This is a genomic window from Streptomyces sp. NPDC037301, assembly GCF_055602785.1.
This window is the reverse complement of record NZ_JBVJWD010000012.1, coordinates 1-55,338: the sequence shown is the minus strand read 5'-3', so window position 1 is coordinate 55,338 and position 55,338 is coordinate 1. Positions and strand designations below refer to the sequence as shown.

The window sequence follows — 55,338 nt, the reverse complement described above, 5'->3', positions numbered from 1 at the left end:
CCGGCAAGCACTTCGTCACGCAGCGCGTCCGCGATCTGCTGCCGCAGCGTACTGCGGGTTACAGCTCCGCCCACGCGCATGGCGCCCCTTCCCCTTTTTCGGCTTGGGTCACCTTAAGCCAGGGTCGCCGTGCCCGGATCCGGGCAGGGGAGGGGCGCCGTACTGCTGGGTAGCGCGGGCCCGCGCTACACGGTGTACTCGTCCGCGACCGACAGCGCCACGTCGAGAGCGGCGAGGCCCTCCTTGGCCTCGGCCTCGGTGACGTTGCAGGCCGGAACGGCGTGGGTGCGGTTCATGTTGATGAAGGGCCACAGGCCGTTCTTCTTCGCCGCCGCGCCGAAGGCCGCCATGGCCGCGTTGGCCTCGCCCGCAGCGTTGTACGGGACCAGCGGCTCGCGGGTCTCCTTGTTGCGGACCAGGTCCAGCGCCCAGAACGCGCCGAGGCCGCGGACCTCGCCGACCGACGGGTGGCGTTCGGCGAGCTCGCGCAGGCCGGGGCCGAGGACCGTCTCGCCGATGCGGGCGGCGTTCTCGATGACCTTCTCGTCCTCCATCACATGAATGGTGGCGACAGCGGCGGCACAGGCCAGCGGGTGACCGGAGTAGGTCAGTCCGCCCGGGTAGGGGCGGGTCTCGAAGGTGGCGGCGATCTCGGCGGAGATGGCGACACCGCCGAGCGGTACGTAACCGGAGTTGACGCCCTTGGCGAACGTCATCAGGTCCGGCACCACGTCGAAGTGGTCGGCGGCGAACCACTTGCCGGTGCGCCCGAAGCCGGCCATCACCTCGTCGAGGATGAAGACGATTCCGTGCCGGTCGCAGATCTCGCGCACGCCCGCGAGGTAGCCGGGCGGCGGCGTCATGATGCCCGCCGTGCCGGGGATCGTCTCCAGAATGATCGCGGCGATGGTGGCGGGGCCCTCGAAGGCGAGGGTGTCCTCCAGGTGCTGGAGCGCGCGGGCGCACTCCTCGGCCTCGGTCTCGGCGTAGAACGGCGAGCGGTAGAGGAACGGGGCCCAGAAGCGGACGACGCCCGCCGAGCCGTTGTCGGACGGCCAGCGGCGCGGGTCACCGGTCAGGTTGATCGCGGTGGAGGTGGCGCCGTGGTACGAGCGGTAGGCGGAGAGCACCTTCGTACGGCCGGTGTGCAGCCGGGCCATCCGGACGGCGTTCTCGACGGCCTCCGCGCCACCGTTGGTGAAGAAGATCTTGTCCAGGTCACCGGGGGTGCGCTCGGCGATGAGGCGTGCGGCCTCGGAACGCGCCTCGATCGCGAACGCGGGGGCGAAGGTGGCGAGCTTGCCCGCCTGTTCCTGGATCGCGGCGACGACGGTGGGGTGCTGGTAGCCGATGTTGGTGTAGACGAGGCCGCTGGTGAAGTCCAGGTAGCGGTTGCCGTCGTAGTCCCAGAAGTACGCCCCCTCGGCGCCGGCGACGGCGAGCGGGTCGATCAGGCCCTGGGCGGACCAGGAGTGGAACACGTGCGCGCGGTCGGCGGCCTTCACGGCCGCACCGGCAGCGGGGTCGACATGCGGGGCATGAGGGGCATGAGGGGTCATGCGGTGAGCGTAGGTCGCGCCGGGAGCGGCTCGACATGGCCACCTTGTATGGCGTGGGGCGCTTTGGTCGGCAGGGTGTCGGGTCGGCGCGGTGGGTGGGGGCGGGGGCGGGCAGCGGGAACCGGGGGCCGTCCGGCGACCGTCTCCGTGACGGGCGCCGAATCCAGCCCGTCCGGCGGTAGAACAGCCCGTCCGGCGCTTGAGGACAGAGCAGGGGGGGCAGGACCAGGGCACCCCACGGACGGGCCTGAGAACCACGCCCGCCGGGGCACACCGCGCGCCGCTATTCTCAACGCGTTCCGGCGTATCGCCGCATGGGGGAGGACGCACACCATGGAAAAGCTCGGGCCCACCGACCCACAACGTATCGGCGCCTACCGCCTGCTGGGCCGGCTCGGCGCAGGCGGCATGGGCCAGGTCTATCTGGCCCGCTCCGACCGCGGCCGCACCGTGGCGATCAAGCTGGTACGCGGCGAGCTCTCCGAACAGCAGGAGTTCCGCGACCGCTTCCGCCAGGAAGTGCACGCCGCCCGCCAGGTCGGCTCCGCCTGGACCGCCCCCGTGCTGGACGCCGACACCGAGGCCGCCGTTCCCTGGGTCGCGACCGGATACGTCGCCGGGCCCTCCCTCCAGGCCACCGTCTCCGGCCGCGCGGGCGGCCCCGTGGGATCGGCTTCCGGTGTGTACGGCCCCCTGCCCGAGCGTTCGGTTCACATCCTGGGTGCCGGTCTCACCCAGGCCCTCCAGGCCATCCACGCCGCCGGGCTCATCCATCGCGACCTCAAGCCCTCCAACATCCTGCTGACGATCGATGGACCGCGCGTCATCGACTTCGGTATAGCCCGGGCACTCGACACCGTCGCCGAAGGCGGCGGCCTGACCCGCACCGGGGCCCTGGTCGGTTCGCCCGGCTTCATGGCGCCCGAGCAGGTGCGGGGCGAGCGGGTGACCCCGGCGTGCGACGTGTTCTGTCTCGGCTCGGTACTGGCGTACGCGTCGACCGGCCGGCTTCCGTTCGGGGCGTCCGACAGCGGCGCGCACGCGCAGATGTTCCGGATCGCGCAGGACGACCCGGACCTGACCGGCGTCCCGGTGGACCTCGTCGAACTGGTCAGGGACTGCCTGCACAAGGACCCGGCCGCCCGCCCGACGACGGACGCGATCCTGGAGCGTCTGGTCGACGGCGACACGACGGAGCCCTGGCTCCCGGGCGCACTCATCGCCCAACTCGGCCGCCGCGCCGTGGAACTGCTGGACTCCGAGGACCCGGAAGAAGCTGCCGAGGCGGCGGCGGACGCGGCACCGGCAATACCCGCAGCGCCGCCGGCGCCCCCAGCGCCCGAAGCACCCACGGACCGCCCCGCGCCGCAGACGCCCGGCGCCGTCCACACGCTCCCCCCGATGGCCGGCCCCCCGACGACACCCGCCCCCGCGCCCGCCCCGCCCCACGGGCCGCCCTCCCCCGCGTACGGCCATCCACAGCTGCCCGCCCAGCCGCACCCCGGCCAGGCCTTCGGCACCCAGCAGAACTACGCCGGGTACGGATATCCGCAGCAACAACAACCCGGCTTCGGCGCCACACCCGCCTACGGCCCCGGCTACCCCGCCGTCCCGCAGCCCGGCCCCGAACCCGACCGCCGCGGAAGGGGTTCGACCATCGCCCTCGTCGCGATCGCCGTGCTCGTCGCCATCGGCGCGGGCGGCTCCGTCTACGCGTTCATGAACGACAAGGGGCCGACGCCCAACCCGTCCCCATCCCTCTCGGACTCCCCCGTCACCGACGATCCGTCGTCCCCGGACGCGGCCCCCTCCCCCTCCGACGGCAAGAAGAACAGCGACGGCCCCATACCCGCCGGCTACCTGGGCACCTGGTCGGGCTCCATCGACAACGCCGCGGGCCACTCCACCCGGAAACTCGCCATCCAGCAGGGCACGGTCGGCCGGACCGTCCTCACCCTCACCGCGGACGGCCCGCTCGACAGCGGCGGCTCCTACCACTGCGTCTTCCAGGCAAACCTGACCGCGGAACCGTCCCCGAACGGCCCCGTCGAGGTCGGCCCCTCCACGGTCGTCGTCGGCGAACCCATGACGTCCTGCACCGCGGGCAAACCCACCACGCTCACCCTGCTCCCGGACGGCTCCCTGCGCCGCGAGAACACGGACAGCGGCGAACAGCTCACGTACACCAAGGCCGACTGATCAGCCCAGCAACGCGGACGCCGCGTTCAGCAGCAACAGTGTGTGGACGAACCGGTCCGGCGCCGTCGGCGGGAAATGCCACGCCAGCGGCCATGTACGGCCGGCCAGGGCGGGGATCGGCACGTAACTGATCCGGCCCACCGCCGCGTTCAACGGAGTCGCCCCTGATCAGCGCCCCGGCAAAGGTGTGCACATACGCCCAGCGCTATGCGAAGATCCGATCACAGGCCATGGGCTCTCGTGAATCGCTGGGCCTCATCCAGCGGTTGGCAGAAGACGAGGAATGAGCAACACCCTGCAGTGGTTCAAGTCCAGCTACAGCGACAGTGGCGGCGGTATCTGCATCGAAGTCGCCTTCGACTGGCGCAAGTCCTCGTACAGCAACGCCAGCGGCGGTGACTGCATCGAGGTCGCCACCTGCCCCCACGCCGTCCACGTCCGGGACTCCAAGGTGCCCGAGGGGCCCACCTTCGCGGTCGCCCCCGACGCCTGGTCGACGTTCCTCACCTGGGCGAACTGACGGTTCACGGGGCCGGGCACACCCCGGCCCCGCACCCCTGTCAGGGACGGCGGTTGTGGGATCCGGGGGTGTAGCCGAAGGCACGGCGGAAGACGTCGATGAAGGCGCTGGTGGAGGACCAGCCGCAGCGATGGGCGACCGTGGTGACCGGCATGTCCTCGGCAAGCATGCGCAGGGCGTGGTAGAGGCGTAGCTGGGTGCGCCACTGAGGGAAGGTCATGCCCAGCTCGCGACGGAAGAGGCGGCTGAGGGTGCGTTCGCCGGCTCCCGCCGTGGTTGCCAGGGCGGCCAGGCTGCGGGGGTCTGCGGGGTTGTGCTGCAGGAGTTCGCAGACGGCTGCGAGACGGGGGTCGGTGGGGGCCGGCAGCTGGACGGGTTGCTGGGGTGAGGCGCGCAGTTGGTCGAGCAGGACCGCGCGCAGGCGGCGCCGTTCGGGGGTGTCGTCGTGTGGGCTGCGTGTGGAGGCGAGGATCAGTTCGCGCAGCAGGGGGCTGACTGCAAGGACGGTGGGGGCGTCGAGGCCCAGGGGGTTGGTGCCGGCGGGCAGGCCGAGCAGGTGCAGATCGAGGCGGCCGTGGGCGCGGTGGGCGTGGACACATCCGGCGGGCACCCAGATGGCGCGGGTCCCGGGGGCGAACCAGGTGCCGGCGGCGGTTGTCACGGCCAGGACGCCGGAGCCCGCGTAGATGATCTGGTGGTCGTCGTGGCGGTGCGCGCCGATGCTCTCTCCCGGAGCGAGCACCTGGCTGCGGGTGGGCGCCTCGGGAGTATGGCGGATATCCGGCATACTTTGGCATTTTATCGGAAGCGCGCCAGACCGCGCCGTGGCGACGATGGCCGGGTGCCGACAACCCGTACCTCTCGTCCCGGCCCGATCACGCTCCTGTCCCTGGGCCATGCCTGCGTGGACGTCTACCAGGGAACGGTGGCCGCGCTGGTGCCGTTCTTCGTTTCCGAGCGTGCCTATACGTACGCCGCCGCCTCCGGTGCCGTGCTGGCCGCGTCCCTGCTGTCCTCGGTCGTACAGCCGCTGTTCGGTGCGCTGACCGACAGGTGGGCGATGCCCTGGCTGCTGCCGGTGAGCACGCTGGTGTGCGGGGCCGGGGTCGCTTTCGCCGGTGTCGGTGATTCGTATGCGCTCACCCTGGCGGCCGTTGCGGTGTCGGGGACCGGTGTGGCCGCCTATCACCCGGAAGCGGCCCGCGTGGCCCGCATGGCCGCCCGCGGCAGCCATACCGCGATGGGCTGGTTCTCCCTCGGCGGCAACCTGGGTTTCGCCGCCGCACCGTTGATGGTCTCCGCCGTCGTCGCCACTGGGGGTCTGCGCGCCTCGCCGCTGCTGGTCGTCCCGGCCCTCGCCGGCGTGGTGCTGTGCGTGACCGCGCTGCGGGGCATCGACGTCCCCGCCACGGCTGCGGACTCCCCGGCGGGTCAGGCGCCCGGCAGAGACGACTGGGCATCGTTCCTGAAGCTGTCGGGGGCCATCGTGTGCCGCTCGGTCGTCTTCGTCGGCCTCAGCGCCTTCATCTCGCTGTACGTGCGCCAGCGCACCGGCGGAGGGGAGTTCGCCGGTACGGCCGCGCTGTTCGTCCTCTACCTCGGGGGCGCTGTGGGCACCGTGGCCGGTGGGAGGCTCGCCGCCCGCCACGGCCGCATCCCGGTCGTCCAGTGGTCGTACGCCTCGACCGTCCTCGCGGTGGCGGGTGTGGTCTTCGTGCCCGGTCCGCTGTTCTACGGGTTCGTCGCGCTCACCTCGGCCGCTCTGTATGTGCCGTTCTCCTTGCACGTCACCCTCGGCCAGGACTACCTGCCCCGGCGTGTGGGCACCGCCGGCGGCATCACGCTGGGCCTGGCCGTCAGCGTCGGCGGTATCGCCGGGCCGCTCATCGGCGCCGTCGCCGACGCCACCTCCTTGCAGACCGCCCTCGCACCGCTGATCGCACTGCCCGCGCTCGGCTGGATTCTCCTGCGTAGCCTGAACGAGCCCGAGTTGCTCGATGCGGTCATCGACCGCCCGCGGGCCACGACACAGCGAAAGGCCCCGAACCCGTGACCGAACCCGTGACCAACGCCCTGAGCGTCCCGCCCCATGACCGGCAGTTGCCGGAAACCGCACGCACCCGCCACCGCCGTCTCCGCGAACAGGGGAGCCTCGACCGCGACGTACTCGACGCGATCCTCGGGGCCGGCTTCGTCTGCCATCTCGGTGTCACCGTCGACAAAAACCTCCTGGTGGTCCCCACCGTCTACGGCGCCGACGGCACCACCCTCTACTTCCACGGCTCCGTCGCCAGCCGCAGCCTGGTCGCCTCCCCCGAAGCGACGGTCTGCGTCACCGTCACTCACGTCGACGGCCTCGTCCTGGCCCGGTCGGTCTTCGAGCACAGCGTCAACTACCGCAGTGCCATGGTCTTCGGCACTCCCCGCCTGATCACCGACCCGGACGAGAAGCTCGCAGGCCTGCGCTGCCTGACCGAGCAGGCGACACCCGGCCAGTGGGACTACGCCCGCCGCCCCAGCCGCAAGGAACTCGCCGCGACGTCCCTGCTCGCTCTGCCGCTGGACGAGGCATCGGTGAAGATACGTACCGGGGCACCGGACGACGGCGACAGCGAGGACGCGCAACTCGGCCTGTGGGCGGGCGTGCTGCCCCTGCACACGACCTGGGGCGAGCTGCGACCGGACCCCCTGCTGCCCCCGGGCATCGAGGCCCCGGCCCATCTGAGCCAACGCGCCCGCACAGCGATGAACTGAACCGAGCCGGACGCTCACGGGGGCATCCGGGAGGTATCCGGGAGGTATCCGGGTCGCGTTAGACCAACGGCCTGGCCGACATCAACAGATGCCGGTGGACCGGGCGCGCCGCCTCGTCCGCCGCGTCCGCCCGGGACGCCCATCCGGTGACCATCGCACGCTGACCGGGGCCCAGCAGCTCGAACCGGACCACGGGCGCGTCGAACGAGGCCAGGGCGTCCATCAGATACGAGGGGTTGAAGGCGACCGTCAGCTCATCGGTGCCGTCGAGGACGGCAGGCAGACGCTGGGAGGCGACATCGTCCTCGTAACCCGCCTGCAGCAGCACCGAGTCACCGCAGAAATTCAGTTGGAGCGGGCTGCCGCCCTCCGCGACCACGGCTACACGCTTGACGGCCTCGACCAGGGGCGCCCGGTCCGTCACCGCGGAGACGGGATCCACCATGGCGAACAGCTTTTCGTGGCGCGGCAGTCGGCCCTCGAGCAGACGCACCGTGGTGCGCATCCCGGCCAGTTCGAAACCGGCCGAACCGCCATCCAGAGCGAGTTGGACCATTCCGGCCCGGCCGAAGGAGCGGGCGATCTCGGTCAACCTGCGGGCGGAGACCACGACATCGGCCGAGACGCCGTCCTTGCCGGGCTTCCAGAGGAGCGTGCGTACCGCGAACCGGTAGCGGTCCGTGGCGGCGAGCGTCATCGTGTCGCCGTCGAGCGCCAGCCGGATACCGGTCAGAATCGGCAGCGTGTCGTCCCGGCCCGCCGCCACCGTCACATGGGCGACGGCCGCGGCGAACTCCTCCGCGTCCACCGCACCGAGCACCTCCGGCAGCGACGGCAGCGCCGGATAGTCGTCGAACGGCAGCACCGACAGTCCGAACCGGGCGCTGTCACTCGTCAGCGAGAACCGTGAGCCCTCGACCGCGCACTGCACCGCCCCCTCGGGCAGCACCCGGCAGACATCGAGCAGCCGGCGGCCCATGACCAGCACCTTCCCGGCCCGTACGGTCTCCGCCTCCACCTCGATGCACGCGGACGCCTCGTAGTCGAGGCCCGAGATGCGCAGCCGGCCGTCGAAAGCCTCCAACAGCAGCCCGCCCAGCACAGGAACGGGCGAGCGCGTGGGCAGCACCCGGGCCGCCCAGGCCACGGCGTCGGTCAGTGCGCTGCGCTCAATGCGGAACTCCATGGCGGCGGCCTCTCCCGGTCGTCTCTGATCGTGGTCCTGATCGTGAGCCGACACTAGGGGCCACCACTGACAACGGGAGCAAAGGAAGACGGTCGCGGCCGACGACAGCGGCCACCCCCGTGAGCCGCGGCCGTCGTCCCCGTGCCCCTCCCCCGGAGGACCCCGCAACCGTGCATCGGACTCTAGGACTTCGGGTACGCGACAGAAAGATTCAGTTCGCACTGTGTGAGCCGCCAGGGGTAACAATCCGCACAGCCGGACCGATACACTGCACTCCGGATTTTTGACAGGTACGCAGCAACTCAGGGACACGGAAGCGGAGGACGCGTGCACGCGCGGGAACGGGCCGACGACGTACTGCGGATGTACCGGCTGGCCCGATCCGGCGGATCGCAGGAGCTCCTGCGCTGGGTGTCCGGCCGGGCGGAGGGCTGGGCCGGACTGCTCGACGGTGACGGCACCGTTCTGCATGGCGTGACCCGGACCCCGGACCGTACGGGCGTCGAGGCTGCCGCGCTGGCCACCGAGGGCGTGCGGGAACTGGCGTCACTCGGCGCACACTCCTTCTCGTTCGACAGGGGGCCGCACACCGCGTTGCTGTTCCCGCTGGACGGCCCGCCGAACGTCTCCCCCCCGGTGCTGGCCGTCGTCGCCCCGCGCCCGCTGCCGGACGGACTCGTCACGCTTCTCTCCGACGTGGCGTTGCCTCTCGCCATGTGCTGGGCCGCGGAGACCGTGGAACGCAAGCGCCGCCGCGTGGACCTCGCGGAGTCCCGCAGCCGGGAAGCGGTGCTGCATCTGCTCATGACCGGCCAGCTGTCCATCGCGCATCAGGTGGCGGGGGCTCTGAAGCCCACGCTGCCCGACCCCGTCCGGGTGTGCGTCGTGGAGTGCCCGGGCGGGCGCCGGGACGAGGTGGCACGGATCTGCGCGAAACTCTCCGGCGGCCGGTCCTGGATCGTGCGGTGTCCGGTGTACGCACGTCATCTGATCCTCGTCGTGCCGACGGGCCCGGACGCGGCCGAACAGCAGCTCGGTCTCCGGGTCGCCGACGTGGTGGACGAGTGTGTCGTGGGGGCGAGCGAGGACGTACCGCTGTCCGACACGGCGACCGGATACCGCCAGGCGTTCCATGCGCTGGCCGTGGCCCGCGGGCTGCCCGCCCGGCATGCCCGCTTCGGCTCGGCGCCGGAGGCCGCCCTGGTCGTCGGTGCGGCCGGCGCGCAGTGGGCGGATGCGCTGCTGAACCCGCTGCTCACGCATCTGCCGCGGCGCAGCCATGACCCGGGCAGCCAGGAGCTCGTGGCGACCCTCTCCTCCTGGCTCGCGTTCTCCTCACACGCGACCCAGCATCTGAAGATCCACCGGAACACGCTGGCCGCACGGCTCCGGCTGATCGGCGAGCTGCTCGACCTCGCCCTGAACCGGGTCGCCGACCAGGCCGCCCTCGACCTGGCCCTGCGCATACGCGCCACGCCCACCGTGCCCCGGGCGGTCGGCCCGGCCGGGGCAACGCCTGCGCCGCCCCACCGGCTGGACTACATCCTGCGCGGCCCGGCCGTCCAGGAATGGGCGGCCCAGCAGCTGCGCCCGCTCACCGCGTCCCGCTCTTCCCGGACCGCCGCCGACCTGCGGGCGACTCTCCGCACCTGGCTGGAGTGCGAGGCCCAACTCGCCCCGACGGCCGCCGCGTTGGGTATTTCGGTGCCGGGGGCCCGTAAACGCCTCGCGCGGCTCGAGTCGATTCTTCAGCGCTCGCTGCTGCAGACGCCGAGTGCTCGTTACGACCTGTGGCTGGCCTTCCGGGCCCTGGACGTCGCGGGAGCGGACGCCGCCCGATGAACCGGAACGGGGGCGTGTCCGGCCGGGGCCGGGCACGCCCCCGTCGGGCGGGGGCATCAACAGCCGCGGATCCGCACACCGCGGATCTACGGACTGTGTGTCTATGGACTGCGGGTCAGCAGCTCAGGTTGGAGCCGGGGGTGGTGCCGAGGATCGATACGAATGCCTGGTAGCGGTCGATACGGCTCTGGACCTGGGCGGGGTTGCCGCCGTTGCACTCCAGGGAACCGTTGATGGAGCGGATGGTCTCGCCGAATCCGGCACCGTTCACCATGGCGTTGTGAGCGGTCATGGTGCCGGGGCCGTTCTGGGTGTTCCAGTACCAGAGGCCGGTCTTCCAGGCGACCGAGGCGTTCTGCTCGACCAGGTACGGGTTGCCCAGCAGATCGATGCCGAGAGCGTCACCGGCGGCCTTGTAGTTGAAGTTCCAGCTGAGCTGGATCGGGCCGCGGCCGTAGTACGCGGACTGGCCGGCCGGGCAGCCATAGGGCTGGCCGCTGTCGCAGTAGTGCGGGTAGTTGGCCGTGTTCTGCTCGACCACGTACACCAGACCGCCCGTCTCATGGCTGACGTTGGCGAGGAACGCCGCCGCCTCCTGGCGCTTGACGGTGTCGGTGCCGGTGTTCGCGAAGCCCGGGTAGGCGCTCAGGGCCGCGGTCAGTCCGCTGTACGTGTAGAACGGATTCCGGTTCGGGAACATCTGGTTGAACTGCGCCTCGCTGACGACGAAGCCGGACGGGGTGCCCGGGTCCGTTCCGCCGCCACCGCCGCAACTGCCCTGATCCGCCCAGACGTCGGAGCTGCCGGGGGTCTCGTTCTGGGTCCACCACTTGGCGGTCCAGTTGTGCCCGTTGTAGGAGGCCGATCCACCGCCGGTGTAGACGGACGAGGAATTCCAGGGTGCCGCGCAGTCGGCTGCCGCGGCGGTGGTGGCAGGGAGAACGACGACCATCGCGACGACCGCGCCCAGCGCGGCCAGCAGGCCCATGATGCGTCTGATCATGTGATCACTCCTTCGGTGCGGCGCACCGAGCTGGACGGCGCGCCGCCATGGGGGGTTGACGGCCACTCAAGCGCTGTTGGTCTGAACCTGTCAAGGTCTAGACCATCATTGGGCAACCTTCCCGAAGGAGCGTTCACGGGCGGGCCCGCAGCACTTTCGCGCCGCCTGACCGCTTCCAACAGGAGGAATTCCGGGAGGAGTTCATCCGGATCATGTGCCGCAACACGGACGGGCCCGAAGGTAAAACCTTCGGGCCCGTCCAGCGCGCGGAACGTCGGACCGGTCGGCCGGTCAGCGGCCGGCGGCACTTGAGCCCGGGCATCCGCGTCAGGTCAGCGTGTCGAGCCAGCGGACGAGGCGGGCACCCTCGCGGGTCATGATCTCCGGATCGCGCAGAGCACTGGAGAGCAGCGACATGCCCTGGTAGGCGCCGACGAACGTCAGCGAGAGACCTCCGGGGTCGGCCACCCCCATCTCACGGAACTGCTGCTCCACCCAGTCCAGCAGACGGCGGATGACCTGGCCCACCGACAGGTCGAGACCGCCCTCGGCACGCTTGTCGAGTTCGACGGCGAGGGTGCCGGTGGGGCAGCCGTAGCGGGCCGCGGTGTCGCGCTGCCCGACCCACGCATCCACGAGGCCCTTCAGGCGTTCACGCGGATCGGCGAGCCGATCGAGGCTGCCGGTGAGGGCTTCCAGGTGCCTGGTGTGTTCGGAGAGGGCCGCCTCGACCAGCTCCCCCTTGGTCTTGAAGTAGTAGTACACGTTGCCCGCCGGGACGTCGGCGGCCTGGGCGATGTCCGCGATGGTCGTGCGCTCCACGCCCTGCTCGTGCAGGACCCGGGCGGCGGCCGCCGTCAGCCGGTGCCGCTTGTCGGCGGCCTTCGCCCGAGGACGCCGGGAATCCATTGAGTCAGTCACCCGACTGACTATAGACAGCGACCGGTCCGCCTGTGCTAGCGTCCCGTCAACGAAGTAAGTGAGTCGACTGACTAACTCGGCTCACCGACTCATTCTCAACGAGGGAGACCGGCATGATCGTGGTGACAGGTGCGACCGGGAACGTCGGGCGGGCGCTGGTGCAGATGCTGAGCGATGCCCGGGTGCCGGTGACGGCAGTGGCCCGGCACATCACCGACGCCGATGTACCGCCGGGGGTCCGGGCGACGGCCGCCGACCTGGCCGAGCCGGCCGGTCTGCGGGTCGCGTTCGACGGGGCAAAGGCGCTGTTCCTGCTGGTGGCGGGCGACGACCCGCACGGCATTCTGGAGGTGGCGAAAACCGCCGGGGTGCGCAAGGTGGTGCTGCTGTCCTCGCAGGGCGCGGGAACCCGCCCGGAGGCGTACCGGCATCCCCTTCTGTTCGAGACGGCCGTACGGGAGTCCGGGCTCGACTGGACGGTCCTGCGGTCGGGCGGGATGGACACCAATGCCCTCGCCTGGGCCGATTCGATCCGTACCGGGCGGGAGGCCGCAGCACCGTTCGGCGACGTCGGCCTGCCCTTCATCGACCCGGCCGACGTGGCCGCGGTCGCCGCCGCCGTCCTGCGCGAGGACGCTCACGCGGGTGCCACGTACACCCTGACCGGTCCCGCGCCGACCACCCCGCGCGAGCGGGCGGCGGCGATCGCGGCCGCGCTGGGCGAACCGGTGCGGTTCACCGAGCAGACCCGCGAGGAGGCCCACACGCTGATGGCGCGGTTCATGCCGCTTCCCGTGGTTGAGGGCACGCTGGCCATCCTGGGCGAACCCACCGAGGAGGAGCAGGGGGTGAGCCCCGATGCCGAGCGCGTCCTGGGCCGGCCGGCGGGCACCTTCGCCGCGTGGGCCGAACGCAATGCCGCGGCCTTCCGCTGAGCACTCCGGTCGGCGTCCGCGCCACCGGGCCGGGCAGGCCCAAGTCGTCCACGGCGCCGCGGCATTCGGCCGTCAGCAGTACAGCCGGGAGCCCGGCGCCGTGCCGAGGACGCCGGTGATCCGCTCGTAGGTGGCGACCCGGGCCGCGACCGAGGCGGGGTTGCCGCCGTCGCACTCCAGGGCGCCGTCGAGCGAGCGGATCGTCGCGCCGAAGCCCGCGCCGCCGACGGGACCAGTGGGCGAACGGCGGGCGAACGTCGGCCGACAGGACGCGACTTGCGCCCCCAACTCCCCTACGTCGCACATACGGTGACCCGAACCGGACACCGGACCCGCACCAGCGCACGTACACGCGTTCAACGAGGGGAGTGCGAGGAAGCCGTGGAATGGTTCAGCGCCGAGAACATCGTGGCCGTGGCGACCGCCGTACTGGGTGTCCTGGCCTCCGTCGGAGTGCTCTGGTACGAGCGCCGCGTGCCCCGCCGCAAGCGCATCGGCTACCGGGTCCAGATGGACACCCCGATCGGCAGCGACGTCAGTCAGGGCCGGGCCAACGTGCGGCTCGGCCTCTTCAGCGAGACGCCGGACATGGCCGATGCCACGCTCGTCCTGCTGCGGATCGAGAACGACGGCTCGCAGTCCATCGCCGACAACGACTACACAGGCCGTGAACTGCACGGGCTGACCGTCGAGTTCACCGGTCGCACGGTCCGCGGCATCGCGGTCACCCAGTCGCCCGGCGCCGACCATCTGATGGAGCATTTCACCCCGGCCGGCGGGATGCGCCACAGCGGTCCGCTCATCCGGCTGCCACGCGTACCGCTCAACAGGGGCGAGCACTTCAAGCTGCTGGTGCTGCTCACCGGGGCGACCGTGGACAGCCCGATCAGGATCACGGGCGGCATCCGGGACGGCGAGGTGACACCGAACCGCGCTGCCCGCCCCGACGACAAGCCGCCGCTCTTCGGCCGGGCCGCCCGGCTGATCACCGTGGCACTGACCGTCTGCGTCATCACGCTGGCCTCGATCATCCTGATACGGGACGACACCCCGCCCCCGATCGGCTGCGCCCGGGGCAGCCTGACGGTGACCGGTTCCACCGCCTTCGGGCCGGTCGTACGGGAACTGGCGAAGAAGTACGAGAAGGAGTGCGAGGGCTCCACCGTCACCGTCGACGCGCACGGCAGCAACGCCGGGATACGGGAGCTCGCCGACCGGGGGGCCAAGGCCGGGAAGTCCGGCTCACCCGCACTGATCGCCCTCTCCGACGGCCCCAAGCCGGACGGCTTCCCGCAGCTGCGCGAGACCCGGGTCGCCGTCTCGCTCTTCCACCTCGTCGTCAACGACCGGGTACCGCTGAAGAACCTGGCCCTCGCCGACATCCGGAAGATCTACCGGGGCGACATCCGCAACTGGAAGGCGCTCGGCGGGCCCGACCTGCCCGTCCTCCTGGTCAGCCGGGACGCCAACTCCGGCACCCGCGAGGTCTTCCAGCGCCGCGTACTCGGCCGCAACGAACCCGCCCAGTCCTCCCGCGACTGCGCCACCAAGGACGACACGCAGGCCCGGGTCCTGCGCTGCGAACTCGACTCCACCGAACAGGTCCTGGCCGCCGTCGGCCGGCTCGACGGCGCGATCGGCTACAGCGAACTGCGCGCCGGAACCGAGCTGTCGGGAGCGCACCAGCTCGCCATCGACTCCACCGTCCCGTCCGTCGACACGATCGGCTCCAGCACGTACCCGTACCGGGAGATCGAGTACGCCTACACCTACGGCCGGCCGCCCGCCGACTCCCTGGCCTCCAGCTTCCTGGGCTATCTGAGCCGGGGGAACGGCCAGGACGTGATCCGCACGCACGGGCATCTGCCGTGCGCGACACCGAAGGGGCTGCGGATCTGCGGCGAGGACTGACGTACGGATCCGGCGGGAGGGAAGCCGGAGCGATCAGGCGAGGTCCCCCATCCACGCCCGGCGGCCCAGTTCGTCCAATTCGGTCTTCAGCCGACGGCATTCCGGCAACGCCCTGCCCAGCAGGCGCCAGTACTCGGGACCGTGCCCGGTCACCCGGACGTGGGCCAGTTCGTGTGCGACCACGTAGTCCACGAGGTGGATCGGCAATTGGAAGACCGCCCAGTGCAGGGAGATCACCCCGTTGTCGGCCGCGCCGGCCCGGTAGCTTCCCCACCGGTGCCCCAGGTCCCGCACCCGTACCGTCGGCTCAGGAACGTCCATCCGGGCAGCCCAGGGCTGCAGACGCCCCCGCGTCCAACGCTGCCCCGCCCGGCTGTACCAGTCCGCGATCGCCTTGCGTGCGAGCACCGGATCGGCCGCGACCGTACTGTCCGGACGCAGCCTCCCGGCGACGAGACGAACAGCGGGGACCGGGGCTTCGTCCGGCGTGTTGTCGACGACGAGAAGCCGGTGGTCCCGCCCCAGGTACCGGTGGATCTCGCCGTCCCTGAGGGACCGCGTGGGATGAAGCTGGCGTCGCTCCTCGCTGAGCCGCGCCTTGGCCTCGATCCAGCCGGCGCTGGAGCGTACGAAGATCGAGCGTGAGCTTGGCCACGGACGGGCTCCCTGGTGGTGTGGTGCTTGTCCGTTGCCAATGAATCCAGCCCGTTTGTCATCAAACCCAGTCGGCCGACACGGGGGCAAGGTTCTTAAACAGGGCGCTGTTTCAAGACGCTGTGCCCCGGCTGCGCGGGGAGCGGTGACGGCGGTAGTAGGAGACGGTGACGGCGGCGAGCAGGGGGCCCCACAGGACCAGCGGCTGGTAGAGGATGCCGACCACGAGGCCGCCGGTGTCCGTCATGTCATCGTGCGGGTATGTCCACCACCAGGGAACATTGGCCCACATCACGGTCAGTGCCACTGCGCCGAGGGCGGCTGGGACGACGGCGGCCATCGGGCGCACGGCGCGTCCTGCGATCAGCGGTATCCAGCGCGGCACGACTTCGCCCCAGGGGCGCACCAGACCGATCGTCAGGAAGGCGAGAAGCTCGCAGACCACGCTCAGCGTCAGCATCCAGACCTTCGCGCCGAGCGTCTCGAAGTCCGCGAAGCTCTCGTCCAGGTAGCCGGCCGGATAGCCGAGCACCAGGACGATCCGCCATAGCCCGCTCGGCAGTACGGCCAAGGTGGTCAGATGCGCGGCCCAGACCGCCCAACGGGGCGGCGGCGCAACGGAGTTTGCGGCCGTGGCGGCGTCCAGAGTGCTCATGCGACTCATCCTGCCGCCCCGCCCATCGCATTCCATCAGCCTCTGCGCCTGCTCCAGTTGGTCCGCTGGGCTGACGCCTGGCCTGCGTGACCGCGCCGCAAGGCGGACCGACCGTCAGACTTCGAGACGATGGGCGCAGCAAAGTCCGTCCGTGCTGGCTGAGATCCGCCGACGACTGGGTTCAGTGACAAGCGGGCTGGATTCATTGGCAACGGACAGTGCTGGTGATTACGAAGAGACGGCGGCAGGTGACAGGTGACGTGACGGGCCACCCAGCCGATCGCGGACGTACGCCGACGCAGCCTGATAGCCGCTGAGGAGAAGTCTCTCCTCGACGAAGTTCTCTTCACTCCGCAGCAGCTTCATGGCCGTGTAGTCCTCGCGCTGGGTGCGCTCGGTCTCGGGCGTGACATCCCAGAGGTTGTTCTTGAACCAGTCGAAGATCGGGGTGAGCTGCTCGTGACCGTCGTTCGCGGCGCGCGTGAGGAGGAGGGCGTCCTGCCTGGTCGTACGGGTCAGGCGCGTGCGGTCGTGGAGCCGGTCGCCCGGAAATTCGAAGGCCTTGTCGCGACCGGCGTCCCGCTCGAACCACACCTGGCGGCGGCCCTTGGGGTACGCGTAGAGCCATTCCGCCTCGACCCGTCGCGCACCCAGCTCGAACCCGTATGTCCAGCGGACGCCGTCACCGAGGACGAAGTCCGCCTCGTACAGGGATGTCTCCGACGCGGCCTCGGGGTCCAGGGCGAACTCGTCACGGGGGATGCCGTCGCAGGACGTCCAGTCGGCGTAGGAACGCAGGACCGCGTGCTTCATGTTCTTCAGCGCGGCAATCACATTGGACTTGCCTGAGGCGTTGGCTCCGAAGACACCGACGACGGTGTGGACGGGCAGCCGGCTGCCGTCCGAGAGGACAAGGTCACGCGCTGCGGCCCGTTCCCTCTCGCTCCCCTCGGGCGCGACGAACGACAGCTCCTGCTCGTCGCGCAGGGACCGGACGTTCGCCACCCGGAATCTCAGCAGCATCCTGGCTCCTACATGGCGGACAGACCAGTCACACCATCCGGCCCGCGTATGCGGGTGTGCGGCGGCGGTCGACACGTAGTGTCCGGTCGGCCGCCACCGCGATGCTCCCGTCAGGATTCCCTACAGGAAGGAGTTGATCTCGATGGTCTCGGTGCGGCCGGGGCCGACACCGATCGCGGAGATCGGGGCGCCGGACATGTCCTCCAGCGCCTTCACGTACGCCTGCGCGTTCTTCGGCAGATCAGCGAAGGTCTTGGCCTTCGTGATGTCCTCGGACCAGCCCGGCAGCATCTCGTAGACCGGCTTCGCGTGGTGGAAGTCGGTCTGGCTGTACGGGAGCTCCTCGACGCGCTTGCCGTCGATCTCGTACGCGACGCACACCGGGATCTGCTCCCAGCCGGTCAGCACGTCCAGCTTGGTGAGGAAGAAGTCGGTGAGACCGTTGACCCGGGTCGCGTACCGCGCGATCACCGCGTCGAACCAGCCGCAGCGACGGTCGCGGCCGGTGGTGACACCGCGCTCGCCACCGATCCGGCGCAGCGCCTCGCCGTCCTCGTCGAGCAGCTCCGTCGGGAACGGGCCGGCGCCGACGCGGGTGGTGTACGCCTTGAGGATGCCGATGACCCGGCTGATCTTCGTCGGGCCCACGCCGGAACCGGTGCAGGCGCCGCCCGCGGTCGGGTTCGACGAGGTGACGAAGGGGTACGTGCCGTGGTCGACGTCGAGCAGCGTGCCCTGACCGCCCTCGAAGAGGACGACCTTGCCCGCGTCGATGGCGTTGTTCAGGACCAGCGTCGTGTCGGCGACGTACGGCTTGATCTGCTCCGCGTACTGGAGCATCTCCTCGACGATCTTGCCCGACTCGATGGCGCGGCGGTTGAAGACCTTGGCGAGGAGCTGGTTCTTCTGCTCCAGGGCCGCCTCGACCTTCTGCTCCAGGATCGACTCGTCGTAGAGGTCCTGGACGCGGATGCCCACACGGTTGATCTTGTCGGCGTACGTCGGGCCGATACCCCGGCCGGTCGTACCGATCTTGCGCTTACCGAGGAACCGTTCCGTCACCTTGTCGACCGTGACGTTGTACGGGGTGATCAAATGGGCATTACCGCTGATCAGCAGCTTGGACGTGTCCACGCCGCGATCGTTCAGCCCACTCAGCTCGGAGAGCAGGACGGCCGGGTCGACGACGACACCGTTTCCGATGACCGGGGTACACCCCGGCGAAAGGATTCCGGAGGGGAGGAGATGAAGTGCGTACTTCTGGTCACCGACGACCACCGTGTGGCCGGCATTGTTGCCGCCTTGGTAGCGCACCACATAGTCCACGGATCCACCGAGGAGGTCGGTGGCCTTTCCCTTGCCCTCGTCACCCCACTGAGCACCGAGCAGCACAAGTGCGGGCACAGGCGTACACCCCTTCCGGGCGGGGCATGTCCAAGGTCAGGGGGCGTACGTAAACGTCGTACATGCCGTACGACGATGTACGACAAGGCCTGAACCGTCGAACCGGGTGCCCCGGAATAGACGAAGCCCCTGGCGCAATAGCGCAAGGGGCTCTTGCACCAAGATGCTACCCGAGGAAGGACCGAGGTGTCGGCTGCCCAGCCCCCCGGCGACGGTGCGCACCAGCTGCTGGTGGTCATCGACCCGGTAGCCCGCCGGACCGACGGCGAGTCCGTCCGTATCGCGAAGGATGTGCTCAGCGCCGGTTCGCACGCCAAGATCTGTCTGCCCGACGGGCCCGAGGAGTTCGCGCGGGCCTTGTCCCGCCGGGGCAGTCGGCGGCCTGTGGTGGTCGGCGACGACCGGGCGCTGCGGCGGGCGGTGTCCCTGCTGCACCGGGAGCGGGAGCCGGCCCAGGCCGCGCTCTCGCTGATCCCGGTCGGCGCCGCGGCCGCGCTGGAACTCGCCCATTCGCTCGGCGTGCCCCTGGGCGCGGTGGCGGCGGCGCGCACCGCGCTGGACGGTGCCGTGCGCAGGCTCGACCTGCTGGTCGACGACAGCGACGGCGTCGTCCTGGGCGCGCTGCACATCCCGGCCCTGAGCGCCCTGCCGGGCGCGGTGGCCGCCCATACGGGGGTCACGGCGGTCTGGGACACCTGCCGCACCCTGGTCCGCACCCTGGTGCACCCCACCCCGTCGACGCCCCCCGCCCCGCCGCGCACGCACCGGCTGCGGGTCGAGGCGGACGGCGTCCTGCTGAACGATCTGGACCGCCCGGTCGAGTCGGTGACGGTGTCCTCGCAGGGCGGCGACGGGGGCCTCGCGGACGTGGTGATCCGCACCCCGGCGTCCGAACCGGTCACGGCGGAGGCGAAGGCCGTCACGGTCTCGGGCGCGGACTTCCGCTACCGCGCGGACATACAGGTCGGCGGCCCGGTCCGGACGAGGACCTGGACGGTACGGGCGGGGGCCTGGGGGCTGATGCTGCCGGTGGGCGAGGGGTAGCCTCCGGGCGGGCCGGGCGGAAGGGTGGGGCTGGAGATGTCGGACGGTCCGGGTGATGCGCACAGGCCTGCTGTACGACGGGGCCGGCTCGGCTGCCGGGCCCCTGCTCGTGCGCTTCCCTGCCGAGGGGACGGCCGGAGGGACGGGCGATGGGGCCGACGACGGCCCTCCGCCGGAGGGCCTGCTGCGGCTCCTGCCGCCGGGGCCGGACAAATGCCCCTGGGCAGGCCTGCCCGCACCTACCGGCACCGTCGAACTGCGGGGGTGGATCGACGGGAAGCCGGTGGTCGTCGCGTGGATCGAAGGCCGCCCGTACTGGCCGGCGGACCTGTACCGGAACGTCGATCCGTCCGACCCCGGCGCCCTCGAATCCCTGGCGGACATGGTCCCCGGGCCGGTGTGACGGACGCCGTGCGGGGCCGTCAGGCGTGGCTGCGGCCGTCGGCCATCGGCAGGTCGAGCGTCTTGCGGTGCTCGCGCCAGCGGTCCATCATGCCGCTCAGCTCCGACTGCACGAACTCGAAGAACGCCGCGGTCTCGGCGAGCCGGGCGCCGGCCGGGGTGTGCTCGCCCAGGGTGCGGGCGCCGTCCTTGAGGGTGTTCTCCCAGCGGGTGATCACCCGGTCGCGCTGGGTGAAGGTGGTGTACCAGACCTCGTCGTGCAGGCGGTAGCGGTCCCGGCGCGAGCCGGGGTCGCGCTCGCGGCCGATCATGCTGACCTGCGTGAGGTAATTGACCGCACCGGACACGGCCGCCGGGCTGATCTGCAGCGCCACGGCGAGCTCGGCGGAGGTCATCGACCCGTCGTCGTCCACGAGAAGCGCGGCGAAGACACGGGACGCCATCCGCTGCATCCCCGCCTCGGTCATGTCGGACGCGAACCGCTCCACGAACCGCGACACTGCCTCCGCATCCCGCTCGTCGCGCATGCTCTGTTCGGTTTCGCTGGTCATGACCCGATCGTCTCCCCTGATTCCCCGGCCCCCGCCGTGTCCCCAACTTTATACGCTTCCTTAACTTCACAAGTTTGTGAAAGTAGCGTACCTTCAAAAACATGACGAAGGCAATCACGGTGGCCGGGCTGCACAAGTCGTTCGGCCGGACGCACGCACTGGACGGCCTCGACCTCACGGTCGAGACCGGTGAGGTCCACGGCTTCCTGGGGCCCAACGGGTCCGGGAAGTCCACCACCATCCGGGTGCTGCTGGGGCTGCTGCGGGCCGACTCCGGCGCCGCACGGCTGCTCGGCCGCGACCCGTGGAACGACGCGGTCGAGCTCCACCGACGGGTGGCGTACGTCCCGGGTGACGTCACGCTGTGGCGCAACCTCTCCGGCGGCGAGGTGATCGATCTGTACGGGCGGCTGCGCGGCGGCCTCGACCGGACCAGGCGCGCCGACCTCGTCGAACGGTTCGAGCTCGACCCGACGAAGAAGGGCCGTACGTACTCCAAGGGAAACCGGCAGAAGGTCGCCCTCGTCGCCGCGTTCGCCTCCGATGTGGATCTGCTGATCCTGGACGAGCCGACGAGCGGTCTCGATCCGCTGATGGAGGAGGTCTTCCAGGACTGTGTCGCCGAGGAGCGTGCGCGCGGGCGGACGATCCTGCTGTCCAGCCACATCCTCAGCGAGGTCGAATCGCTCTGCGACCGGGTCAGCATCATCCGCCAGGGGCAGACGGTGGAGAACGGTTCGCTGGCGGACATGCGCCATCTGACCCGCACGAACATCAGCGCCGAGCTGGCCGGTGCTCCCAACGGGCTCGCGCATCTGCCCGGCGTCCATGACCTCGACGTCCAGGGCCTGCGGGTCACGCTCCAGGTCGACACGGACAAGCTGGACGCGGTCCTCAAATCGCTCTCCGCATCGGGAGTACGGACGCTGACCAGCACCCCGCCCACGCTGGAGGAGCTCTTCCTGCGTCACTACGCGACCGACGCGACGGGCACGGCCGGCACGACGGACAACGGCGAGGGTGTGGGGGTGGCGGCGCGATGACTGCCGTGACCACGACCGCACCGGTCGGCGCGGGACGCCGGACCGGGTCCGGTACCGGGCAGCTCGCCGGCACCCGGCCCCTGCTGAGGCTCGCGCTGCGGCGCGACCGGATCATGATGCCGATCTGGGTGATCGTGCTCGGCGCTTCCTTCTCCTCGGTCGGGAAGTCCTTCGCCTCGCTGTACGACACGGCCGCCCAGCGTGCCGAGCTCGCCGCGTCGATGAACGCCAACAGCTCGCTCCGGGCGCTGTACGGACCGGTCTTCAACGACTCCGTCGGCGGGCTCGTCAGCTGGCGGATGGTCGGCTTCGGCGGAGCGCTGGCGGCCGTGATGAGCCTGATCGTCGTCATCCGGCACACCCGGGAGGAAGAGGAGACCGGCCGTCAGGAGATGCTCTCCTCCGCCATGGTGGGCCGCCGTGCCCCGCTGACCGCCGCGCTCCTCGCCGCGCTGATCGCCAACGCCGCGCTGGCGCTGATGATCACGGCCGGTATGGCCGGGTCCGGCGGGGGCGGCGCCGGAGCGGTGGCGCTCGCGCTGGCGATCGCCGGGATCGGCATGCTGTTCGCCTGCACCGCCGCGATCGCCGCACAGTTCACCGAGAGCGCACGGCTCGCGAAGGGACTCACGGCGGCGGTGATCGGTGCCGCGTTCGTACTGAAGGCGGCGGGCGACTCGGCGACGGACGACGGCTCGTCCGTACTGACCTGGCTCTCCCCCATCGGCTGGGCGGAGAACGTGCGCGCGTACGCGGACGAGCGCTGGTGGGTGCTGCTCGTCATCGCGGCGGCCGTCGCGGTCCAGGCCGCCCTCGCGTACACCCTGGCGGGGCGGCGCGATGTCGGCATGAGCTTCCTGGCGACCCGGCCCGGGCCCGCGCAGGGGCGGATCTCCACGGCGTTCGGTCTTGCCCTGCGGCTCCAGCGCGGTTCGCTGATCGGGTGGACGCTGTCCTTCGCCGTGGTCGGTGTCGTCTTCGGCGGGCTGACCGGCGGGGCGGCGGATCTCGTCGGCGACAACGCGAAGACGCAGGAGATCTTCGAGCGGATGGGCGGACAGTCCGGGCTGACCGACGCGTTCCTCGCGGCGATGGTCTCGATGCTCGGGATGGTCGCGGCGCTGTACATCGTCGCGACGGTGCTGCGGCTGCACGGCGAGGAGACCGCCGGGCGCGCCGAACCGGTGCTGGCGGGCGGGGTGAGCCGGATCGGGTGGGCGGCCGGTCATCTGGCCATCGCCTTCGGCGGCGCCGCCCTGATCATGGCGGTCGGCGGCCTCGGCCTGGCCGTCGGCTACGGCCACGAACTCCCTGCCGTGCTGGGTGCGTCGCTGGTGCAGCTTCCGGCGATCTGGCTGCTGGGCGCGGTGGCGGTCCTGCTGTACGGGGCGCTCCCGAAGGCGGCGGTGGCGTCCTGGGGTGTGGCCGGGATCTGCCTGGCGCTGGGGTGGATCGGACCCGCCATCGACCTGCCGCAGCCGGTGATGGACGTATCACCGTTCACGCATCTGCCGAAGCTGCCGGGGGGTACGGGGATGGAATGGGGCCCGGTGCTGGCACTCACCGCGACCGCGGTGGTGCTGGTGGGGGCCGGGCTGGCGGCGTTGCGGCGACGCGATGTCCTGACGTGACGCGAGGGCGGGGGCGCCCCGGGTGCAACCTCCCCGCGGCGCAGCCGCGTCACCCTGACCATGGAGAACCGACGCGAAGCCATCCGCGGGGTCGCCGGATGCATGGTCGCGGCCGCCGGCGGGGCCGCCGGGATGCTCGCCTGGGCTCCCTACGGCCGGCGCGGGATCTTCGGCGGCTTCGAGGGCGAGTCGGAGTGGAACGTGCTCCTGCTCGGGCTGCCGGTCATGACTCTCGGTGGCATCGCGGCCGGGATCGCGCTCTTCGCCCTCGTACAGGGGAAGTGGCGGCGGGCACTCGGGGCGGCGGCACTCCTGACGGCCCTTGCCGGCTTCGGGGTGGCGTTCGAGGTACTGGAAGGACCGCCACTGAACTGCGGGCCGGGGTGCTGACTCCCGGCCCGCACCGTGCCCGGCCCGCCGGACCGCACCGTGCCCGGCGCGCCCGCCTTACTCACCCCGTCACAGCTCGACGCGCAGTTCCTTCAGGCCCCTGATCACATAGCCCGGGTTCCACTCCGGCTCGGCCGCCAGTCGCAGGTTCGGGGCGCGGCGCAGCAACTCACCGAAGGACGCAGCCAGTTCGACCCGGGCCAGCGGGGCGCCCAGGCAGAAGTGGATGCCGGCGCCGAAGGTGATGTGGGGGTTCTCCCGGCGGGCCAGGTCCAGGGTGTCCGGGGCCGGGAAGCGGGCCGGGTCGCGGTTGGCGGAGCCGAAGAGCAGGGCCACCTCGGAGCCGCGCGGAATGACTGTGCCGTCGATCTCGATGTCGTCGAGGACCCAGCGCTCGAACATCTGCAGCGGAGTGTCGTACCGCATCAGTTCCTCGATCGCCGTCGGCAACAGCCCGTGGTCGGTGCGCAGGGCGGCCAGTTGCTCGGGGTGGCGCAGCAGCGTCCACCAGCCGTTCACCGTGGTGTTGACGGTCGCCTCGTGGCCCGCGTTGAGCAGCAGCACACAGGTGGAGATCATCTCCTGCTCGCTCAGCCGCTCCCCCTCGTCGTGGGCGGCGATGAGCGCGGAGATCAGATCCGTCCCGGGGTTCTTGCGCCGCTCCTTGATCAGCTCGCGCAGATACGCGGAGAAGTCGAGCGAGGCGCGGACGGCGGCACGGGCGGTGTCGTCGGACGGGTTCAGTTCAAACATTCCGCAGATCGCCGCCGACCAGGGGCGCAGCGGGGCACGGTCGGACTCCGGGATGCCGAGCATCTCGGCGATGACGGCCACGGGCAGCGGTTCGGCGACGGCCGTCAGCAGATCGCCGCCGCCCGCCTCGACGAACGAGTCGGCCAGCCCGGCGGCCAGCCGCCGCACAGTCGGGACGAGCTGCTCGACCGTACGCGGAGTGAACGCCTTGGAGACCAGGCGCCGGATCCGGGTGTGGTCGGAGGCCTCCAGGTCGAGGAGCCCCTGGCCGTTGAGGGTGTGGAAGGGCTCGTGCTCCGCGGGCGGCGGCGTACGGCCGAACTCCTCGTGGGTGAAGCGGTGCAGATATGTACGGCCCAGGCGGCGGTCGCGCAGCAGCGCGGACACATCGGAGTGGTGCGGGACGAGCCACTGGTCGGTCGGCTCGAAGTAGTGCACCCGGCCGGCTGCTCGCAGCGCGGCGTAGGCCGGGTACGGGTCGGCGACGAACGCCGGGGACCAGGGGTCGAAGAGGACGAAGGGGGCGTCGGCCGCGGAACGTGAGGACGGGTGCATATACGGACGCTAACCGGACCCGACGGCCGCCGACCACCCACCCCTGGGTCACGTCTGCCGCCCACCCCCGGGTCCCGTCGGCCGCCCACCCCGGGCCCCGTCGCCGACCAGCGACCCCGAACTCCCCGGACTCCTCAGGACGGCGTGACCAGCCGGGCCTCGTACGCGAAGACCGCCGCCTGCGTGCGGTCGCGCAGCCCCAGCTTCACCAGGATGCGGCTCACATGCGTCTTGATGGTGGATTCGGCAACCACCAGATGCGAGGCGATCTCGGCGTTGGACCGGCCCTGCGCGATGAGGACGAGCACCTCCGTCTCGCGCTCGGTGAGGTCGCCGATCCGGGCGAAGGCGGGCAGGCGCGGGGTCTCGGAGAGCTTCGAGAACTCATTGATCAGCCGCTTGGTGACGGTCGGGGCGAGCAGCGCCTCACCGGCGGCCACCACCCGTACCCCGTCGGCGAGTTGGCGAGCGGAGGCGTCCTTGAGGAGGAAGCCGGACGCCCCGGCGCGCAGCGCCTGGTACACGTACTCGTCGAGGTCGAAGGTGGTCAGTACCAGCACCTTGGCGTCCGCGTCGGCGGCGACGATCTCGCGGGTGGCCTCGATGCCGTTGAGTTCCGGCATCCGGATGTCCATCAGCACCACATCGGGGCGCAGTGCCGCGACCTGCGCGATGGCCTGCCGGCCGTCGACGGCCTCGCCGACGACCTCGATCCCCGGCATGGCGTTGAGCAGCACCGAGAAGCCCTCGCGGACCATCATCTGGTCGTCGACGATCAGCACCCGGATGGCCGGGGCGGTGGGGATGGTCATGCCTTCGCCCCCTGTTCCGCCTGCGACTCGTGCGACTTGTGCGTCCCGTTCGGCTCGTCCGTGTCGCAGATGGGTTGGACGGGGATGAACGCGGCGATCTCGTAACCGCCCTCCTCCGTCGCCGCGGCCGTCATGTCGCCGTTCAGCATCGTGACCCGCTCCCGCATTCCCGTGATCCCGTGACCGGCCCCCGGCGAGGGCTTCACCGGACCGATCGGCGGCCCGTTGACGACGCGCAGACCGAGTCCGCCCAGCACATAGCCGATCTCCACCTTGGCAGTAGCGCCCGGTGCGTGCCGCAGTGTGTTGCTGAGGGCCTCCTGAATGATCCGGTACGCCGACAGCTCGACGCCCTGCGGCAGTTCACGTACCGCGCCGGTGACCGTCTTCTCCGTCTCCAGACCGGCCTCGCGCACATTGGCGAGGAGCCCGTCGAGCTGGGCGAGGGTGGGCTGCGGGGCGTCCGGCGCCTGGTAGTCCTCGGCCCGCACGACGCCGAGGACCCGGCGCAGTTCGGTGAGGGCGGCGACCGCGTTCTCCCGGATCGTGACGAAGGCCTGCTCCAGCTCGGGCGGCGGATTCTCCACCCGGTACGGGGCGGCCTCGGCCTGGATCGCGACGACCGACATGTGGTGGGCGACCACGTCGTGCAGCTCCCGGGCGATGGTGGTGCGCTCCTCGAGCAGTGTGCGCCGGTCGCGTTCGACAGCGGTCACGGTGCGCTGCACGGTGACCTCGCGCTCCGCGTCGCGACGGATCTGCACTACGGCCACCACCAGCAGCGCGAACGCGGAGGCCATGACAAAGGTGGAGGTGGTCGAGGAGCGGTACCAGCCGCCGAAGTTCTCCAGCACGGCGCCGAACACCAAGGTGAAGCCCCACATCCAGGCGGCGGTACGGGGCCGGGTCCGGGCCGCGACCACGACCAGCACCGTCAGATGCGAGAGGAAGGTGCTCGGCGCCCAGGGCCAGGAACCACCGCTGGCGACCGCCGCGAACGGGGTGAGCGCCATCGAAATCCAGAACGCGCCGACCGGCCTGACCAGCGTCATCAGCACGGAGGCCACAGGGAGCAGCACGATCAGGACGAGATCGACCACGGAAAGCAGACCGAAGGAGTCCGACGAGACGAGGCCTATGAAGGCCGTGAGCAGTGCGGCGGCCCCGACCAGCGCGTGGGGTGTCCAGGCGGCACGCTCACGCATCCGCTCCGGCAACTGTCGCAGCAGCGGCCCGTCGGTCCGCATCCGCTCCAGCGGACGGTACTCGAAGGCGTTGCGGAAAAGGTCCTGCCGCAGGCCGCCCAACGCCCCTGCGGCCAGTTTGATCTCGGGGCTTCTGCTCTTGGTCTCGGTCACGTTTCCAAGGTAGGGGCCGGATCGGCCCGGGTCGTCACCAGCGATACGGATCCTGCGCCGTCCGTCGCAAGTACTACGGGGCCGCACCGGCGCCGGGCCCCCCGCTCACCAGGCGAGCTGGGCGAGCTCCTCCGCCACCACCGCGCACGCGTCGCTGGCCGGGTCGATCAGCGGGTAGTGACCGACGTCGGGCAGCAGGGTCAGGCCCACCGTCTCCCCCGCCTTCGCCGCCGCGTCGACGAACGCCTCCGAGACGGCCTGCGGCACATCGACGTCGGTGGTGCCCTGCACCACCGACGTCGCGATCCCGGTGGGCAGCAGCACGGCCGGGTCGGCGTGCGGGGCCCGCGCCTCGAAGTCCTCCTCGCGGCCGAGGAATTGACCGACGGCCCCCGAGCACACGTTCAGCTCGACGGCCGTGGTGAAGTCGGCGATCGGCGCGAGGGCGACGACACCCCGCAGCGGCGGCGGCGCGGGCAGCCGCCACGGCGAGCCCTCGGGCAGTACGTGCCGGGCGGCGGCCCACAGGGCGAGCTGCCCGCCGGCGGAGTGCCCGGTGACGACGATCCGCCGGGCGTCGGCCTGCGGAAGTTCCCGGGCCAGCAGGGCCGGCAGCGCGTCCATCGCCGCGGCGACGTCGTCGAAGGTCTCCGGCCAACGACCCGCGACCGGACCGGAACCCCGCTGCTGCGGGATCTCACTGCCGCGCCGGTACTCGACGCTGGCGACGGCGAAACCGCGCCGGGCCAGGAAGTCCGCGAACGGCGACACATGCTGCCGGTCGTACGGCGCCCGCCACGCCCCGCCGTGCAGGACGACCACGACGGGCGCACCGGTCCGGCCGTCGCGCGGAGCGTAGAAGTCGATCACCTGGTCGGGGTGGTTGCCGTAGGCGGCCGATGCATCGGGGGCGACCGGTGGATGCGAGAGTGCCGACTCGGTCTCGGCTGCGTCACGATCACGCGCGGCAGAATCCGACATGCTGCTCCAACCGTCCTGTATCTGAGCCCAACAGCTCAACAACCCAACAACCCAACAACCCAACTGGCCTGACGTGCGGGGACGGTACCAGTACGGAAGGTTCCCGTCCCCGCCGACGGATCATGCAGGGGCCCCTGGGTGCCAGCTGCTAGGGCTTCAGCACCTCACCCAGTACGCGCGCCGCCCGTTCCACGTCCGCGAACCCCACGTACAGCGGCGTGAACCCGAACCGCAGCACGTCCGGCCGCCGCAGATCCCCGACGACACCCCGCGCGATGAGCGCGCTCATCACCGGTTCCGCGTCCTCGCACCGCAGCGCGACCTGGCTGCCGCGCTCCGCGTGCGCGGCCGGGGTGACGGAGGTGACCCGGCCCTCGGGCACATGCTCGGCGACGCACTCCAGGAAGAAGTCCGTCAGCGCCAGGGACTTGGCCCGTACCTCGTCGATGGACACCCCGTTCCACACGTCCAGCGACGCTTCGAGCGCCAGCATGGAAAGGATGTCGGGGGTGCCGACCCGGCCCCGTACGGCACCGTCCGCCGGGGCGTACCCGGGTGTCATGCCGAACGGGTCGGCGTGCGACGTCCACCCCGGCAGGGGCGAGTCGAAGGCCGCCTGGTGGCGCTCGGCGACGTAGATGTAGGCGGGCGAACCGGGGCCGCCGTTCAGGTACTTGTACGTGCAGCCGACCGCCAGGTCCACGCCGTGCTCGTCGAGGCCGACGGGCAGGGCGCCCGCACTGTGGCACAGGTCCCAGACGGCGAGGCCGCCCGCCGCGTGCACGGCGGCGGTGAGTCCGGGCAGGTCGTGGAGCCTGCCGGTGCGGTAGTCGACATGGTTGAGCAGGACGGCCGCGGTACGGGGGCCCAGCGCACCGGGGACCTCGGCGGGGGTGACCGGGACGAGCCGGTGGCCGGTCATCCGCGCCGCGGACGCGGCGATGTACCCGTCCGTGGGGAAGGTCGTCGCGTCGACGAGGATCTCGTCGCGCCCCCCCGTCGCCAGCCGGGTCGCCGCGACGACGGCCTTGAAGACGTTCACACTGGTCGAGTCCCCGACGACGATCTGCCCGGCGGCGGCCCCGACGAGCGGGGCGATCCGGTCACCGATCCGTTCCGGCGCGGTCCACCAGCCGCTCTCGTCCCAGGACCGGATGCGCAGCTCGCCCCACTCGCGGGTGAGGACCTCCTGCACCCGGGCGGGTACGTGGGCGGGCAGCGCACCGAGCGAGTTGCCGTCGAGGTAGACGGTGTCGTCGAGGGTGAACAGCTTGCGCAGATCGGCGAGCCGGTCGGCGGCGTCGAGTGCCGCGGCCCGCGCGGCGAAGGTCTCAGACATGACTGCGCGCCGTCCACAGCTCGGGGAAGACGTTCTTCGTGGCCCGTTTCTCCAGCCACGCGACCCCGGCGGAACCGCCGGTCCCGGTCTTCGAGCCCATCGCGCGCCGGGTGGCGACGAGGTGGTCGTTGCGCCAGCGCCACACCAGTTCACCGACGTCGGTGAGCGCCTCGCCGAGCCGGACCAGCTCGTCGTGCTGGTCTGGGTTGGCGTAGATCTCCGCCCAGATGGCCTCGACCTCGGGGGACGGCTCGTACTTCTGCGTCAGGTCCCGGCCGAGCACGGCCTGCGGTACGGCGTGGCCGCGCCGGGCGAGCAGGGCGAGCGTCTCGTCGTACAGACTCGGTTCGGCGAGCGCCTTCTCCAGCTCGCCGTGGACGCGGGGCGCGCCCCGGTGCGGCACGAGCATGGACGCAGACTTGTCGCCGAGCAGGAACTCCATCCGCCGGTACATCGCCGACTGGAAGCCGGACCCCTCACCGAGGGCGGCGCGGTAGGAGTTGAACTGGGCGGGGGTGAGCTGGGCGAGCGGCGTCCAGGAGGCGTTGAGCGCCTCCAGTTCCCGCACCGACCGCTTGAGCGCGTCGCGCGCGACGGGCAGCCGGTCCTCGCGCAGGGCGTGCGCGGCGGTCTCCCACTCGTGGACGATGACGGTGAACCACAGCTCCATGACCTGGGTGGTGACCAGGAAGACCATTTCGCCCGGATCGTCGGAGCGAAGGTGCTGGAGATGGGTCAGGACATCCGCCTGGACATAGTCCTCGTACGGAGTCGTTCCCGCGAAGTCGAGGTGCGGGGTCTGCGCACCGGTGGCTTCGGGGTCGGGGTGGATCGTCGACATTGCTGTCTCCTCGACACGAGCTTCCGGGTAGCGGTCCGCCCCTTCCGTGAGGTGGTGGAGCTCCGGTCCCCTGCCCGCATCCTAAACGGAGCCCGCAGGAGCGCGCAGACCCCGCAGATACCGGTGCAGCTGCGGGGTCCGGAACGTCACAAGGTGTACGTGTACGTCTGGCCGAGGGCCTCGGTCGGCCTCTAGCCGAGGGTCTCGGCGGCGGTCGGCGAGGAGTCGCGCAGGAACGTCGAGCAGCGCTCGTACTCCTCCTGCTCGCCGATCGCCTGGGCGGCCCGCGCCAGGGCGTGCAGGGCGCGCAGGAAGCCGCGGTTCGGCTCGTGCTCGAACGGTACGGGGCCGTGCCCCTTCCAGCCGGCCCTGCGCAGCGCGTCGAGGCCGCGGTGGTAGCCGGTGCGGGCGTAGGCGTACGACTCGATGACGCGGCCGCCCTCGAACGCCTCGTCGGCGAGCTGTGCCCAGGCCAGCGAGGAGGTCGGGTACTTCGCGGCGACGTCGGCGGGGGCCGTGCCGTTCGCGAGCAGCTCGCGCGGCTCCGGGTCGTCGGGCAGGTGGGTCGGGGGAGGCCCCCCGAGCAGGTTCTCGTGGATCGACATGGGTTCAAGTGTGCCTGGCAGATGCGCGCCGGGGTACTCGGGCGCCGTGCGGTGGGTCAGTTCGCGCCGGGAGTACCCGGGCGCCCCGGGGAGGGCCGGTCCGCGCCCGGCTTCCCCGCCTCCTCGTGCGTGGGTTCCAGGGGCGGGGCGACGACACCGCAGTGCACCGTGCACTCGGGGCGCGCCTTCCCCTTCTCGTCCGCCGTGACGGGGGGCTTGCGCACGGTCGCCCAGGCGATCAGCGAGCCCAGCACGAGCAGCCCGGCACACATCGGCATGGCCCGCCGGAACGTCGCGGCGAACTCGTCGGCGTTCCGGTAGGCCTCCGGGCCCATCCCGGCGAGCAGCGGCAGCGCGGCCACCGCGATCAGCCCGGCGGCGCGGGCGGCCGCGTTGTTGATCCCGCTGGCGAGGCCGGCCCGCGCGGTGTCCACGGACGCCAGGACGGTCGCGGTGAGCGGTGCCACCAGGGTGACGAGTCCGACGCCGAGCACACCGACCGCGGGGAGCACATCGGCGAAATAGGCGGAGACGGAGTTCGACCCCGGCCCGACCCGCAGCATCAGGAGCATTCCGGTGGCGGCGACCAGTGGGCCGACGGTGAGCGGGATGCGGGGCCCGATGCGCTGCCCCAGTTCGCCCGAGGAGGCCGAGAAGAGCAGCATCAGCACGGTCGTGGGCAGCAGGGCCGTGCCGGCTCCGAGGGCCGAGTACCCGGCCACGACCTGGAGCTGGATCGCGGAGAGGAAGAAGTAGCCGCCGAGCGCCGCGTACACACAGAGGGTGATGATGTTGACGACGGTGAACTGCCGGGACGCGAACACCGACGGCGGCAGCATCGGGTCCGCCCGCCGCCGCTCCACCTGCACGAACACCGCCCCGAGGACGATCCCGCCGACGGCCGCCCCGATCACCACCGCGGACGCCCCCTGTCCCGGCGCCTCGATCAGCGCGTAGGTCACCAGGGCTAGGGCGAGGGCGCCGAGCACGGCGCCCAGCACGTCGAAGCGCCCGTGTGCGTCGGGGGCACGCGATTCCGGTACGTGGCGCAGCGCCACCGGCAGACAGACCGCGGCGACCGGCACGTTGAGCAGGAACACCCATCGCCAGCCGGGCCCGTCGACGAGCCAGCCGCCGACGAACGGCCCGATGGCGGCGCCGACCCCGCCGAACCCCGACCACAGTCCGACCGCGCGGGCCCGGTCGTCCGGATGGAAGCTCGCCTGGATCAGTGCCAGCGAACCGGGTGTGAGGAGAGCTCCGCCGATGCCCTGGAGGGCGCGGGCGGCGATCAGGACGGCGGCGTTCGGCGCGATGCCGCAGATCACGGACGCGGCGGCGAACCAGACGACTCCGACGACGAAGACCCGCCGCCGGCCGTACCGGTCGCCGAGGGCGCCACCGAGGAGGATCAGCCCGGCGAGGGTCAGCATGTAGGCGTTGACGGTCCACTGGAGGGCGGCCAGATCGGTGCCGAGGTCCTTGCCGATGCGGGGCAGGGCGACGTTGATGACGGTGGAGTCGAGCAGGGCCATGCTGGAGCCGAGGACGGTGGTGAGGATGACCCAGCGTCCGATGGGGGAAGCGACGCGGATGGCTCCCGTCTCTGCGTCAGGCATACGAGCAGCATCGCCGCTCCCCGCCGGGAAAGCCATAGGGCGGAGATGGCTCGGCAAGGTTCTGTCAGCCGGTCAGAGCGACGGAGGGGCGACTGTTTCCTGTGCCGTTCCAGTCCACGTGGAATCCGGCCGCGCAGAACGCCCGGACGACGATCCCGCCGGCGTGTTCCATCGTCCGGGTGCTGCCGTCCGGGGCACCCCAGAACGCCAGGGTGAGATGGCCCGTGTCCCGCGCACGTTCGGCGTCCTGCCGCGTGTAGTAGCAGAACCCGACGAGGCCGGCGAGGCTGCCGCCGCGCGCGTGGGCGGCTTCGGTGCAGTCGTCGAAGCCGTCGGACTGGGTGGTGCCCGCGCCGGCGAGCGCGACGAACCCCGCTGTGTTCAGCCCGTCCAGAACCTCGCCGACCCGCTTCTCGGCATCGCGCCATTGTGCCCGCGACAGCTTCCGCTCCGGCGCCGGCGGCGCCCCGGCCGGTGCCGGGGGCTCGATTCCGGCGGCGGCGACCAGCAGCGAGGCAACCTCCGGAGCCCAGGCATTGACGGTGACATGGCTGCCGTGGTCGTCGGTGATGTCGGGATTCGCGCCGCGGGCGATCAGCAGCTCGACCGGTTCGGGGGTCGGCGAGAACTCGGCGGCGAGGTAGAGAGCCGTGCGTCCGTCACCGCCCGGCTGCTCCACGGGCGCTCCGGCGTCGAGCAGCGCGGCGAGTGCAGCCGCCGCCCGGGCCGGGTCCGCCTCCGCCCCCGTCGCGGCCAGGTGCAGGGCGGTCCAGCCGTACTCGTCGGTCGCGGTGACATCGGCCCCGGCGTCCAGCGCGTCCCGCAGGGCGGCGACATCGCCGCTGCGGGCGGCTTCGAACACATCCATCGGCTGCTCCAGGCCCTGCCTACGAAAAGGCCCACGTCCCGGGCGGGGTGCCCGGGGTGGCCACGGTCGGCCCCGACCCTACGACGCTCCTTGCGCCACGGCTCGTACGCCCCGGATCAGCGCCTCCACGCCCGCCTGCGCTTTGGACCGCGGACACCCGACGTTCAGCCGCACGAAGCCCTCCGCCCCGTACACCGCCCCCGGCATCACCGCGACCCTCTCGCGCTCGATCAGCACCCGCTGCAACGCCTCGTCGTCGCCGACGCCCGCCGGGCGCAGATCGATCCACGCCAGATAGCCGGCCTGTGGCGACTGCCATCCCAGTTCCGGGAACGCCTCGTTCAGCCGTTCCGCGACCAGCGCCAGATTCCCGGCGACATACGCGCGGAGCTCGTCCAGCCACGCCCCGGCCTCCCGGTACGCGGCGATGTGCGCGGTCAGTGACAGCACCGCCGGGGAGGCGAGCCCCTCTGCCGTCTCCATCCGGCGCAGGAACTCCGCCCGGTCGGCCGGATCGCCGATCAGCCCGTACGAGCCGGTCAGCGCCGGGAAGTTGAACGCCTTCGACGCGGAGGAGATCAACGCCCAGCGCCCGTCGCCCCCGACCCGCGTCCACGGCACATGCACACGCCCCTCGTGCACGAAGTCCGCATGGATCTCGTCGCTGATCACCGCGACCCCGTACCGCGCGGCGAGCGCCGACATCTCGCCCAGTTCGGACTCCGTCCATACCCGGCCCGTCGGGTTGTGCGGAGAGCACACGAGAAGGACCTTGCTGTCGGGGCGGGCGAGCTCGCGTTCCAGCGCGGCCGTGTCCCCCACCGGCACGCCCCGCAGCTCGCGCCCGAGCCCGGTGATCGTCTTGCGGAAACCGTCGTACGTCGGGGCATGGACGACCACGCCCTCGCCCTCGGCCGTCCACATCTGCAGCAGCTGCGAGAGCTGGCTGAGCACGGACGGCCCGTACACCAGCTGCCCGGTGTCGATCCGTGTCCCGTACCGGGTCGCGTACCAGTGGGCTATCGCCGACCGGAAGTCGTCCTGCTGCCAGGTCGTGTAGCCGAACACCCCATGGTCGAGACGGGCCCGCAGCGCGCTCAGCACCTCCGGTGCGGTCTCGAAGTCCATGTCGGAGATGGTGAACGGCAGCAGTCCATCCACCCCGAACCGGTCCGCGACCCCGTCCCACTGGACGCACCAGGTGCCCCGGCGGTCAACAACGGTGTCGAAGTCATAGCGGGCGCTGGAACTCACAGGGATCCCTCACTTCTTCTCACGGACATGCCATGGGCCCGGCACCCAAGGGGTAACCGGGCCCAGGGCCACACTTCATACCGGCTGCTACTTCAGCTTGGTACCGGTGGAACGCAGGTTGGCGCAGGCCTCCGTGACGCGCTTGGCCATGCCCGCCTCGGCGGACTTGCCCCAGCTGCGCGGGTCGTAGACCTTCTTGTTGCCGACCTCGCCGTCGACCTTCAGCACACCGTCGTAGTTACGGAACACGTGGTCCACGATCGGGCGGGTGAAGGCGTACTGGGTGTCGGTGTCGAGGTTCATCTTCACGACGCCGTTCTCCAGCGCGGTGGCGATCTCCTGCTCGGTGGAGCCGGAGCCGCCGTGGAAGACGAAGTCGAAGGGGTGGCTACCAGCGGCCTTGCCGTACTTGGCGGCCACGCCCTCCTGGAGGTCCTTCAGCAGCTCGGGACGGAGCACGACGTTGCCCGGCTTGTAGACGCCGTGGACGTTTCCGAAGGAGGCGGCCAGCAGGTAGCGGCCCTTCTCGCCCAGGCCGAGCGCCTCGGCGGTACGCAGCGCATCGTCGACGGTCGTGTACAGCTCGTCGTTGATCTCGTGCGTGACGCCGTCCTCCTCGCCACCGGTCGGGGTGATCTCGACCTCAAGAATGATCTTGGCGGCTGCGGCCTTGGCGAGCAGCTCCTGACCGATGGCCAGGTTGTCGGCGAGGGTCTCGGCCGAGCCGTCCCACATGTGGGACTGGAACAGCGGGTTCTGGCCCTTGGCGACGCGCTCGGCGGAGATGTCGAGCAGCGGACGTACATAACCGTCCAGCTTGTCCTTGGGGCAGTGGTCGGTGTGCAGCGCGACCGTGACGTCGTACTTGGCGGCGACGATGTGCGCGAACTCGGCGAGGGCGACGGCGCCCGTGACCATGTCCTTGTTGTGCTGGCCGCCCAGGAACTCCGCCCCACCGGTGGAGATCTGGACGATGCCGTCGCTCTCCGCCTCCGCGAAGCCGCGCAGTGCAGCGTGCAGGGTCTGGGTCGACGTCACATTGATGGCCGGGTAGGCGAACTTGCCTGCCTTCGCCCGGTCGAGCATCTCGGCGTAGACCTCGGGGGTTGCGATGGGCATCTGTCCGCTCCTTGGGATGTGCGGGTGTGCGTTGCTGGTTCCCTGACCTGGGGGCGACGTCATCGTCGCCCCCATCTTCCCAGACTCCCGCTCCGGCTCCACCCGGCCTGGTCCCGCAACGTTCGGACCGGGCGGCGGAAGGCATACGACAAGGGCGGACGGTTTCACGTGAAACCGTCCGCCCTCGAAGAAAATCGCAGGTCAGACCAGGCAATCAGGCCAGGTCGAGGTCCGCCACCGTATAGGCGTGGACGTACGGGAGACCGGCCTCGGCAATGGCCCCAGCCGCACCCCGCTCCACGATCGTGGCGACGGCGACGACCTCGCCACCGGCCTCGCGCACCGCCTCGACGGCCGTCAGCGGCGAACCGCCGGTCGTCGAGGTGTCCTCGACGACCAGGCAGCGGCGGCCCTTCACGTCCGTGCCCTCGATGCGGCGCTGCATCCCGTGCGCCTTCTGCGCCTTGCGGACGACGAACGCGTCCAGCTCCTGCCCGCGCGCGGCGGAGGCGTGCAGCATCGAGGTGGCGACCGGGTCGGCGCCCAGCGTCAGCCCGCCCACACAGTCGTAGTCCAGCTCGGCGGTGGCATCGAGCATGACCTGACCGACCATCGGAGCGGCCTTGCCGTCCAGCGTGATGCGGCGCAGGTCGATGTACCAGTCGGCTTCAAGACCCGAGGAGAGGGTCACCTTGCCGTGTACCACGGCCTTGTCCTTGATCTGCTGGAGCAGCTCAGCACGTACGTCAGTCATGGCTACGAGCTTAAGGCGCCTGTGTCGGGGCTCGTGCCGCTGCCGTGTCGGGGCCCGCGCCGGCAACGGGTCGCGGCCTGCATGGGTACCGGGTCGAAGCCCGCACCGCTGTCGGGTCAGAGCCTGCGCCAGTTCCAGGTCGTCGCGATCTCCAGCGGCTCGATCGGGGTGACATACCGGGGCGCGGTGTTCAGCCCGTTCGGCGGGCCGGACTGCGGCTCCACACAGACCGCCTCGGCCTGCTCGTCGTAGATCACGACCCACTCGGCCCGGCTCTTCACGGTCAGTTGCAGCTGCTCCGGCCAGGTGAGCGTCACGTCGACGCCGTCCGGCATCCCGAAGCAGTCGTCCCACGGGCCGGGCAGGGGTGGGATGCGGCGGCCGGTCGGCAGATGGTTCTCGCCACGCTCCTCCTGCCAGGCCGCGTCGAAGGCGATCTCCACGTTCTTGCCGCCGCCGAGATCCCGCAGGAACCAGGGGTGCCAGCCGGCCTGCGCCGGGAACGAATCCCCGTACGTCTCGATGCCGAACGCAAGCGTGAGCGAGTCCTCGGACAACTCGAAGGTCTGGGTCACCCGGCCCGGATACGGCCAGGGGTCGGCAAGGTCGTAGTAGAACGCGGCCTCCCGCTCGCCCACTCGGGCGGTGCGCCAGGCGGTGTCCCTGCCGGTGCCGTGGATGGCGTGTGGCGGGGAGTTCAGCGGCAACCGGTGCGGGACGTCGCCGCTGTGGAAGAGGCCGTTCTCGGTGCGCCCGCACCACGGCACCATCGGGAAGCAGCCGTAGCGCTCCCCCTGCCGCAGCACCTCGGTGCCACCGATCCGCAGACTGCTGATGCGACAGCCGTTGGCGGGGTTCACGGTCAGCTCTGCATCGCCGACGGACAGCCGGACGTCCTTCTCGCTGCTACTCACCCGACCGACATTACTGGCGCTGCTACCTCCGCCGCCTCAGCGCCCTGCTCACCACGACGGCAGAGGCGATCGCGAGTGCGGCGGCGGGAGCGACCCAGCGGAGTGTGGCGCCCGCGGTGGTCGAATCGGGTGACGGCACGGGGGCGTACCTGCCGCGCGGCGGCGCGTGGTCGACCTCCTCGGCGCTGCGGCCGATCATGGTGCGCCTGGCATGCGCGGCCTCGGCCGGGGGGCCGTCGGGGACGGTGAACTCCACCTCCGCCACGGGGTCGGGCGACGGCGGCACGGGGGCGTCGAAGACAGAGTCCGTGCCCGGGGGGTTCTCGGTGGAGGGTTCCTGGTCCGCGGTGGCGCCGTCATCGGTGTCGTCGGTGTCGTCGGTGTCGTCGGCGGCTTCCGGAGCAGTACTCCGGGTGGTGTCCGCGCCGGTCGCGTCGGCCTCCTCGGCCGCCTCCTCGATGGCCTGTTCCACAGCTTCCTCGACGGACCGCTCGGCCTCGCCGAGGTCCTTGCCCGCCTCGTCCTCGCCCGCCAGCGTCTCCGTCACCAGTTGCTGCACAAAGCGGTCCAGCAGTCGGTGGGCCGTCGCGAGCGCCGCCGCCGGGTCCAGCTCCAGAAGGCGGCCGTCGCCGCTCGCCGTACCCGCGAACCCGATCGCCGTACCACCGTCCTTCTGCGTCAGGCTGATCGTCAGAGCCAGCTTCGCCGAGCCGGTCCCCCTGGCCTCGACGCCCTCACCCGCCACCAGGATCCCGTCGTCCCCGTCCGGGCCGTCCTGCGGGGAAACGGTGAGCCGCAGCGCACCGCGGTACGTGATCGTGTGGCCGTCGACCCGGACCTTGAGCCGGCCGGACAGCGGGCCCGCGGACGCGTCGGCGTCCTGCTGGAGCCCCGGTACGCAGCGCGCGACGCGGGCGGGATCGCCCAGCGTCCGCCGAAGGGACAGGACCGGAACCGGAACGAACACCTCATGCTCCATGGAAACCGAGCCTACTCAGCCCCGGCCATCACGTCAGCGGTTCCGCGTCGCAAAGCCGACGGGCGTACGGCGTCCGGCGTCCGGCTCACCGGTCCTCCCAGTACCTCGGATGCACCAGCGTCGACGGCAGCAGCCCGCGCAGCCGTCCGCTCTCCGCGTCCCGCCCCGCGCCCATCAGCGAGGCCTGCGTCAGCGACCGCAGCTTCGGCGCCCCCGGGGCGAGGCGGAGTACCGGCGCCCTGACCGGCCCGGCGAGGACGAAGCCCCAGCCGTGCTCGGCCCGCGCCCGGTGCGTGGCCCTGTCGGGGCCCGCCGCGAAATCGGCGGGCCTGCCGCTGATCCGGTACGGGCGGGTGTGCAGGCCCGCCGTCCTCATCGACGCCTCCACCGTCCAGTACGTACGCGGCCGGGTCACCGGCGAGCCCCCGTGCACCACCAGCCGGCCGCCCGGCGCGAGGGCCTCGCAGACCAGGCCGTAGAACTCCGTCGAGTAGAGCTTCGTGCCGACGGAGATCCCGGGGTCGGGCAGATCGGAGATCACCACGTCGTAGCTGCCGTGCACCGCCCGCAGCCAGTTGAAGGCGTCGGCGTTGACGGCCGTCAGTCGCGGATCGCGGTACGCGTGGGCGTTCAGCGCCGAGAGCGCGCGGTCGGTACGGGCCAACCGGGTGACACCGGGATCGAGCTCGACGAGGGTGACGCTGCGTACGTCCAAGTAGCGCAGCACCTCCCGGGCGGCGAGACCGTCACCACCGCCCAGGATCAGGACACGGGCGTGTGGTCCGTTCATCGCCGGGTGCACCAGCGCCTCGTGGTAGCGGTACTCGTCGCGCGCGCTGACCCGCAGCCGCCCGTCCAGATACAGGGCCAGGGAGCTGCGGCCCGCCCCCGTCAGCACCACCTCCTGGACCCCGGTCCGCACCGCGACCCGCACCCCGTCCCCGTACACCGCACGCCGCGCCGCCCGCTCGAAGTCACCGACCAGCGCGGTGACGGTGGCGAGTACGGCGATCACGGCCACGTTGACAAGGACCAGCAGCCACCGGGAGCGCGGTGTGAGGTCCCGCCGGAACACCCACAGCACCAGCGCCCCGCCCGCCGCCGCGTTGACCGCGCCGGTGAACAGCGCCCCGGTGAGCTGTCCCAGCACCGGCAGCAGCAGAAAGGGGAACGCCAGCCCGCCGACCAGCGCACCCACGTAGTCGGCGGCGAACAGATCCGCGACGGTCCCGCCCGCGTCCTGCCGGTCGACGCGCTGGATCAGCGTCATCAGCAGCGGGATCTCCGCCCCGATCAGGACACCGATCATGAGCGAGAACCCGACCAGGGCGTACCGCGACTCCCCGATCCAGGCGAACGACGCGTACAGCACGACCGCCGAGGAGCCGCCGACGAGTGCGAGCGCCGCCTCGATCAGCCCGAAACCGACTGCTGCACGGCTGCGTAAACGTTTCGCGAGGAGTGAGCCGACGCCCATCGCGAACACCATCACGGAGAGCACGACGGACGCCTGGGTGACGGAATCACCGATCAAGTAGGAGGCGAGCGCCACCAGTTCGAGCTCGTAGACCAGACCGCAGGCAGCACAGATGAAGACAGCGGCCAGCACGAGACACCGACCGGTCCTCGGTCGCACGGGAAGACGCGCCGCGCCCCCTCGCAGCGACACCTGCTGATCGATCATGATGTGAACGCTACGTCACGACGAGGTGGCCGCCTGTCACCCACAAGGGTGCAAGTGGCGCGCCCACAACGGAGTTGGGCCGCGTCAGAGCGCTGCCGCCGGCATCCGCACTCCCACTCGGGTGCGCGTCACCACCAGCTGCCCCTCCTGCGGGTACGCATGCCAGGTACGCCACCGCACCTGGCCCTCGGTCCGCTGGGCGAGCATGGCGGTGAAGGCGTGCGGGCTGCCGGGGAACGTCCCGGCGAGACCGTGGGGGTGGTCGGTCACGAGCGCGAGGAGCTCCTGCGCACGCCCCGCGAACGAGCTCGCCGAGAGCGTCTCGACGCGCGCCGCGAATTCGTACTCCCACTCCCCGAGCCGCTTGGAGGCACCGAGCGGCAGCGGTGTGCTGCTGCCCGGGATGCACGCGACGGTTTCGGAACAATTGCCCCGGTTCTCCTCCAGGAGTACCTGGTGGGAGGCGCCGAGCAGGCGCAGTTGGAGTCGGGCACCGGCGAGATCGAGGTCGAGCACGGCCAGGGCGGGGAGCGGTTCGCGCCCCAGTGCCCAGGCCAGGTCTGCAGCACGGGTGTCGGAATAGGCCGTCTGGAGGGTCGTGAGCATGGGTCGGCTCCGCAAACAAGCGTGGACACATGGACAGGGGACGCCTCCGACGTGATGCACGTGGGAGGTGGGAAGCGCCCGATCAGGTCCAACTCGGGTCCGAGGGCTGGATGTTCTCTCCACCGAGGGAATCACGAAGTAAGCCGCGTCCACAGCGTTTTTGCCCAACTTGACGCGGTTTCCATCCCCTCGGGGGCCTCTCGGTTCATCTGTTCACCGGTATCTCGCGAAAAGCCCCAACAAAAAGGTGCCCGGCGGGAGTTCACCCGCCGGGCACCTGTGGGGCACCGGAACCGCATGGGCCCGGCACCGGGCGTGTGGCCCTGCCCGGTCACGGATCAGCTGCCCCGTGTCAGCTGCCTCCGCCGCATCCGCCCCCGCCGCCGCCGCACGAGGAGCCGCCACCGCACGAGGAGTGACCGCCGCCGCACGAATGCCCCCCGGAGTGACCGCCGGAGTGACCGCTGCTGCTTCCGCAGGACGAGCCACCGCCACCGTCACCTCCCGCCCACCAGCTGCCACCCGCGGCGCTGCCGCCGCTCGCACCCCGGCGCACGCCCCGCCCGTGCTTCTTCTTCCGGTTGCCGGCCCCCACCAGCGAGATGACCAGCCCGATCAAGGCAAACGCGATCACCACTGTGACAAAGGTTCCCACCGACCTCACGTCCTTCTGTTCCCCCGAAGCGAGGTCTCTCGCTTCCGTCCGCTTCCTGCGTGAGTGGGGGATGCCCCCGGCCCCGTACGGCCAAAGCAGACTTGAGCAACTCCAGAGCTTCCGCGCAGGATGGCGGCCATGACACAGGGACGACCGCTGCTCAACCGCCGCCTCGCCGAGTTCGGCACGACGATCTCCGCGGAGATGTCGGCGCTTGCCGTACGGACCGGCTCCATCAACCAGAGCGCGACCCTGAACGACCTGAGGGACGCGCTCCTGCGCGACATCTCGCCAAAGGCCGGCGCTCTCCTGAAGGAGGAGGCGGAGCCCGACGAAAAGCGCGTAAACCCCCTTCGGCCCTCTGTGGTCCCTACACCGCGCGAGGCCACGACCGGCCATGAGTCAGGATGGTCCCCGGAGAATCGACGGGTACCCGAGTGAGAACGGTGGAGACATGAACGCCAGGCCACTGCTGAACCGACGGCTGGACGGACTCGGGACGACGATCTTCGCGGAGATGTCGGCGCTGGCAACCGCGACGGGCGCGATCAACCTGGGCCAGGGCTTCCCCGACACCGACGGGCCCGAGGAGATCCGCGAGGCCGCCGTCCGCGCCCTGCGGGAGGGGAAGGGCAACCAGTACCCGCCCGGCCCGGGCGTCCCGGAACTGCGTACCGCGATCTCCGAACACCAACAGCGCTTCTACGGCGTCTCCCTCGACCCCGACACCGAGGTCCTGGTAACCGCCGGCGCCACCGAGGCCATCGCCGCCACCATGCTGGCGCTGCTGGAGCCGGGCGACGAGGTCATCGCCTTCGAGCCCTTTTACGACTCCTACGCCGCCTGCATCGCGATGGCCGACGCGAAGCGCGTACCGCTCACCCTGCGTGCCCCGTCTTTCCGCCCAAACCTTGATGAGCTGCGCACCAAGATCACCCCGCGGACGCGCCTCCTGCTCCTCAACACCCCGCACAATCCAACTGGGATGGTTCTCACCGCCGAAGAGCAGAGCGCCATCGCCGCACTCGCCATCGAGCACGACCTGCTTGTCGTCACCGACGAGGTGTACGAGCACCTTGTCTATGAGGGCACGCACCGCCCTATCGCGGCCCTGCCCGGAATGCGTGAGCGCACTGTCACCATTGGCTCGGCCGGCAAGACCTTCTCCTTCACCGGATGGAAGGTTGGCTGGGTCACGGCGAACGGCCCGCTCGTCTTGGCCGTCCGGACGGCCAAGCAGTACCTGACGTACGTCAGCGCGGGCCCCTTCCAGTACGCGATCGCCGAAGCGCTGCGCCTGCCGGACGCGTACTTCGACAGCTTCCGGGCCGACCTACGACGCAAGCGCGACCTGCTCGGCGACGGCCTGCGCGCGGCCGGGTTCGAGGTCTACCAACCCCAGGGCACTTACTTCATCACCACCGACATCACCTCCTTCGGTGAGAAGGACGCCTACGCCTTCTGCCGCGCCCTCCCCGAACGCTGCGGCGTCGTCGCCATCCCCAACTCCGTCTTCTACGACGACCCCGAAGCCGGCCGCAGCCAGGTCCGCTTCACCTTCTGCAAGAAGGACGACGTCCTCCACGAGGCAGCCAGTCGGCTGGGGCGCCTGGCGTCTTGAACCCGCGCCCCCTTCATCCCGAATGAAGTACGGACAGCAACCTGACCAGGGGCTTTACGTGTAACCCGGCCCGGCGGGGTCCCGAGCCGCCTGCGCCATTCGGCACCGGTCCCCACGAGAGGAGGGACCGGTGGCGAATGACGCGGCGTCGTCTTCCGGACGCGCCGGGGCGGGCGGCGCGGAGGAGTCCGGGGGCGAAGGGCCGGGTGCCGGGGGAGCTGTTGACCATGGCGATCAGGACGACGATCCCGGCGATGGTGAGGACACAGCCCGCGGTGATCAGGGTGCGCTGAGTCAGCCGAGCTCCTCCGCAGTAATGTCTCCGCGTCGGCGAGGCCACACTGCGCGAGCTGTTGGACGACTGACCGACCGAACACCCGGCCCGGCGCGTATGCCGTACCCGGCTCCTACACCGGTCACAGGCCGAGCGGACTCTCCCCTTCGGTACGGCCCCCGGTCTGCCCGTCCCGAAGTCCCTCGGCGTGTCCGCCGTACCGCTCACCGGCAGCCGTATCGGAGTTTGAGTGGATTCCACGGGACACTCCCCGCACCCCACCGCACACAGGTGAACGGCCGGGGAAGGACGGCGGACGCCGGCGACCGCGTCGTGAACACTCGGGAACGGTTGGCGGACCATGCGCCCGCGCCGCCGGAACGTCACAACTCCCCATGTTCCACTGCCCCGGACAGGGCGTCGCCGCATCTCCCGGCGCACGGGCGCACATCCAGGGGCGGACAGGTCCGCTGTCTCACAGGCCTGTCACAACTTACGTGCACACTGAACCACTTCCGGATCGGACGCGTGATCACCAGCGACACGTTTATGCCGCACCTCCTGAGGAAATTCATGACGCGCAGATGGCTGCTTATCACCACGATCACCGCATTGACCGTCGCGCTGGCCTTCGTCGTCGTCCAACTGGTGCGCGGCCAGGACTCCGGGAAGGAACAGGCCGGGGCGAAACCGGCCGCGTCGAGCCCGACCGACGACAAGAGGAACAGCGACGGCCCCATCCCGGCCGGCTACCTCGGCACCTGGTCGGGCTCCATCGACAACGCCTCGGGCCACTCCACCCGGAAACTCGCCATCCAGCAGGGCACGGTCGGCCGGACCGTCCTCACCCTCACCGCGGACGGCCCGCTCGACAGCGGCGGCTCCTACCACTGCGTCTTCCGGGCGGACCTGACCGCGGAGCCGTCCCCGAACGGCCCGGTGGAGGTCGGCCCCTCCACGGTCGTCGTCGGCGAACCCATGACGTCCTGCACCGCGGGCAAACCCACCACGCTCACCCTGCTCCCGGACGGCTCCCTGCGCCGCGAGAACACGGACAGCGGCGAACAGCTCACGTACACCAAGGCCGACTGATCAGCCCAGCAACGCGGACGCCGCGTTCAGCAGCAACAGGGTGTGGACGAACCGGTCCGGCGCCGTCGGCGGGAAATGCCACGCCAGCGGCCAGGTAAGGCCGGTCAGGGCGGGGATCGGCACGTAACTGATCCGGCCCACCGCCGCGTTCAACGGAGTGACCCGGGGAAGGACGGCGGACGCCGGCGACCGCGTCGTGAACACTCGGGAACGGTTGGCGGACCATGCGCCCGCGCCGCCGGAACGTCACAACTCCCCATGTTCCACTGCCCCGGACAAGGCGTCGCCGCATCTCCCGACGCACGGGCGCACATCCAGGGGCGGACAGGTCCGCTGCCTCACAGGCCTGCCACAACTTACGTGCACACTGAACCACTTCCGGATCGGACGCGTGATCACCAGCGACACGTTTATGCCGCACCTCCTGAGGAAATTCATGACGCGCAGATGGCCGCTTATCACCACGATCACCGTATTGACCATCGCGCTGGCCTTCGTCGTCGTCCAACTGGTGCGCGGCCAGGACTCCGGGAAGGAACAGGCCGGGGCAAAACCGGCCGCGTCGAGCCCGGGTGGCGACGCCGAGTCGCTGCAGGGCCTCGGCTGGTGGCCCCTGCACCAGTCCGGCACCGCGAAGGCCGGCGAGCACGACGCCGTGGTCAGGGGCGGCACGCAGTGGACCGACGGCCCCGAGGGCGGCTCCGTGCAGCTGGACGGCACCAGCGGATACGCGGACTCCAACACCCGGCTCGACACCGTGGGCAAGGACTACTCGGTCGCCGCGCGGGTGCGCCTCACCCCCCAGGGCATGACCGGCATCCACACCGCCCTGTCCCAGGACGGCGACCGGATCAGCACGTTCTTCCTCCAGTACTCCGGCCCGGACGGGAACTTCGCCTTCAGTTTCAGCGGTGCCCGTACGGTTGCGAAGACGCCCGACAAGCCGCAGCCCGGCCGCTGGTACCACCTGACCGGCACGTACAGTCAGAAGAACCACCGGATGAAGGTCTACGTGGACGGTCGGCTCGCGGGAACCAGGGTGGCCTCCAGCAGCGTGAAACCCACTGGCACTGTGGTGATCGGACGCGGCAAGTTCGATGGGAAGCCGGCCGACCACTGGAACGGTGACATCGCCGACGTACATCTCTACAACCGGGAGTTGACGTCCCGTGAGGTGGGCTCGCTTTCCTCTCGCGAACCGGGCTGACCGGCGCTGACGGGGCGAGTTCACCGCCGCCGCAGGCTGACGGGCGCCGCACGGGCGCACGGCGGCTCGCGGCGGCGCCTGCCGGTTGTCGCGCAGCCGGCGGGACCCGTCTTCCCCACAGACGACCGGAGAGGAAAGGCCCTTGTCGGCCAGCGCTTCGACCGAAGACCTCACACCTGGCCCCCGCGCCGCGGAACCCCGCCCCGACGAGTTCCTCAGAGCGCTCTACCACTTCCACGGCAGCGCGTTGCTGCAGTTCGCCGCACGGCGGCTGGAGGGCGACTGGCACCGCGCCGAGGACGTCCTCCAGGAAGTCGCGATACGCGCCTGGCGGCACGCCGAGGAACTCGACCCGACCACGGATTCGGTGCGTCCCTGGCTGTTCACCGCGCTGCGCAATCTGGTCATCGACGGCCACCGGGCCCGCCAGGCCAGACCACCGGAGACCGGTGACCCCGAACTCGCCCACCTGCCGGTGTCCGACGGCGTGGACCACATGCTCACCTCCCAGGTGCTCATCGACGCGTTGCGGGACCTGCGGCCGGCACAGCGCGAGGTCCTGCTGCACGTGCACTACCTGGGACGCAGCGTCAACCAGACGGCCGAGATCCTCGGCGTGCCGCCGGGCACCGTCAAGTCCCGGACGTTCTACGCCGCCCGTGCCCTGCGCGAGGCACTGCACAGCCGGGGGCTGTACGCGGGCGGCCTGTACCGCGAGGCCGGATGACACTTATGCCAGACGTCCCGCGTGCCGGGTGATCTCCAGGCCGAGCGGCCCGGTGTCGAGTGATCCGCCCGCATCGGCACGCCAGCGCCACCCCGTGGGTGCCTCGCCGACCACCAGCAGCGCGTCCCCGCGCCGCAGACCGGACAGCGCCCCCTCCCGTCGCGGGAGCTGCGAGGCATCCACGACGAACAGATGCGGCGCCTCACCCTGGACGGCGATCCGGCTGCTGCCCTCGATCAGCCGGTAGATCTGGGTGACGTCGGGCGAGCCGGGCTCCGGCGCTTCCGTGCCCGCCGACGCCGCCGTGGCGAACGCCTCCTCCAGGCTGGCCGCGCTGTGCAGACGCGAGGTCCGCGGCTCGTCGCCGAAAAGGAGCCGGCCGTCGGCCAGCGATCCCACCAGGGTGACCTCGGCGAGCGCCCCCACCGGTCCGGCGAGCGCCTCGGTGACGACGGCCCGCACCAGGCTGTGCACCTCCTTGTCCGGACCCGTCACCGAGACGGGCCCCGCCGCCCGGGAGAGGTCGACCAGCACGCGGTCGGGTCCGTCCAGGCCCACCGTCACCGTCAGCGCGTACGGCAGGGCCGGTTCGCCCTCCGGGCCGGGGCGGTGCAGATCGTCGGGCGAGATCGTCCAGCGCTCGCCGTCCGCCTCGACGGTCCAGGGCGCGGGGGCTGCCTCCTCGGCCCCGGCCAGCAGCAGTGCGAGCCGCTCTTCGGAGTAGACGACGGCGTACAGGTCGGGCAGCGGCCGGCCGGAGCGCAGGCACTCGCCCGTCAGCCGGCGCAATCCCGCGTTGACCACGTCCAACGCCTCCCGGCCCACGACGGCCACCGAGGCGGCGCGGGGCTTCGGCGGGCGGGGCCCTCGCTCGGTGACGATCAGCGCGGCCACCGCCCCGATCAGCGCCAGCCCCAGCACCACGGCCAGGACGTACCAGATCATCTTCTGACTCCTTGTCGGGACGCCCCGGCGGCAGAGCCGGGACGATCGGGAACGAGAGCGGCACAGTCGCCGCGCCGTGCACCCGATGGCCACTACGGCGCCCGTCGGCGGATGGTTCACCGGTGCGCCGGGTGAACCATCCGCGGACGGGCGCCGTAGGTCCCATAAGTGGCACGGGAGCCGTCGAGTGCGGCTGCCGAGGCCCCCATTCACGCCGGCTGGAGGACGTTCTCGTGTCGTTGATGTTGACCGTGGTCGAGGAGGGCGGTGACGCGTTCGACGTCCACCTCGACGCCGACCCCGACACGCCCATGAGGGCTGTCGCGGAGGCGCTGGCCGGGGCGGGCGGCGTCCACCGGCCCCCGGAGGGCCTCGGCCTGTACGCCGGCGACCGGCTGCTGCCCGCCGACATGCGGCTGCGGGACGCGCCGCTGCACCACGCGGCCATCGTGGGCCTGGGCCGCCCGACGGGCACCATGTCGGCCGAACCGGACGGGCTGGTGGAGGTCCGTGCGGTCGGCGGGACCGGCGCGGGCGCCGTGCACCGGCTCGACATGGGCGAGTACCGGATCGGGCTGGCCCACGACGGGGCCGCCCAGGTGCTGCGCGCCGTACCGGACCGTCCGTTCGCCGTCCTGGCGGTGGGCCCCCAAGGACGCTGCCGTATCTCGCCCGACGCCTCCGCGCCGGGCGGCGGCACCCTGCAACTGGACCGCGAGGACCTCACCGAGGCGACCGCCTGGCCGGTCGGCGCACAGCTCCTCGTCGGAGACAGCCTGCTCGAACTCGCCCTCCCGCAGAAGCCGGACGCGGCCGTGCAGCCGTCGGAGGACGGCACCGGCTGGGACTACAACCGGCCGCCGCGGCTGCGGCCGGCCGAGAACGCCACCCGCTTCACCCTGCCCTCCCCGCCCGGCCCGCCCCCCGCCCGACCGCTCCCGTGGATCACCGCGCTGGCCCCGCTGGTGATGGCGGGGGCCGGGGCGCTGATATTCGACCGTATGGCGATGCTGCTGTTCGGGCTGCTCTCCCCGGTCGCGATCCTCGGAAACTATCTGATGAGCCGGCGCACCGGGCGCCAGACCCACTCCGACAGTGTCGCCGCCTACAAGGAGAAGAAGGCACGCATCGAGGGCGACGCGGCGAACGCCCTGACGGCCGAACGCACCGCCCGGCGCCACGGTTTCCCGGACCCGGCCGAGGTCGTCCTGACCGCCGTCGGCCCCCGGCGCCGCCTGTGGGAACGCCGTACCTCCGACGCCGACTTCCTCGAACTGCGCATCGGAACCGCCGATCTGGACTCCGAAGTGGTGCTCCAGGACCCGACGAAGGACGAACACCGCCGCGAGGACCCGCGGACCGCGTACGACGTCCCGGTGACCGTTCCGCTGCGGGAGCACGACGTCCTGGGCATCGCCGGCGAGGGCCCGGTCGCGCGCGCCGTGGCGCGCTGGGCGGTCGCCCAGGCCGCCGTCCTGCACAGCCCCCGTGACCTCCAGATCCATCTGCTGACAACCGGCGAACGGGGCCGGGACGGCTGGTCCTGGCTGCGCTGGCTGCCGCATGTGCGCAAGAAGTCCGGCGACACCCCGGCCAGCATCGGCTACGGCACCGAGACCTGCGCCCGGCGGGTCGCCGAACTCACCGCGCTGATCGTCGAGCGCGCCGGACGGCAGGACCGGCGGAGCCGGCCCGCCGGGCCCGACGTGCTCGTCATCCTCGACGGAGCCCGCAGGCTGCGTTCGCTGCCCGGCGTGACGCAGATCCTGCGCGACGGACCGGCCGTCGGCGTCCGCGCCCTCTGCCTGGACGCCGAGGAGCGGCTGCTGCCCGAGGAGTGCCACGCCGTCGTCGCCGAGGAGCCCGGCGGAACCGTACGGGTGGGACGCTCCGGGAGGGGCACCGTCGGGGGCATCCGGCCCGACGTGGTGTCCCTGGACTGGTGCCGCTCGCTGGCCCGCGCGATGGGCCCGCTGCGGGACCCGGGCGGGGCCGACGAGGAGGCCGCGGTGCTTCCCGGCTCCGCGCGGCTGCTCGACATCCTCGCCCTCGACCCGCCGCAGGCCGCCGGCATCCGGGCACGCTGGACGGCCGGGGGCCGCTCGACCCGGGCGGCCGTCGGCGTCTCCCTGGACGGCCCGTTCCACCTGGACCTGCGGCGCGACGGCCCGCACGGGCTGATCGCCGGCACCACCGGCTCCGGCAAGTCCGAACTCCTCCAGACGCTGGTCGCCTCGCTCGCAGTGGCGAACCGTCCGGACGCGATGACGTTCGTCCTGGTCGACTACAAGGGCGGCTCCGCGTTCAAGGACTGCGTCGACCTGCCGCACACCGTCGGCATGGTCACCGACCTCGACGCCCACCTCGTCGAGCGGGCCCTGGTGTCGCTGACGGCGGAACTCACCCGGCGCGAGCACATCCTCGCCGCGGCCGGCGCCAAGGACATCGAGGACTACGTCGACCTGCTGGACCGCAACCCTGCGGGCCGCTCGCCGATGCCCCGGCTGCTCATCGTCATCGACGAGTTCGCCTCGATGGTGCGCGACCTGCCGGACTTCGTGAAGGGTCTGGTCAACATCGCCCAGCGGGGCCGCAGCCTCGGTATCCACCTGATCCTGGCGACGCAGCGCCCCAGCGGCGTCGTCTCCTCGGAGATCCGCGCCAACACCAACCTGCGCATCGCGCTCCGGGTGACGGACGCCGGCGAGAGCCAGGACGTCCTCAACTCCGCCGAGGCCGCCGGGATCTCGCAGGGCACCCCCGGTCGCGCCTATGTGCGCCTGGGCCAGAACTCCCTCGTGCCGTTCCAGTCCGGACGGGTCGGCGGCCGTCGGCCCGGTGCCGCGGCGACCTCGCTGCCGGCGCCCTGGGCGGTGGCGGTCGGCTGGGAACGGCTCGGCGAGCCGCTCCCGGCGCGCCCCCGCGGCGCGGCCGTACCCGCCGAGGTGGAGACCGACCTCACCGGGCTCGTCTCGGCGATCCGCGAAGCGGACCGGGAGATGGGCATCCCCGCGCAGCACAGCCCCTGGCTCCCGCCGCTGCCCGAGGTCCTGGTCACCGGCGAACTGCCGGCGCCCCCGGCCTCGGACTACGACCTCGCGCCCGTCGCGTACGGCGTGGTGGACCTGCCCGCACAACAGGCCCGGCTGCCCCTGGTGATCGACCCGGCGACGCTCGGACACCTGCACATCATCGGCTCGCCCCGGCAGGGCAGGTCGCAGACACTGCGCACCATCGCCGGCACCCTGGCCTTCGCCCATTCCCCGGACCGGCTGCACATGTACGGCATCGACTGCGGCAACGGCGCGCTGCTGCCCATCGAGAGGCTGCCGCACTGCGGGGCCATCACCCAGCGCACCCAGCCCGACCGGGTGGCCCGGCTGCTCGCCCGGCTGACCGGGGAGCTGGCCCGGCGCCAGGAGATGCTCGCCGCCCGCGGCAGCGCCGACCTGCCGGAGCTCCGCCGCGCCCTGCCGGAGGCCGAACGGCCGCCGCACATCCTGCTGTTCATCGACCGGTGGGAGGTCTTCGACAAGCAGCTCGGCGAGTACGACTCCGGGAACCTGCTGAACTCCGTGCTGACCCTGCTCCGGGACGGCGCGAGCGTCGGCATCCACCTGGTGATGACCGGTGACCGGGCGCTGTTCTCCAGCCGGGTCAACGGCTCCACCGAGGACAAGCTCGTGCTGAAGCTGAACGAGAAGTCCGAGTACGGGATGATCGGCATCACCCAGCGCAACGTGCCCGACGAGATCCCGCCGGGCCGCGCGTTCCGTGCCGCCGACAAGGCGGAGGTGCAGATCGCGCTCCTCACGGACAACCCGGAAGGCCAGGCGCAGGCCGCGGCGCTCCAGCAGATCGCCGAGTACTGCCGCGAGCGGGCGGTCCAACTGCCGGACTCCACCCGGCCGTTCCGCGTCGACACCCTGCCGGACCGGCTCACCTGGGAGGAGGCGACCCGGTACGTGCCACAGCCGCTGCCGTCCGCACGGTGGGCCCTGTCCGGTGTCGGCGGCGACGAACTCACCGCGTTCGGGCCGGACTTCGCCATCACGCCGACCTTCCTCGTCGCCGGCCCCGCCCGCTCCGGCCGCAGCACCGCCCTGGCGACGCTGGCACTGTCGCTGCTGTCGGCCGGGACGCCCGTCGTCGTCGGCGCGCCCGCCAGGTCGCCGTTGCGCCAACTCGCCGGACGGCCCGGGGTCCTCGCGGTCTTCGACGAGTCCGACATCGACCCCACCGCGCTGGAGGAGGCGCTGGCGTCCTCGCCGCAGGGGGCCGTGGTGATCCTGGACGACGCCGACCTGCTGCTGAAGACGAAGGCCGAGCCCGTCCTCACCCAGATCGCCAAGTCCGGTGCCGAGATGGGCCGGGGCCTGGTGATCGCCGGGCAGACCGACCGGCTCTCCTCCGGCTTCTCCGGCTGGCACACCGAGGCCCGCCGCAACCGGTGCGGTCTGCTGCTGAAGCCGCAGAACATGAGCGACGGCGAACTGATCGGCGTCAAGGTGCCCCGCAGCCGCCTGGGCGCGACCCGCCCGGGGCGGGCGATCCTGCACCTGGGCGACGGCGTGCTGCGCACCGTCCAGGTCCCGGAGACGGTGCTTCCGCCGGCCGGGAGCTGAGCGCCGGTGCCGGGGTCCCGGCACCGGCTCCGGGGTCCCACGGCAGAGGGCTCCCGCCCCGGCGACGGCCGGGGCGGGAGCCCTCACGCATGACGGGACGCGGCCCGGATCAGGTCGATCCCTCCACGTAGCTGGGGTCGTGCTTGGTCGTGCCCTTCGTCCCGTTGGGGACGGCGCCGTTGATCGCCCAGGCGAGGCCGGCCAGTCCGATGAGGTTCGAGCTCTGGTCGATCCACCCCGCCGTCTTCGTCCAGATGTTGGTGATCCCCGGCAACTGCTTCAGGATGTCCGGTGTCTTCCACACGCCGCCGGGGATGTTCTTCAGCAGGTTCGCGACCAGGTCGCCCGGATTCTTGAACCCGGTGAACGACTTGATGGTGGGGACCACGCTCTTCATATTGATCTGGATCGTCTTGAGGTTGCTCGTAACGGACTTGAGGGTGTTCGCGATCCCGCCCAGATTGGCGATCTTGATCAGGCCGACGCCGCCGAGCACCAGCCCCAGGCCGCTGAGGACCATGTCGAGCACATCCCACTCGCCCGACTGAATACTGTCGACGATGTTCATGATGAAGGGGATGGCAGCGGTGACCAGGCTGGCGATCGTCAGGATGAGCCCCAGGCCCTGCAATCCGGGGATGAGCATGGCGATGATGCCCAGGGCGGCGCTGATGAAGCCGAGCACCTTCTTGAAGATGTCCTTGATCTTCTCCCACAGGCTCTTGCCCGGGACCGCCTCGCTCGTCGCGTCGTCCAGGGCGCGGGCCGCCGTCGAGGCGTCCGTCTCGCGCAGCTCCCGCGCGTCCTCGGCGAGCATGCGGGCGGCGTCGAGATCCCGCTGGGCACTGTCGGCGTTCCCCTGCGCCGCGGACTGGTCGCTGCGGGCATCCTCCATGGCCTGCCGCGCACTGCGCCGGGCCGCCTCGTCGTCCGGCGGGGGCGGGTCCGCCGCGTCCAGCCCGCTGATCACGGACCCCGCCGCGGCGGCGGCATCGGTGGCCCGCTGCAGCCGCTCCTTGGCGTCCCGTCCGTCGACCAGGGCGTTGTCGGCCTTGCGCTGATGGTCCCCCAGCTGGTCGGCGTAGGTGTCCAGCGCGCGGGCCGCCTTGTCGTACGAACTGTGCAGCTTCTCCACCTGATTGGCCAGGTCCCCGAGCTTGTCCCGGAGTTTCTCCATGGCCTTGCCCTCGCCGAGCTGGCCGTTCTTCAGGCCGCTGACGATGGGGAGCGCCTGGTCCGCGTCGTCGGCGACGGACCGGTACTGGCCCGCGAGCCTCCCGAGCATCTCCGCATCGCCCGGCGTCGGGTCGTCCGAGAACCCGAAGACCGTCTCCCAGTCGGACACCGCTGGCCGCACCATTGCCCCGCCCTCACTTTCCGTTCTCGTCCGTGCCCTGCGGGCTCTGTGCGGCCGGCACAGCCGTGCCCTCGCTCTTGACTTCCACGAAGCGCAGCGTCCCCGCGATGGCGTCGAACACCTCGAAGAACTGGTCCTTGAGCTCCACGTTGGGCGTGGAGCTGGAGACCAGCAGGTATTCCCGGCGGTTCGGGATCGGGAACAGCGTGTGCAGCAGCGCCGTACGCACCGGCGTGCCCTTGTAGTCGATGTCCTCGATCGAGGCGATCCGCCCGACCGGTCCGACGTCCGGTAGCTCCAGCAGATCCACCTCGCGCGGCGGGTACCCGCTGCTCTGCGGGTCCCCGGCCAGCATGCTCGCCCCGAACAGCACCTCGGCCAGATCCGCCGACTGGTCCTCCGGCACGGGCATCCGCAGCACGACGGACGTGGCGCTGAGCATCGAGTCCCCGCCGGGGAACCTGACCATCCCCGCCGCCTGGAGCGCTCCCCGGGCGTAGGCCTCGCGGGTCGTTCGGCGGGTGTCGCGGATCAGGCCGTCGAGCCGCTCGCGGGAGAGTTGCGGAACCCCCTTCGCCTGGTGCTCGATACGGCGGCGGATGGACGCGTCCCGGGTGCTCGGGTCGAGGTCCAGATGCCACCATGAGCCGGGGAAGCGCAGCTTGTAGTGCGCGGGCGCCCCCGTAGCCCGGTCCGTGACCGGATGCGTCATGACGCATGTCCCTTCTGCCAGCAGGCTCTTGTCAGGTCTTCTTGGATTCGTCCAGCGTCTTGACGGTCTCGTCGTCCGTCTGCGTGAAGGCGTCGGAGATCTTCTTCGTGTTCTCGGAGAAGACCTTCACGTTCTCCTGCACCTTCTCGTGGCCCCTGCCCCATGCGCTGTCGAAGTCGGCGAGGGAGTCGGCGAGCTTCGAATCGCCCACATCGTCCTTCGATCCGATGTCGCTGAGCCGTGCGGTCTTGTTGATCCGCTCCCCGATGTCCTCAAGCGACTTGACCGTCTCGTTCAGGTCGTCGAGGGGGATGCTGATGCGGGTCACCGGTTGTTCCTCTCCGCCCGCCGTCCGGTCCCGCCCCGGAAGGGCGGGACCGGACAAAGGGGCACATCAGCCGATGGAGCCGGACGTCTGGTCGTCGGTGTCGACGAACGCGTCGGCGACCTGCTTGATGAACTCGCTGACGCCCTGCAGGCCCTCGATCGCCTTGTCGGTGCCGTTCTTGTACTCCTCCCAGAACGGACGGAACTTGGTCTCGGAGCCCGGCGTCGCGTAGGCCGCCTCGACCATCTCGTCCATCTTGGTGTTGGCCTCGTGGAGGCTCTGCTGCATCAGTTCCTTCTGGTGCTGCAGCCAGGTCGACGCCTCCCGCATCTCTTCCGGGCTGATCTTGATGTTGCCGTCGGCCGCCATGTCGGCTCCTTCTCTCGTTTCTGGTCGCCGCGGTCGCTGAGCCGCGCACACCGGGCTGTACGGGGCACCCGGCGGGGCGGTTCATGCCTGTTGCGGAACAGTGACGAAAGTGGCGGGCCGACGCCCTGATCAGGCCTGCGACCAGGCCCCCATGGCCCGCAACATCCCATCACCGGCTCCGGAGTGACGTTCCCTCACCGAACCGGACAGCAGCGCGACACGGGGAGGTGCGGTCCCGGAGAAGGCAGCGCCGGGCACAGGTACGGCGCCGCACACCGGGCCGACGCCACAGGGCCGGTCGGTGTGGTGCGGGCGGCGGCCTGCCGGTTGCCGGACGCTTGCGCGCCGACCTGCGGGCCGAGCGGGACCTGCTGAGCGGCGGGCTCGCCGAGGCCGGTTTCGAGGTCTACCGCCCGTCCGGGAGGTACTTCGTCACCACCGGCATCCGCCCCCTCGGCGAGAGCGACGGCTTCGCCTTCTGCCGGGCGCTGCCCGAGCGGTGCGGGGTCGTCGCCATCCCGAACGCGGTCTTCTACGACCACCGGGAGCAGGGCGCGCCGTTCGTACGGTTCGCCTTCTGCAAGCGTGACGACGTGCCGGCCGAGGCGGTGTCCCGGCTCAAGCGGCTGTAGCCCAAAGGCCGCCCCGTCGTGAAAAAAACCCGGCCCGGGGGGGGGGGGGGGGGGGGGGGGGGGGGGGGGGGGGGGGGGGGGGGGGGGGGGGGGGGGGGGGGGGGGGGGGGGGGGGGGGGGGGGGGG

53 protein-coding genes and 3 pseudogenes (1 of these 56 only partly in view) are annotated in these 55,338 nt (G+C 71.2%); 21 read left to right on the top strand and 35 right to left on the bottom strand.

The genetic code is table 11. From position 1 onward, the window contains the following. Together ACZ7IB_RS20460 and ACZ7IB_RS20455 are read right to left on the bottom strand one after the other, a co-directional pair. Positions 1–80, bottom strand: the start of a protein-coding gene (locus ACZ7IB_RS20460; protein ID WP_470914225.1) for a GntR family transcriptional regulator. Its footprint begins 694 nt before the window's first position; only the first 80 of its 774 coding nucleotides appear in the window; the start codon lies at positions 78–80; its stop codon lies off the left edge, out of view. 105 nt (positions 81–185) lie between these two features. After that, a complete protein-coding gene (locus ACZ7IB_RS20455) occupies positions 186–1,559 on the bottom strand; it encodes an aminotransferase class III-fold pyridoxal phosphate-dependent enzyme (RefSeq protein WP_470914222.1) in 1,374 nt (457 codons plus the stop codon). 333 nt (positions 1,560–1,892) lie between these two features. On the opposite strand from ACZ7IB_RS20455, the gene ACZ7IB_RS20450 reads away from it, so the two are divergent. Continuing rightward, positions 1,893–3,758 (top strand): serine/threonine-protein kinase, encoded by a 1,866-nt coding sequence (locus tag ACZ7IB_RS20450; RefSeq protein WP_470914220.1) that lies wholly within the window; start codon positions 1,893–1,895, stop codon positions 3,756–3,758. Here the strand turns inward: ACZ7IB_RS20450 and ACZ7IB_RS20445 are convergent, their stop codons facing one another. Then, entirely contained in the window at positions 3,759–3,911 is a 153-nt protein-coding gene (locus ACZ7IB_RS20445) for a hypothetical protein (RefSeq protein WP_470914219.1), read from the bottom strand. A 2-nt stretch (positions 3,912–3,913) separates the two neighbouring features. On the opposite strand from ACZ7IB_RS20445, the pseudogene ACZ7IB_RS20440 reads away from it, so the two are divergent. Next, positions 3,914–4,045, top strand: a pseudogene (locus tag ACZ7IB_RS20440) (transcriptional regulator); the annotation flags it as partial. Continuing rightward, complete coding sequence (locus tag ACZ7IB_RS20435) at positions 4,042–4,278, top strand: DUF397 domain-containing protein (RefSeq protein ID WP_470914217.1); 237 nt, start codon at positions 4,042–4,044, stop codon at positions 4,276–4,278. The pseudogene ACZ7IB_RS20440 and the gene ACZ7IB_RS20435, both read left to right, overlap by 4 nt. Positions 4,279–4,318: 40 nt before the next feature. Here ACZ7IB_RS20435 and ACZ7IB_RS20430 read toward each other — a convergent pair whose 3' ends face one another. Further along, positions 4,319–5,065: a helix-turn-helix domain-containing protein gene (locus ACZ7IB_RS20430; protein ID WP_470914214.1), complete on the bottom strand. Its 747-nt coding sequence runs from the start codon at positions 5,063–5,065 to the stop codon at positions 4,319–4,321. A gap of 54 nt (positions 5,066–5,119) precedes the next feature. Between ACZ7IB_RS20430 and ACZ7IB_RS20425 the strand changes: the two genes are divergently transcribed. Both ACZ7IB_RS20425 and ACZ7IB_RS20420 read left to right on the top strand, forming a co-directional pair. Then, positions 5,120–6,331 carry an MFS transporter gene (locus tag ACZ7IB_RS20425; protein ID WP_470914212.1) on the top strand — a complete coding sequence of 404 codons (1,212 nt, stop codon included), beginning with the start codon at positions 5,120–5,122 and terminating at the stop codon, positions 6,329–6,331. Continuing rightward, positions 6,328–7,032, top strand: a complete 705-nt coding sequence (locus ACZ7IB_RS20420) for a pyridoxamine 5'-phosphate oxidase family protein (protein ID WP_470914209.1) — start codon at positions 6,328–6,330, stop codon at positions 7,030–7,032. The genes ACZ7IB_RS20425 and ACZ7IB_RS20420 overlap by 4 nt, the downstream gene beginning before the upstream one ends. Before the next feature lie 58 nt (positions 7,033–7,090). On the opposite strand, the gene dnaN is transcribed toward ACZ7IB_RS20420, so the two are convergent. Further along, entirely contained in the window at positions 7,091–8,218 is a 1,128-nt protein-coding gene (dnaN, locus tag ACZ7IB_RS20415) for a DNA polymerase III subunit beta (protein ID WP_470914205.1), read from the bottom strand. Between the two features lie 363 nt (positions 8,219–8,581). On the opposite strand from dnaN, the gene ACZ7IB_RS20410 reads away from it, so the two are divergent. Then, the gene (locus tag ACZ7IB_RS20410) at positions 8,582–10,060 is read left to right on the top strand and encodes a helix-turn-helix domain-containing protein (protein WP_470914497.1); all 1,479 of its coding nucleotides are present in this window, start codon (positions 8,582–8,584) and stop codon (positions 10,058–10,060) included. Positions 10,061–10,175: 115 nt separating this feature from the next. On the opposite strand, the gene ACZ7IB_RS20405 is transcribed toward ACZ7IB_RS20410, so the two are convergent. Both ACZ7IB_RS20405 and ACZ7IB_RS20400 read right to left on the bottom strand, forming a co-directional pair. Then, complete coding sequence (locus tag ACZ7IB_RS20405; protein WP_470914203.1) at positions 10,176–11,063, bottom strand: glycoside hydrolase family 19 protein; 888 nt, start codon at positions 11,061–11,063, stop codon at positions 10,176–10,178. Positions 11,064–11,390: 327 nt separating this feature from the next. Further along, positions 11,391–11,984, bottom strand: a complete 594-nt coding sequence (locus ACZ7IB_RS20400; RefSeq protein WP_470914201.1) for a TetR/AcrR family transcriptional regulator — start codon at positions 11,982–11,984, stop codon at positions 11,391–11,393. A 113-nt stretch (positions 11,985–12,097) separates the two neighbouring features. Between ACZ7IB_RS20400 and ACZ7IB_RS20395 the strand changes: the two genes are divergently transcribed. Then, complete coding sequence (locus tag ACZ7IB_RS20395; RefSeq protein WP_470914198.1) at positions 12,098–12,919, top strand: SDR family oxidoreductase; 822 nt, start codon at positions 12,098–12,100, stop codon at positions 12,917–12,919. A gap of 72 nt (positions 12,920–12,991) precedes the next feature. Here the strand turns inward: ACZ7IB_RS20395 and ACZ7IB_RS20390 are convergent, their stop codons facing one another. Then, complete coding sequence (locus tag ACZ7IB_RS20390; RefSeq protein ID WP_470914196.1) at positions 12,992–13,225, bottom strand: hypothetical protein; 234 nt, start codon at positions 13,223–13,225, stop codon at positions 12,992–12,994. Positions 13,226–13,300: 75 nt separating this feature from the next. Between ACZ7IB_RS20390 and ACZ7IB_RS20385 the strand changes: the two genes are divergently transcribed. After that, positions 13,301–14,830 carry a substrate-binding domain-containing protein gene (locus ACZ7IB_RS20385; protein WP_470914193.1) on the top strand — a complete coding sequence of 510 codons (1,530 nt, stop codon included), beginning with the start codon at positions 13,301–13,303 and terminating at the stop codon, positions 14,828–14,830. A gap of 33 nt (positions 14,831–14,863) precedes the next feature. On the opposite strand, the gene ACZ7IB_RS20380 is transcribed toward ACZ7IB_RS20385, so the two are convergent. From ACZ7IB_RS20380 to ACZ7IB_RS20365, 4 genes are all read right to left on the bottom strand, one after another. After that, positions 14,864–15,574, bottom strand: a complete 711-nt coding sequence (locus ACZ7IB_RS20380; RefSeq protein WP_470914189.1) for a YgjP family zinc-dependent metalloprotease — start codon at positions 15,572–15,574, stop codon at positions 14,864–14,866. A gap of 22 nt (positions 15,575–15,596) precedes the next feature. Then, positions 15,597–16,139 carry a hypothetical protein gene (locus ACZ7IB_RS20375; protein WP_470914186.1) on the bottom strand — a complete coding sequence of 181 codons (543 nt, stop codon included), beginning with the start codon at positions 16,137–16,139 and terminating at the stop codon, positions 15,597–15,599. Positions 16,140–16,367: 228 nt separating this feature from the next. Further along, positions 16,368–17,162, bottom strand: coding sequence for an AAA family ATPase (locus tag ACZ7IB_RS20370; protein WP_470914184.1), 795 nt, complete (start codon positions 17,160–17,162; stop codon positions 16,368–16,370). Positions 17,163–17,282: 120 nt separating this feature from the next. Beyond that, positions 17,283–18,566 carry an adenylosuccinate synthase gene (locus tag ACZ7IB_RS20365; protein ID WP_470914183.1) on the bottom strand — a complete coding sequence of 428 codons (1,284 nt, stop codon included), beginning with the start codon at positions 18,564–18,566 and terminating at the stop codon, positions 17,283–17,285. A 186-nt stretch (positions 18,567–18,752) separates the two neighbouring features. On the opposite strand from ACZ7IB_RS20365, the gene ACZ7IB_RS20360 reads away from it, so the two are divergent. Together ACZ7IB_RS20360 and ACZ7IB_RS20355 are read left to right on the top strand one after the other, a co-directional pair. Continuing rightward, positions 18,753–19,610 (top strand): diacylglycerol kinase family protein, encoded by an 858-nt coding sequence (locus tag ACZ7IB_RS20360; RefSeq protein ID WP_470914181.1) that lies wholly within the window; start codon positions 18,753–18,755, stop codon positions 19,608–19,610. A gap of 55 nt (positions 19,611–19,665) precedes the next feature. After that, a complete protein-coding gene (locus ACZ7IB_RS20355) occupies positions 19,666–20,013 on the top strand; it encodes a hypothetical protein (RefSeq protein ID WP_470914179.1) in 348 nt (115 codons plus the stop codon). Positions 20,014–20,032: 19 nt separating this feature from the next. Here ACZ7IB_RS20355 and ACZ7IB_RS20350 read toward each other — a convergent pair whose 3' ends face one another. Next, positions 20,033–20,563, bottom strand: coding sequence for a GbsR/MarR family transcriptional regulator (locus ACZ7IB_RS20350; RefSeq protein ID WP_470914177.1), 531 nt, complete (start codon positions 20,561–20,563; stop codon positions 20,033–20,035). Between the two features lie 101 nt (positions 20,564–20,664). On the opposite strand from ACZ7IB_RS20350, the gene ACZ7IB_RS20345 reads away from it, so the two are divergent. From ACZ7IB_RS20345 to ACZ7IB_RS20335, 3 genes are read left to right on the top strand one after another with little or no spacing between them, the layout of a single operon-like run. Continuing rightward, on the top strand, positions 20,665–21,606 hold the full coding sequence (locus tag ACZ7IB_RS20345) for an ABC transporter ATP-binding protein (protein WP_470914176.1): 942 nt from the start codon (positions 20,665–20,667) through the stop codon (positions 21,604–21,606). After that, complete coding sequence (locus ACZ7IB_RS20340) at positions 21,603–23,237, top strand: ABC transporter permease (RefSeq protein WP_470914174.1); 1,635 nt, start codon at positions 21,603–21,605, stop codon at positions 23,235–23,237. Before ACZ7IB_RS20345 ends, ACZ7IB_RS20340 begins: the two co-directional genes overlap by 4 nt. 60 nt (positions 23,238–23,297) lie before the next feature. Next, positions 23,298–23,627, top strand: a complete 330-nt coding sequence (locus tag ACZ7IB_RS20335; protein WP_470914173.1) for a hypothetical protein — start codon at positions 23,298–23,300, stop codon at positions 23,625–23,627. A gap of 69 nt (positions 23,628–23,696) precedes the next feature. Here the strand turns inward: ACZ7IB_RS20335 and ACZ7IB_RS20330 are convergent, their stop codons facing one another. From ACZ7IB_RS20330 to ACZ7IB_RS20255, 16 genes are all read right to left on the bottom strand, one after another. Further along, positions 23,697–24,935 (bottom strand): cytochrome P450, encoded by a 1,239-nt coding sequence (locus ACZ7IB_RS20330; RefSeq protein ID WP_470914170.1) that lies wholly within the window; start codon positions 24,933–24,935, stop codon positions 23,697–23,699. Positions 24,936–25,069: 134 nt separating this feature from the next. Further along, a complete protein-coding gene (locus ACZ7IB_RS20325; protein ID WP_470914169.1) occupies positions 25,070–25,747 on the bottom strand; it encodes a response regulator in 678 nt (225 codons plus the stop codon). Further along, positions 25,744–27,105: a sensor histidine kinase gene (locus ACZ7IB_RS20320; RefSeq protein ID WP_470914167.1), complete on the bottom strand. Its 1,362-nt coding sequence runs from the start codon at positions 27,103–27,105 to the stop codon at positions 25,744–25,746. Before ACZ7IB_RS20320 ends, ACZ7IB_RS20325 begins: the two co-directional genes overlap by 4 nt. Before the next feature lie 105 nt (positions 27,106–27,210). Then, positions 27,211–28,086, bottom strand: coding sequence for an alpha/beta hydrolase (locus tag ACZ7IB_RS20315; RefSeq protein ID WP_470914165.1), 876 nt, complete (start codon positions 28,084–28,086; stop codon positions 27,211–27,213). Between the two features lie 148 nt (positions 28,087–28,234). Further along, positions 28,235–29,425, bottom strand: coding sequence for a kynureninase (gene kynU, locus ACZ7IB_RS20310; RefSeq protein WP_470914164.1), 1,191 nt, complete (start codon positions 29,423–29,425; stop codon positions 28,235–28,237). Continuing rightward, a complete protein-coding gene (locus ACZ7IB_RS20305) occupies positions 29,418–30,266 on the bottom strand; it encodes a tryptophan 2,3-dioxygenase family protein (RefSeq protein WP_470914162.1) in 849 nt (282 codons plus the stop codon). The genes kynU and ACZ7IB_RS20305 overlap by 8 nt, the downstream gene beginning before the upstream one ends. Before the next feature lie 191 nt (positions 30,267–30,457). Beyond that, positions 30,458–30,871 (bottom strand): DUF3151 domain-containing protein, encoded by a 414-nt coding sequence (locus ACZ7IB_RS20300; RefSeq protein WP_093899369.1) that lies wholly within the window; start codon positions 30,869–30,871, stop codon positions 30,458–30,460. Between the two features lie 56 nt (positions 30,872–30,927). Next, positions 30,928–32,490 (bottom strand): MFS transporter, encoded by a 1,563-nt coding sequence (locus ACZ7IB_RS20295; protein WP_470914160.1) that lies wholly within the window; start codon positions 32,488–32,490, stop codon positions 30,928–30,930. Positions 32,491–32,554: 64 nt separating this feature from the next. Beyond that, positions 32,555–33,358 (bottom strand): ankyrin repeat domain-containing protein, encoded by an 804-nt coding sequence (locus ACZ7IB_RS20290; protein WP_470914158.1) that lies wholly within the window; start codon positions 33,356–33,358, stop codon positions 32,555–32,557. A gap of 78 nt (positions 33,359–33,436) precedes the next feature. After that, positions 33,437–34,612, bottom strand: coding sequence for a MalY/PatB family protein (locus tag ACZ7IB_RS20285; protein ID WP_470914157.1), 1,176 nt, complete (start codon positions 34,610–34,612; stop codon positions 33,437–33,439). Between the two features lie 87 nt (positions 34,613–34,699). Further along, positions 34,700–35,731: a class II fructose-bisphosphate aldolase gene (fbaA, locus tag ACZ7IB_RS20280; RefSeq protein ID WP_327274372.1), complete on the bottom strand. Its 1,032-nt coding sequence runs from the start codon at positions 35,729–35,731 to the stop codon at positions 34,700–34,702. Between the two features lie 214 nt (positions 35,732–35,945). After that, the gene (gene pyrE / locus ACZ7IB_RS20275) at positions 35,946–36,485 is read right to left on the bottom strand and encodes an orotate phosphoribosyltransferase (RefSeq protein WP_114245327.1); all 540 of its coding nucleotides are present in this window, start codon (positions 36,483–36,485) and stop codon (positions 35,946–35,948) included. Between the two features lie 116 nt (positions 36,486–36,601). Further along, positions 36,602–37,399, bottom strand: coding sequence for an aldose epimerase family protein (locus tag ACZ7IB_RS20270; RefSeq protein WP_470914155.1), 798 nt, complete (start codon positions 37,397–37,399; stop codon positions 36,602–36,604). A 22-nt stretch (positions 37,400–37,421) separates the two neighbouring features. Further along, a complete protein-coding gene (locus tag ACZ7IB_RS20265; protein ID WP_470914153.1) occupies positions 37,422–38,378 on the bottom strand; it encodes an SRPBCC family protein in 957 nt (318 codons plus the stop codon). A gap of 85 nt (positions 38,379–38,463) precedes the next feature. Next, a complete protein-coding gene (locus tag ACZ7IB_RS20260) occupies positions 38,464–40,062 on the bottom strand; it encodes a polyamine aminopropyltransferase (RefSeq protein ID WP_470914151.1) in 1,599 nt (532 codons plus the stop codon). 84 nt (positions 40,063–40,146) lie between these two features. After that, entirely contained in the window at positions 40,147–40,668 is a 522-nt protein-coding gene (locus tag ACZ7IB_RS20255; protein WP_470914149.1) for a DUF2617 family protein, read from the bottom strand. Between the two features lie 793 nt (positions 40,669–41,461). On the opposite strand from ACZ7IB_RS20255, the gene ACZ7IB_RS20250 reads away from it, so the two are divergent. From ACZ7IB_RS20250 to ACZ7IB_RS20240, 3 genes are all read left to right on the top strand, one after another. Then, entirely contained in the window at positions 41,462–41,764 is a 303-nt protein-coding gene (locus ACZ7IB_RS20250) for a hypothetical protein (protein WP_470914518.1), read from the top strand. A gap of 13 nt (positions 41,765–41,777) precedes the next feature. Beyond that, positions 41,778–42,944, top strand: coding sequence for a pyridoxal phosphate-dependent aminotransferase (locus tag ACZ7IB_RS20245; RefSeq protein WP_470914148.1), 1,167 nt, complete (start codon positions 41,778–41,780; stop codon positions 42,942–42,944). 847 nt (positions 42,945–43,791) lie between these two features. Then, entirely contained in the window at positions 43,792–44,310 is a 519-nt protein-coding gene (locus ACZ7IB_RS20240) for a hypothetical protein (protein ID WP_470914146.1), read from the top strand. Here ACZ7IB_RS20240 and ACZ7IB_RS20235 read toward each other — a convergent pair whose 3' ends face one another. After that, positions 44,311–44,514: a hypothetical protein gene (locus ACZ7IB_RS20235; protein ID WP_470914516.1), complete on the bottom strand. Its 204-nt coding sequence runs from the start codon at positions 44,512–44,514 to the stop codon at positions 44,311–44,313. It lies immediately after the preceding gene. Between the two features lie 232 nt (positions 44,515–44,746). Between ACZ7IB_RS20235 and ACZ7IB_RS20230 the strand changes: the two genes are divergently transcribed. After that, a complete protein-coding gene (locus tag ACZ7IB_RS20230; RefSeq protein WP_470914145.1) occupies positions 44,747–45,517 on the top strand; it encodes a LamG domain-containing protein in 771 nt (256 codons plus the stop codon). 142 nt (positions 45,518–45,659) lie between these two features. Further along, complete coding sequence (locus ACZ7IB_RS20225; RefSeq protein ID WP_470914143.1) at positions 45,660–46,244, top strand: sigma-70 family RNA polymerase sigma factor; 585 nt, start codon at positions 45,660–45,662, stop codon at positions 46,242–46,244. A gap of 3 nt (positions 46,245–46,247) precedes the next feature. Here ACZ7IB_RS20225 and ACZ7IB_RS20220 read toward each other — a convergent pair whose 3' ends face one another. After that, on the bottom strand, positions 46,248–47,189 hold the full coding sequence (locus ACZ7IB_RS20220) for a hypothetical protein (protein WP_470914142.1): 942 nt from the start codon (positions 47,187–47,189) through the stop codon (positions 46,248–46,250). Between the two features lie 242 nt (positions 47,190–47,431). Here ACZ7IB_RS20220 and ACZ7IB_RS20215 point away from each other — a divergent pair. Both ACZ7IB_RS20215 and ACZ7IB_RS20210 read left to right on the top strand, forming a co-directional pair. Further along, a pseudogene (locus tag ACZ7IB_RS20215) lies at positions 47,432–49,813 on the top strand (FtsK/SpoIIIE domain-containing protein); the annotation flags it as partial. Positions 49,814–50,188: 375 nt separating this feature from the next. Continuing rightward, positions 50,189–51,814, top strand: a complete 1,626-nt coding sequence (locus ACZ7IB_RS20210) for an FtsK/SpoIIIE domain-containing protein (RefSeq protein WP_470914495.1) — start codon at positions 50,189–50,191, stop codon at positions 51,812–51,814. Between the two features lie 109 nt (positions 51,815–51,923). Here ACZ7IB_RS20210 and ACZ7IB_RS20205 read toward each other — a convergent pair whose 3' ends face one another. The 4 genes from ACZ7IB_RS20205 to ACZ7IB_RS20190 form a co-directional block, all read right to left on the bottom strand. Next, positions 51,924–53,159, bottom strand: a complete 1,236-nt coding sequence (locus ACZ7IB_RS20205) for a hypothetical protein (protein ID WP_470914140.1) — start codon at positions 53,157–53,159, stop codon at positions 51,924–51,926. A gap of 25 nt (positions 53,160–53,184) precedes the next feature. Next, positions 53,185–53,883, bottom strand: coding sequence for a hypothetical protein (locus ACZ7IB_RS20200; protein WP_470914138.1), 699 nt, complete (start codon positions 53,881–53,883; stop codon positions 53,185–53,187). 31 nt (positions 53,884–53,914) lie between these two features. Continuing rightward, positions 53,915–54,211: a hypothetical protein gene (locus tag ACZ7IB_RS20195; RefSeq protein ID WP_470914136.1), complete on the bottom strand. Its 297-nt coding sequence runs from the start codon at positions 54,209–54,211 to the stop codon at positions 53,915–53,917. Positions 54,212–54,277: 66 nt separating this feature from the next. Further along, positions 54,278–54,580: a WXG100 family type VII secretion target gene (locus ACZ7IB_RS20190; RefSeq protein WP_405686581.1), complete on the bottom strand. Its 303-nt coding sequence runs from the start codon at positions 54,578–54,580 to the stop codon at positions 54,278–54,280. Positions 54,581–54,918: 338 nt separating this feature from the next. Here ACZ7IB_RS20190 and ACZ7IB_RS20185 point away from each other — a divergent pair. Next, positions 54,919–55,212, top strand: a pseudogene (locus tag ACZ7IB_RS20185) (aminotransferase class I/II-fold pyridoxal phosphate-dependent enzyme); the annotation flags it as partial. Between the last annotated feature and the right edge of the window lie 126 nt (positions 55,213–55,338).

Excerpts from the sequence above, each read along its gene's own strand:
- ACZ7IB_RS20455 (WP_470914222.1), bottom strand. The coding sequence starts at position 1,559 with ATGACCCCTCATGCCCCTCATGCCCCGCATGTCGACCCCGCTGCCGGT.
- ACZ7IB_RS20450 (WP_470914220.1), top strand. The coding sequence starts at position 1,893 with ATGGAAAAGCTCGGGCCCACCGACCCACAACGTATCGGCGCCTACCGC.
- ACZ7IB_RS20435 (WP_470914217.1), top strand. The coding sequence starts at position 4,042 with ATGAGCAACACCCTGCAGTGGTTCAAGTCCAGCTACAGCGACAGTGGC.
- ACZ7IB_RS20430 (WP_470914214.1), bottom strand. The coding sequence starts at position 5,065 with ATGCCGGATATCCGCCATACTCCCGAGGCGCCCACCCGCAGCCAGGTG.
- dnaN (WP_470914205.1), bottom strand. The coding sequence starts at position 8,218 with ATGGAGTTCCGCATTGAGCGCAGCGCACTGACCGACGCCGTGGCCTGG.
- ACZ7IB_RS20410 (WP_470914497.1), top strand. The coding sequence starts at position 8,582 with ATGTACCGGCTGGCCCGATCCGGCGGATCGCAGGAGCTCCTGCGCTGG.
- ACZ7IB_RS20405 (WP_470914203.1), bottom strand. The coding sequence starts at position 11,063 with ATGATCAGACGCATCATGGGCCTGCTGGCCGCGCTGGGCGCGGTCGTC.
- ACZ7IB_RS20395 (WP_470914198.1), top strand. The coding sequence starts at position 12,098 with ATGATCGTGGTGACAGGTGCGACCGGGAACGTCGGGCGGGCGCTGGTG.
- ACZ7IB_RS20390 (WP_470914196.1), bottom strand. The coding sequence starts at position 13,225 with ATGTGCGACGTAGGGGAGTTGGGGGCGCAAGTCGCGTCCTGTCGGCCG.
- ACZ7IB_RS20375 (WP_470914186.1), bottom strand. The coding sequence starts at position 16,139 with ATGAGCACTCTGGACGCCGCCACGGCCGCAAACTCCGTTGCGCCGCCG.
- ACZ7IB_RS20370 (WP_470914184.1), bottom strand. The coding sequence starts at position 17,162 with ATGCTGCTGAGATTCCGGGTGGCGAACGTCCGGTCCCTGCGCGACGAG.
- ACZ7IB_RS20355 (WP_470914179.1), top strand. The coding sequence starts at position 19,666 with ATGCGCACAGGCCTGCTGTACGACGGGGCCGGCTCGGCTGCCGGGCCC.
- ACZ7IB_RS20350 (WP_470914177.1), bottom strand. The coding sequence starts at position 20,563 with ATGACCAGCGAAACCGAACAGAGCATGCGCGACGAGCGGGATGCGGAG.
- ACZ7IB_RS20345 (WP_470914176.1), top strand. The coding sequence starts at position 20,665 with ATGACGAAGGCAATCACGGTGGCCGGGCTGCACAAGTCGTTCGGCCGG.
- ACZ7IB_RS20340 (WP_470914174.1), top strand. The coding sequence starts at position 21,603 with ATGACTGCCGTGACCACGACCGCACCGGTCGGCGCGGGACGCCGGACC.
- ACZ7IB_RS20335 (WP_470914173.1), top strand. The coding sequence starts at position 23,298 with ATGGAGAACCGACGCGAAGCCATCCGCGGGGTCGCCGGATGCATGGTC.
- ACZ7IB_RS20330 (WP_470914170.1), bottom strand. The coding sequence starts at position 24,935 with ATGCACCCGTCCTCACGTTCCGCGGCCGACGCCCCCTTCGTCCTCTTC.
- ACZ7IB_RS20325 (WP_470914169.1), bottom strand. The coding sequence starts at position 25,747 with ATGACCATCCCCACCGCCCCGGCCATCCGGGTGCTGATCGTCGACGAC.
- ACZ7IB_RS20315 (WP_470914165.1), bottom strand. The coding sequence starts at position 28,086 with ATGTCGGATTCTGCCGCGCGTGATCGTGACGCAGCCGAGACCGAGTCG.
- kynU (WP_470914164.1), bottom strand. The coding sequence starts at position 29,425 with ATGTCTGAGACCTTCGCCGCGCGGGCCGCGGCACTCGACGCCGCCGAC.
- ACZ7IB_RS20305 (WP_470914162.1), bottom strand. The coding sequence starts at position 30,266 with ATGTCGACGATCCACCCCGACCCCGAAGCCACCGGTGCGCAGACCCCG.
- ACZ7IB_RS20300 (WP_093899369.1), bottom strand. The coding sequence starts at position 30,871 with ATGTCGATCCACGAGAACCTGCTCGGGGGGCCTCCCCCGACCCACCTG.
- ACZ7IB_RS20295 (WP_470914160.1), bottom strand. The coding sequence starts at position 32,490 with ATGCCTGACGCAGAGACGGGAGCCATCCGCGTCGCTTCCCCCATCGGA.
- ACZ7IB_RS20290 (WP_470914158.1), bottom strand. The coding sequence starts at position 33,358 with ATGGATGTGTTCGAAGCCGCCCGCAGCGGCGATGTCGCCGCCCTGCGG.
- fbaA (WP_327274372.1), bottom strand. The coding sequence starts at position 35,731 with ATGCCCATCGCAACCCCCGAGGTCTACGCCGAGATGCTCGACCGGGCG.
- pyrE (WP_114245327.1), bottom strand. The coding sequence starts at position 36,485 with ATGACTGACGTACGTGCTGAGCTGCTCCAGCAGATCAAGGACAAGGCC.
- ACZ7IB_RS20265 (WP_470914153.1), bottom strand. The coding sequence starts at position 38,378 with ATGGAGCATGAGGTGTTCGTTCCGGTTCCGGTCCTGTCCCTTCGGCGG.
- ACZ7IB_RS20260 (WP_470914151.1), bottom strand. The coding sequence starts at position 40,062 with ATGATCGATCAGCAGGTGTCGCTGCGAGGGGGCGCGGCGCGTCTTCCC.
- ACZ7IB_RS20255 (WP_470914149.1), bottom strand. The coding sequence starts at position 40,668 with ATGCTCACGACCCTCCAGACGGCCTATTCCGACACCCGTGCTGCAGAC.
- ACZ7IB_RS20250 (WP_470914518.1), top strand. The coding sequence starts at position 41,462 with ATGACACAGGGACGACCGCTGCTCAACCGCCGCCTCGCCGAGTTCGGC.
- ACZ7IB_RS20245 (WP_470914148.1), top strand. The coding sequence starts at position 41,778 with ATGAACGCCAGGCCACTGCTGAACCGACGGCTGGACGGACTCGGGACG.
- ACZ7IB_RS20240 (WP_470914146.1), top strand. The coding sequence starts at position 43,792 with ATGACGCGCAGATGGCTGCTTATCACCACGATCACCGCATTGACCGTC.
- ACZ7IB_RS20230 (WP_470914145.1), top strand. The coding sequence starts at position 44,747 with ATGACGCGCAGATGGCCGCTTATCACCACGATCACCGTATTGACCATC.
- ACZ7IB_RS20220 (WP_470914142.1), bottom strand. The coding sequence starts at position 47,189 with ATGATCTGGTACGTCCTGGCCGTGGTGCTGGGGCTGGCGCTGATCGGG.
- ACZ7IB_RS20210 (WP_470914495.1), top strand. The coding sequence starts at position 50,189 with ATGGGCATCCCCGCGCAGCACAGCCCCTGGCTCCCGCCGCTGCCCGAG.
- ACZ7IB_RS20200 (WP_470914138.1), bottom strand. The coding sequence starts at position 53,883 with ATGACGCATCCGGTCACGGACCGGGCTACGGGGGCGCCCGCGCACTAC.
- ACZ7IB_RS20190 (WP_405686581.1), bottom strand. The coding sequence starts at position 54,580 with ATGGCGGCCGACGGCAACATCAAGATCAGCCCGGAAGAGATGCGGGAG.